The following is a 57,671-nucleotide window of genomic DNA, read 5'->3' on the forward strand; positions in this document are numbered from 1 at the left end:
ATGGCCCCTCTGCGGTCGCCACGTAGTGATCGGGATGCAGCCCTGCGCTCTCCATCAACGCAAACATCTGCTGGCAATGCCAATAGGCGCTGATCGCGGTCGACACATCCCGGCGCGGCGGCAGATGTTCGAGAGGACCATGGGGGAGCATCTTTGCCAGATTTGCCGGCCCATCGCCGGGCACAAACCGGGGGCAATTGCGAACCACAAAAGCCGGGCGCGCCAGCTCAAGACCGCCGCCCAGGGAAAAGGCCACATCGTCACGAAAGCCATCCAGAATGGGATCAATCCGGGAAGGTCTGCGCCAGGTAAGCGGCGGGCGCGGCACCCCCCCGTCCCCCTGCCAATCTGGCGGTGGGACAGGGAACACCCTGAGCGGGATTTCGATTGGCGGAATGCGCGGCTGATCCTGCCCGACAGCTGGATGTGGCTGGCCCTGCGCGATGCCCTCGTTTCCCGCTACGGCGTGGGTCACGAGCGGTTGGCGCTGCACCGCCGCCACGTCAGCCTGCTTGTCCCTGAGGGTCAAACGCGCATCCACCCGGTAGCTCAGCCCATCGGCGGACGAGGCCCCACCCGCCGATCCACGCCCCAGCAGTTGCACGCGCAGCCGCCCCCTGCCCGCAACCAGGTCATCAACGCTGCCCGCAAGCCGCAAATCCTGAAGCAAAAGCGAGCGCGCGGTTGTCCCGCTCTTTTCTGCAATACGCTGAAGCGCGGAAACGCGACTGGCTTGTCCACGGTTGGGGTCATCCGCAGCGGCCAGCCCAAAAGGTGCTCCCGGCAGGATCTGCCCCAAATTCTCCAGCACCGTCTCGCGGTTGCGCGCAGAGGCACCGGCAAGCGCCTCGGACAGGGACTGATGCGTGCCGCCTGGAAACTCGGCTGTCAGCCCCCGCAGGATCAATTCATAGGCCTCAGCGGTGCGGCGCACCTCTATCGGCACCCGAAACCCCGCCCCGCGAAGCCGCGCCACGGCGCCCGGCACAGCACCAAGCGGCAGGGCCTCTGCCGCGACCAGAACCACGGTGGCAGGCAACGCTGCATCCGTGCGTGGCGACAGGTTCCAGCTGGCGATCGGCCCCTGAAGCCCCGCACCACTGCCATCTATCGCAGGCCAGATCGGGCACCATTGCAAGACGGCACTGGCCTCGACATCCGCAACCGCGCGCAGCCAGTTCAGAACAGGGTCGGCCTGGCCCAGGGGACGTGTATCCCCGTTCACGTAGTTGGCCAGCTTATTGAGATAAGCCTCTGCGACAGTTGAAAACTCCGCCAGATCAAGCGGGGCATCACCCGACGAGACGCCTGCGACGAACGGCACCGTTGGATGCGCGATCAGCCGCGAAATCCTGTTCGATCCGGGATATTCCCGTTCATAGCGCAGCCAGCTTTCTGGATGATCTGCCGTTGCCTCCGTTGCCGGTGGCCAGTTCTCTGGCAGGGTGATCTCAGCCATTTCGTCCCCCTTCGGGGCCTGTGCGCAAACACAGCGGGCCACGGCGGGCGCGTTGGCCGGGGCGCCATCTGCACCTGCCCAAAGCGCCGCCTGCGCTGCCGCGTCAGGCGTCCCTCTCGGTGCCGGGCCCCGGTTCCCGGACGGTCAATTGTCATGGTCTTTCCAAGATCAGCCTAACACAGGACACGAAATTTCGCAGCCCTGCTTTCGTCGCGATCAGCCCCGATCAAACAGCACGCCAGGCCCACGGCAGAGATCAAGACACCCCGCATAGCGTGCCATGTGCCAGGCCAAGGCCTGATTGCTGCTCAGGACTGGCTTGCCCAGCTCTGCCTCAAGCGGCGCAATGATACCAAGGGTGCGGAGGTTCGTGCAGGAGAGAAACACCGCCTCGACATCGCTTTGTTGCCCAACCTCAAGCGCCGCGGCATAGGTCGAAGCCGGATCAATACGCGCCACTCGCGCCTCGACCTCCTCTCCGAACGAAACGCCTGCGCGCACGTCAAAACCGGCCCCCTCAAAGGCCCGTCGCATCGGTTCGCTGACACTGTCGACATATGGCGTCACAAGCCCAAGCCCCGTAATGTTCAACGCCCCCAAGGCTGCAAGCGTCGCGGTCAGCGGGTCGCTCACCTCTGGGGTGCTGACACCTGCGCGCAGCAGTTCCGCCACGCGGGCCTGACCGATCAACGTGGTTCCCGACGTGCAGCCATAGCCGACCACATCAAAAGGCGCCGCCGCCGGCAGAAGCGAGGCCGCCGCCGTCATTGTGGTTTCCATCGTTGCTATGGTGTCGGGTGTCAGGTCATCCCCCGAAGGGATGCGGCTGACATAGATCGCGACGTCATCAGACGGAAACATCTGACGAAAATCCTGCTCCAGCGTTTCGTCCACCTGTAACACCACCAGACCCAGCGTCGCCCGGCTGCCAATTGGCCCGGCAAGATCATAGGGAAAAGGCTGACGCGTCTGGCTCATGTCGCCACCCCGCTGAGGATCGGCAGGGCCCTTGGTGCGCGAGATGACAGCAGTTCAGGCCCGCTTTCACGCAGGACGATGTTTTCTTCATGCACGAGACAGCGACCCGGTGCGATTTCAACGCCGGGTTCCAGCGTCAAAACCATACCGGCCCGCAGCTCCGTTTTATCATGGGGCGTGCAAGAGGGCCATTCCGTCAGCGTAAGCCCCAGACCGTGCCCCAGCCGGCCACCACCCGGAACCGCGCCCTGCGCGCGCAACTGCTCTGCAAACATGCGGTGCACATCACAGGCCAGATGACCGGGCCGCAAATGACCAAGGACATGATCCGTCGCCACCATCAGCGCCGCTTGCGCTGCAGCGGTATCTTTGGCGACATGGGAAATGGCGTAGTTGCGATCAAAATCACAGAAATAGCCATCCAGCACCGCGCCTGTGTCCAGCATCAGCACATCCCCCGGTGCAAGTCGGCGATCATCCGCGGGAGAGATCACATCCCCATACCCGCCCGGCCCGGCGCCCCCTGCAGTGTAGCTGACCCAATCCGCCCCCTCCTCAAGAAGGGACATCTGAAAGCGGCGAAACACCTCGTCGAGCCGCGCACCCGGACAGGCATATTCCCCCACCCGTGCAAATGCCCTGTCAGCAACACCACAGGCCGCCCGGATCTTGGCAATTTCAGCCTCGGATTTGATTTCCCGCACGCGCTGCACGACATCGGTTGCATCGACACATTGAGCGGGCGCAATCATAGCCGTCAGACGCAGATAGTCACCAATCGGCATCCGCAACTGGGTTTCAAGCCCCATTGGCAGGCCGATCCGGGGCGCCGGGCTGATGGCGCTCAGCTCTCGCAGGGTCTCTGCCAAAAGGCTCACGCCGTCATCGCCCGGAAAAGGCGCGTCCCACGTCCGGATGTCTTCGATCCAGCCCCGCCCCATCAGCTCTGCACCGATCGCGGGGATGACCGCAACCGGATCGCCCGAGGCCGGCACGCACAGAAACCAAGGCCGCGCCGGGCTTTCCCAAAACCGGGTCAGAAACCCCGCGACATAGTAGAAATCCGACGCGGTGGTCAGCAGCAGCACATCCATACCGCTTTGTGCCATGCGTGCCTGCAGCGCAGCGACGCGCGCCCTGTATTCCGATTGCGCGAAACCCGTCGACGGGGCATCCGGTGATGTCGGCCAACCCTTGGCAGTCTGTGTCATATTCTGCGCCTTCTGCTGTCTCGCCTGCAGGCTGCGTCACCCACCGCAACCGCCCATGTCGAAAAGCGGCATTTCCCCAAAACCCATGTCGCAAACGAGCCATATATTATCTTTCCCACGCTGAAAGCGCCGCCGGGCCAGGCCGAAAAACCCTGACAGAACCACAGCTTGGCATTTTTTCGCGTTATCCACAAAAAATCTCAGCTCAATGCAATTTTCCTCTGGACGCGCCAGATCGCAATGCCTATACCGCCCCCATATTCCGGCGTAGCTCAGCGGTAGAGCAGTTGACTGTTAATCAATTGGTCGTAGGTTCGATCCCTACCGCCGGAGCCATCCACCCCTAACAAAGGGTCGAGGATGGAAATACACTCCCACGAAATCGACTATACATCACCTGCGCACCCCGTTGCAGAAACAACTGATTTGCGCGCGCTCTGTTAAGGAATGGTTGGATCAAACCGGACAGGCGGGATTAGCTAGCCGGATTATCCAGTTGGGGGATACAGGGCCGGGCCGATCCGTTTGGCGCGCCAAGCCGTGCGACGCCAGGCCCTGCCCGTCATTGCCCTGCCCGTCGCGCCTGTCAGTCAAGATCCGCCAAGAGCCGCTCTGCCATCGCTTTGGCGATCTTTGCGGCTTCGGGCTTGTTGCGGACATGGGCTGTCGCAATCGCGCCCTCTTTCAACAGGGCGATTTCTTCGGCAAGGCTTGCAGGATCAGCTGCGCCGGCTTCGGCGCAGAGCTCAGTGAACTGGCGAACCAGCATCTCTTTGTGCTCGGCCGCGATCTGATGGGCTGGATGCGCGGGGTCTGAGAACTCCCCCGCGGCGTTGATGAAGGCGCAACCGGAAAAGCCAAGGCCCGGAAAAGCCTTGCCGCTGAACCAGATTTCAAGCGCATCGAACATCTGCAGAAGCTGTGCCTTGGGGGACGGACCGGCCTTGGCCATTTCGCCACTGAGCCAGCCGCGAAATTGCTCGTCCCGGCGTTTCAACACAGCCAGAATCAGCTCGTCCTTGGAGCCGAAATGCTTGTAGAGGGTCATCTTTGCGACGCCGGATTCCGCCAAAATCTTGTCAATTCCGGTGGCATTGAAGCCGCCGGTATAAAAAAGCTTCAGGGCAGTTTCGATCAGATCATCGCGGCGCGAACGCATGAGTTTCCCCAGTAAATCAGACTATTCTGTCTACCCTTGCCGCATATCTGCCCAGAATGCAAACACCGCGCGCCCAACGTCCAACATCTTTTTGTGAGCAGCGGGGGCTTGATATATACAGATCTGTCTGTCTATGCTGAATGCAGGTTCTGAGCCACCCCGTTCAGCCTGCCTATCAGCCCACCAAAGGAAAGAGATACGCCATGACCCGGATCCCCCTGCCCGCCACCGTTGACACCGCACCGGCCCGCTCCAAACCCCTCCTGCAGGAGATCAATCGCGCCATGGGGAGCGTGCCAAATCTGTTTCGGATCGCCTCAAACAGCCCGGCAGCGCTGCAGGGCTACCTTGGGCTGACCGGGGCGCTGGCAAACGGAACCCTGCATCCAGCGACGCGAGAGCGGATCGCCCTGGCGGTCGCACAGGCCAATGGCTGCGGCTATTGCGTTGCGGCGCATAGCTATCTTGGACGCAACCGCGCCAAGCTGGATGCGGATGAAATCCTCGCCAACCGACGCGGGCAATCCTTGAACAGCAAGGCCGATGTCGCGGTGCAATTCGCCGTCAAGCTGGTGGATGAACGCGGCCAGGTCCAGGACGCTGATGTGCGGGCGCTGCGCCATGCCGGATACACCAACAGCGATATCGTCGAGATCATCGCCCATGTCGCGCTCAATACCTTGACCAATTACCTGAACGAGGCGCTTGGCACCCCCATTGATTTCCCAGTCGTCGGAGCCGATGCGGCCTGACGTCCCCGGGCGCCCCACCCCTGTCCCGAAAACCGGGGCGCCCATTTTTCTTACCTCTCCCTCCTCCTTTCCGACAAGAGATACACCCGATGACACGTCCGCCCCTCCCCCCGTTTGATGCAGAAAGCGCCGCCAAAAAGGTCCGGCTGGCCGAAGATGGCTGGAACAGCCGCGACCCGCAGAAAGTTGCGCTGGCCTACACGGTCGACTGCAAATGGCGCAATCGCGCCGAGATTTTTCAAGGCCGCGATGCGATTGTCGAATTCCTGACCCGCAAGTGGGATCGCGAACAAGACTACCGTCTGATCAAGGAACTGTGGGCCTACACGGACAACCGCATTGCCGTGCGATTTGCCTATGAATTCCGCGACGATGCCGGTGCCTGGTTTCGCGCCTATGGCAACGAAAACTGGGAATTTGGCGAAGATGGGCTGATGCGCCATCGCATTGCCTCTATCAACGATCTGGCGATCCGCGAAGAAGACCGTCTGTTCCACTGGCCGCAGGGGCGCCGTCCGGATGATCATCCGGGCTTGAGCGACCTTGGCCTCTGAGCGGAGCCCTTAACCATGCCACTTGGATTTGCTGAAATCGCCTTTACACCGGCTGTTCAGGCAGAGCAGGCCCGCCATGGCTCGGCCGAGGCCTATAGCGTTGCGCTGGATCCTGACCGCGATGGCGGCCGCCTTCTGGGCCTGCGCGAGAGCGCGTTTATCGCGGCGCGTGACAGCATGTTTCAGGCCACGGTATCGGAAACCGGCTGGCCCTATGTGCAACATCGCGGTGGCCAGCCCGGCTTTTTGCGGGTGCTGGACGCACAGACCATCGGCTATGCGGACCTGAGTGGCAACCGGCAGTATATCTCCACCGGGAATCTGCGGGGCAACGACCGGGTGTCGCTGATCCTGGTGGATTGGAGCCGACGCAAGCGGCTGAAGATCTGGGGGCGCGCTGTTTTGGTCGAGGACGCTGAGGTGATCCGCCAATTGCAGAGCGCAGATCAGGCGTCGGCGGAACGGGCTGTGCTGATCCGCGTGGAGGCGTTTGACTGGAATTGCCCCCAGCATCTGCCCCTGCGCTTTACGGCAGAAGAATACGCGCACATCCACGCCGAGGATCGCACCCGCCTGGAGCGGCGCATCCAGGAGCTTGAGGCGCGCTTGGCTGCGGTCGGGGCAGACCTGCCCTGACCCATCGGCGGAACCGGACTGCCTGCCTGTCCCGGTTCCGCCCACGAAATGGGGGCCAAAAGCATCCCCGAAACATCACGAGGGGAGGCCATCATGACCAATGTTACCATTGCATTTGCCAAAGCCATGGCGCGCGCGAACGGCTGGAGCCTGACCGACGAGGGCACGCTTTTGTCTGACGGCACGCCCATAGGACAGCTGCACGCCGAAGCGGACGGCTATATTGCCAACAGCGAGTATATGAATTTGATCGAGCGGGTGCGCGCAGGCCATCCCAATCAGGCCCGTCTGGTTGCCGATTACGCCCGCTCCATTTCTCCGGATGCGCTGGGTGTTCTGGGCCTTGCGGTCAAAACCGCCCCGGATCTGCGCAGCTCTCTCAAGCTGATTGAACGCTACTACCGGCTGATTACGGAAACCGCGATCTATCGTTTGGACGAAGGCAGCGAACTGTCTGTTTTTCGCATCGAAGGGCGCTGTGACCCCCATCCCGCCCTTGGCTTTCGCAACGAATGTGCGCTTGCGGGTGTCCTGAGCAACCTGCGCAAGTTGCTGGACGGATCGCTTGCAGTCAGCCAGGTCTCGTTCCGCCACGCCCCTGCCGCGTCGCCTGAGGACTACAAGGCTGTGTTTGGGTGTGATGTGGTCTTTGGCGCGGAATTCGATGCCATCACCCTGCCCAGCTCCGCGCTTGATCTGTCCAATCGGCTGGGGGATGCGGCTGTGTCGGACTATATGCTGGCCCACCTGCAGGAAAGCTATGGCCGACTGCGCCGAGAGCCACCGCTGCTGCGCGATCTTCTGCGCAGGATGACCCACCTGCTGCAAAACGGCGCGCCGCAGGCAAGCGAGATCGCCCGCGACATGGGGATGAGTGAGCGCACGCTTTATCGTCGCCTGGCCGCCGAAGGGCGCAGTTACCGCGATGTGCTGACAGAGGCACAGATGACCCTTGCCCAATCCCTGTTGCAGGGGGGCGATTGCAGCATTGCCGAGATCGCCTTTCTCACCGGGTTTTCCGAACAAAGCACCTTTAGCCGTGCGTTCAAACGTCATGTAGGACAGGCGCCCGCGCAGTTTCGTGCGGCGGTCACAAGCCCGCGAAAACCGGCGCTTGCTGCAGCCCCGGCCGGGATGGCCGGAACTGCCAAAACCCTGGCAGGCCCTGCCAAGACCGCACAGATGAATGCCTGCTAGACATGAGTTACGGAGACGACGGGCAGGTCGGCTGGCAATGACCTCCACCACCGGCCTGCCGCAGGATCCGACAGATTTCACCCGGCCCGTGTTTCAGGGCCATTTGTTCCCAACGGAACCGCGTTTTGGTTCCATCAATTGCCCGGAAATTCGCCATGAACGACATGACCTCTCTCCTCATCACCGCAGCTGCGGCTGCACTGGCAACCGGTGGCGTCGTCATGGCGCTGACATTCTCGGCCCCTGCCTACGCAAGCCCCTCGCCAACAGCGGACACATTGGTCGGTCGCCCGACGATATCGCTGATTGATGGTGGCCAGGTCGCGCCGGTCTGCGCCTGTCATGCCTCAGCACTCAAGGCCCTGACCTCAGAGTTCAACGCGGCCCGGTAGCCCCCCGACACGGCAGTCCCCCTGCCTGTGCCCGGGCGAGCCTTGCAAGTTGTCTTCCACCTTTGGTGTGCAGGTTCGCCCAACCCTATACAGCCGTGTTCTGCCTGCCCCGACAGGCCGCAACTGCGGTTGTGCGCATCACAAGACCGGATTGACGCCCCTGCTCTGTCAACCGGATGTGGGCGCAGCGCCGGCCCCTTTGTCGCGTGGGGGTCGGCGCTTTTTCTTGTCATCCAGCAAGGAGCGCCCGCCAGCCGCGGATGAAATCCCGCTCCAGCGCAGGATCAGCGCGGGTCGCGGTGCAGTCCTCTGCTCGCTCAAACAGCCCTTCCAGCGCCGCTTCCCAGCAATCCGGCGTCAGATCGCAAACCGGTGCGGCCCCGATGCGCAGGTGATCGCGCAGACCGTCTATCTCGCTCACCAACAGATGGCGACCCGCAGCCAGAGCTTCGATCGCAACCAGGCCGTATGCCTCCCAGCGGGATGGCATCGCCACAACATCCACCGCGCCGATGGCGGCAACCGGATCAGCAGCGAACCCCTTGAAGTGGATCCGTTCATCACCCGCCGCCAGCCGACGCAGGTAGGGTTCATCCTCGCCGGTGCCATAAACATGCAGTTCGATGTCCGCCCGTCGGCATTTGCGCAGCGCCTTGATCAGCACATCAAACCCCTTTTGCCGATGCAGCCGCCCGATGGCCCCGATGATCCGTGGCTTTCCCTGAGCCGGGCTCACCTTGCGAAAGGCCGAAAGATCAACACAAGACCGGATCGTTGTGATTGCGTCGGGGCTGACAAAGCCGCTGTCGACCAGCCAGCTGGACTGCGCATCGCTGACGCCGACAACCGTGTCGAACACGCGATAAGACAACCGCAGCAGCTGAGCAAAGCGTCGCTTGGACGGCACGTTCAAGGCAACGAATTCTTCGGTGTAGCTGTGTTCGACATGAATGAGACGGCTCATCGGGTGTTGCCCCCGAAGCGCAAGGAACCGTGGCAGGTTGCGCCAGTTGATCGACAGGTGGGACACGATCACATCCGCCTCGTAGCGGCCAAAGGTCAGCGGGTGATTACCGACTTCGGCCAACTGGTGATCAGCGGTGACGCTGAGTTCGGGCGACGACAGGATAAAGTCCACGACGCGCATGACGCCACCTGCGGTGGTATCGTCAACAAGGTGCAGAACACGGGGGCGGGTTTCGTTCAGCATCACGCCTGCCCTCCGGCACGGTTGAATTTCGAGGCCAGCTGCATCAGGCGGCGCAGCGACCCCTCACCGCACACAGCCAGAACCGCAGCCGCTGCGAGGGTTGCCGTGGATTTCACCGGCTCCTTGATGAGCGGCAGTTTTGATTGTTCCAACCAGCGGCGGGTCAAGGTGAGCGTGCGCCCCCGGTCCATATCGACAATCGCGCGACGGGACAGGTAACGCAGCTGATAGGCCCGCGCTTCGCGGGTGTGGCGGGCAAAAAATTCGGGCGCAAGCGGGGTTAGCTTGGCCACCATCCGCTCCCAGGCTTCCAGCTGGCGATCTGTCGCCGCCGACAACCCGCCAGAGTTCACCCGATAGCGTGTCAGCAGACCTGGCACGCCCTCGAACGCCCAATCCGTCACCAGCGCCATGCGCAGCCACATTTCGATGTCTTCGGACTGGCGAAAGGTCTCGTCGAAATACCACGGCCGCTCGCTCTCGCTTGGTGGCATGTAGGACACATCTGCCAGCGCAGCCCGACGGATCACCGGCGCCGAACCATTGCCGACGGGGTTGCGCTTGAACACATGGGCGGCACTGACCCGGTTCAGCCGTGGGCGCTGTGCGTGACCGGTGGGCTGACCATCATCATCAATCAAAAGAGAGCCAGAGTAGCTCACTCCGACATGCGGATTTTCACGCAGATGCCAGATATGTTCGGCCAGTTTGGTGGGCTCCCACAGGTCATCGGCGTCGCAAAACCCGATGACCTCTCCCTTCGCCGCGTAAATCCCTGTGTTGCGCGCCCCGGCCAGACCCCGGTTTGCCTGGCTGATCAGACGCAGCCGACGATCATGGCTATAGGATTTCACCACCTGCACCGTGGCGTCGGTGGATCCATCATCCACCACGATGATTTCGAAATCCCGCCAGCTCTGGGCCAAGAGCGCATCCAGTGTCTGCGGCAGAGTGTCAGCAACGTTGAATGCAGGAACAATGATCGAAGCAAATGTCATGAAACTTCTCCTCTGCGGGGTCAGGAAAACAGGCTGCGGCTGAAGCGGCGCGGGATGAGCGCGGCACAGACGGAGCCGAGCAGCGTGAGCGCGCCACGGCGCACAGGGGACAGAAACCCGCGTGGAGACTGGCCCAGCCCCAACAGCGCGTGTCGCAGGGCAGTGGTGCGCCCCATCCCGAGCCGCAGGGCGCGGCGGGCCAGATAGCGGTGATAGATGGCATGGGAACGGCGCGACGGGCGATGGCCCATGGCGATGGCCGTTTGCAGCGCCCGTTCGCGCCCCGCCTCCATCGCGTCCAGATCGGTTGACAGGCCGCCGGTGCTGCGCCGGTAGTAGGTCTGCAGCATCGGCATCCCCACAATCCGCGCGCCCTGCGCCACAAGGCGGATCAACCACTCCAGATCTTCGTTGTGCAGCATGGTTTCGTCAAAGCCGCCCGCGCTCTGCATCACGTCACGGCGCACCGACATGTTGGACATGGTGCAGACCGGGTTTTCCCCCATCAGAATGTCAACGCTCAGGTCTGTCTCCGGAACCGTGGACAGGGTTCTGGCATCGCACGGCCGGTGCGAGAAAAAGGCGATCTGACCATAGGCCCCCGCCACCGAAGGATCAGCAAAGATCACCGACAGCTCGCGCAGCTTGGATGGGGCCCATTCATCATCCGCGTCGCAAAACGCAATCACGTCACCGTCTGCGATGTCCAAGGCACCAAAGTTGCGCGCCGCACTCGGCCCCTTGCCAGGGTTGCGATAAAGCCTGATCCGGCTATCCCCGGCGGCCATGCAGCGGATCTGGACCCAGGTCGGGTCGGTCGATCCGTCGTCTACACAGATTGCTTCCCAATTCGGATAACACTGGGCCTGCAGGCTTTCGATGGTGCCCGTGATGGTTTTCGCGGCGTTGAAGCAGGGAATGACTACAGAGAATTTCATCATCGTTTCAGACCTTTGCCAGTTTGTGCGCGAAGGCACGTTGAACGAGGGGAAAAGAACCAAGGATCATCACGGCCGACGCAACAAGCGCGTAGCCAATGGCAACCGCCAACAATCCCTGAGGCGCCAGAAGCGCGGTATTGAGCGACAGCGCGACAGTCAGAAGCGCCGTGATCCGAAATTCCTGCCCAGCCCGCCCCGTGGCACGCAGGTAGCCTGCACAGGCCGACCAGAGCGTCGTCGGAATGGCCACGAGGCACAGGATCGACACGATCCCATCCAGCGCCTCCCAGCCCGCCCCAAAGAGGACCGGAACATAAACGGGGGCCAGCAGTGCTTGCAGGATCACCGCCGGGGTAATGATCCCAAGCGCGAGCAGGATGCTTTGGCTCAGCGCCGCGAGCTTGTCTTTGCTTGCACACAGATGTGGAAACAGAACCGTCGCAAACGCTGTGGAGAAGGAATTCGCAAGCCCCAGGCCCGCGTTGAACGCCATGAAGTAAAGACCCAGCACCTCGGCCCCCATCAACGCCCCGACAATCACCTTGTCGATCTGCAGGCGCAGCGCTTTGACCAGCTCTACCCCCAGCACAGTCGCCCCAAACCGCAGGAACGGACGCACCGGCGCTGGGTGAACCTCGGGGTTGGCGGTCCAGGGGTGCAGCCGCCGCATTGCCAGCAACCAGTAAGGCGCGGTCACAAGGCGGGGCAGGATCAGCGCAAGGGGGGACGCCCAAACCAGAGCGAGCGCAACCGACAGAAGGTTGGCACCAACAACCTGTGTTCCGGCAATCAAAGCCGTGCGTTTCATCCGCCCGGCCCGCATGGCAAGCGCGCATTGCACCAGACCGGCCGGCATGAACAGGTATTCCCCCGCCAAAAGCAGGATCAGCAGCAAGAGCATTGTACTGCCCCCAAGGGCATAGAGTGCCACGCCAACCAGCGCCTGAAACACAAACAGCCCGGTGCACCAGATCCAGAACAGCCGATGAGCCGTCTTGCAGGTCGCCTCCAGATCCTCGTCCCGCGCGGCCATGATGCGCTGGCCGATCCCGTTTTCAGTCAGCGATTTCAGAATGTCCGCCGCCGCCAGTGCCGCGGCTGCGATCCCGATATGCGCCAGATCCAGTGTGCGTGCGACGGTTACGACAACCAAAAGGCGAGACGCCTTGCTGGCAACCTCGGAGCCGACATAGGCAAAGACGTTCTGCGTAAGCGTCGGCACCTTGGGCAACCGGGTGGGAAACTGTGCATTCGAGAAACGGGGCTGTGCCATCGGAAAGGTCCATGATTTTCGGTCCCTTCCTTGGTAGCCCAGCCCCCTTGGCTGTGTCCTGCGCACCCCCGGTCAGGATCACGGGGCGAAAGATCACAGACCTACACCAAAGGAGAGGTCGATCCCCGTCAAAATCTCTCGCAAGATGAGTGCGCTTGTCTTATCAAGGTCAGAACAGCTAACCGTTTGGATCGCGCAATGAATTCAACGCTACGGACCGGAACTGCCCTGCTGGCCCTGATGAGCGTGGCCGCCTGTACGGCCATCAACCAGCCCCGCAACCTGGAACCGGTTGCGGTCGGAAACGGGTATCAGGCCCAATACCGCGAACCAAAACGTGACATCCGCGAACAGACGTTCCTGCGGTCCGAAGAAATCAACCGTCTCAAATGCCGCCCTCTTATCGGCGGTGCCGAGGGCAATGGCAGCAAATTCGGCGGTCTTGCCAGCGCCTCTTTGCGGGGAGAGCGGCTGTCGCGCAACGATCTGATCGATATCCGGGTGGCAGAGGATGACACCTTTAGCGGTGATTATGTGGTCTCACGCGACGGCACGTTGAACCTGCCTTACCTACGGCCCATCCGGGCGCAAGGGCGGCTGGTGCGCGACGTCGAGGCCGATCTTGCAGCCCAGCTGGTGAAGAACGGGTTTTATGATGCAAACCCCCGGATTTCCGTTCGGGTTGCGGATTTTGCATCTGTGACCGTCGGCGTTTCCGGCGCGGTGTTTGAGCCCAAGGCCGTGGAAATTGGCGGGATCGCGGGTGATCAGGTCGACAGCCGCAGACAAGAGGCGCTGGGGGCATCAACCGAGGCCCGCAATCTTTCTGCCGCCTTGCGGGCGACGGGCGGCGTGCGCCCCGACGCTGACATTTCAGCGATCCAGCTGCGCCGGGGCTCGAAGGTTTACACGCTTGATATGCGAGGGGTTTTCGAGGGCCAGAATGCCGTGGATGTGATGCTGCTGACAGGCGATGAAATCAACGTCCCAAGCCGCGGCTGTTTTCAGGATGATCTGATGCGCCCCAGTCCGATCAGCCCGCCGGGGGTCACCCTGTTCCTGTCAAATCTCACCCAACCCGCAACCGGCAACGCGCCTTCTGCCATCGGGCGTGAAGTGCGCGAAATCCCGTATGGGACGCGCTTCATGCAGGCCGTGATTGACACCAACTGCGTTGGCGGCGCGCGCGCCACATCGGCCAACCGCTCTGCTGTCCTGTTTTCACGCAATCCGGTGACCAAAGTTTCGGTCGTCATCGAACGCGGCATTGAAAACATGCTGCGCCGGGCGGATCGGGACGATTATGACCCTTATCTCCTGCCTGGCGACTCCATCGCGTGCTATGACAGCACTATCACCAATATCGGCGAAATCGGCCGGGTTCTGGGGCTTGTCGCGCGCTGAAGCGCGGAGATCATGCCGCTGACTTGAGAGCCGATTGCGTGGCCAGCCAGATCGCAGGCAGGCCGTCAATCGCCAGTGCAAGATCAGCCCGGCTACCAGATTTGGCCGCCTCTTCAATGGCGATCAGCTGACGACGCAGGCACAGCGCACCGATCGTTGCGGCGCTGCCCGCGCTTTTGTGGGCTTCTGCTGCGATGCGCGGCAAATCCTGTCGCTGCTCGCCCCCTTCTTGCCCGAGCCAGCCAACCAGCTCCTCTATCTCTTTGCAAAAACGGGCCACAATTACGCGAGCGCCATCCGGGCTTAGCGCCTGTTTGAGGGATTGCAGATGCTCGTCCGAGACTGCGGGCTCCTTCTGGTCGCAGATCTCGTCCACCTGCTCCGGCAAGGCGCCGCTGCTGAACAGCCCCAGCAGCGCCTCTTTGGACAGGGGCTTGGTCAGAATGCCGTCCATCCCGTCTTCCAGAAAGGCGGCCTGCTCCTCTGCCATCACATTGGCGGTCAGCGCAACAATCGGGGTCAGGCTGGCCGGTCCGTTCAAGGCGCGGATTGCCCTTGTGGCGCTGCGTCCGTCCATGACCGGCATGCTGATATCCATCAGGATCAGATCGAACCGCCCGGCCCTGGCCAAATCAACCGCCTCGCGCCCGTTATGTGCCTCGACCACATAGTGACCGGCGGCGCGCAGCATCTCCCGCGCGACGTCACGGTTGATCGGATTATCCTCGACCAGCAACACCTTGCGGGGGCCGGTGATCGGATTGCCACGGGCTTGCCTTGCGTGGATCGGACCGGCAGGTTGCGGCGGCTCGGCCTCTTCCACCGGCAGCTCCACGATAAAGCTGCTGCCCTGCCCCGGCGTGCTTTCGACATCGATATGTCCGCCAAGCGCGGTGACAAAGCGTTTGGTCAGCGCCAGCCCAAGTCCGGTCCCGCCCACATTTCGCGCATATGAGCTGTCGCCCGTCACGAAATCCTCAAACACATGGCGGATCTGGTCAGGGGTGATCCCGATGCCGGTATCCTCCACCACGATCTGCAACCCGTTTTCGCGCCCCAGGCAGGCCAGCGTCACACGGATGCGTCCGTTGTGGGTGAACTTGACGGCGTTACCCACGAGGTTCATCAAAATGTCCTGAAGACGGTCCTTGTCCGCACGGATCCAGTTCTTTGCCGGTCCATCCCATTGCCATTCCAGAACCGACTGATTGGCAGCGGCAGAGGCGCTTTGGTTGTCGATGATGTCCTGAACCAGATCACTGATATTCATCACAACGGGTCGCAGATGCAGGCGCCCTGCGTCGTATTTGGTGATATCAAGAACGCCATTGATGTGGCTCAGCAAGAGTTTGCCGGAGGTTTCCATATTGCCGATATAACGGCGCTGACGTGCCGTGAGCCGCGTGTCCTGCAGTAGCGTCAGATTTCCCAGAAGACCGTTCAGCGGCGTGCGAATTTCGTGGCTCATGGTCGCAAGGAAGTTGGTTTTGGCCTTTTCGCCAGCCAGCGCCAAATCGCGGGCGGAGACGAGCTCCTCTTCTGCCGCGACCTGAGCGGAGATATCCCGCAGAAAGGCGACAAAGATCTCACCCTGGGCGGTTTCTGCGCTCTGAATGGCCAGCTCGACCGGAAAGACCTCGCCAGTCGCGCGCTTGGCCTCAAGGCGGACCCGGCCAGAGCCAACAACCCGCCGGGTGCCCCCGTTGCGCAGCCGCGCCATGCCTGCGGCATGGGCTGCCTTGTGGTGATCGGGTACGATCACATCCGCCAGGTCCCGGCCGATCACCTCTTGGGCGGGGATTGCAAAGATCTGCTCAGCTGCCGCGTTGAACTCAAGGATACGGCCAGTTGTATCGCTTATGATGACCCCATCAAGCGACGTTCCCATGACCACATTCATCCGGCGACTGGCCTCGACAACCTCGGCACGCCGGCGCACGTTCTGGGAGTTGAGGTGATTGAGATATCCCGCCAGTGCAAGCAGGGCCACAATCAGCCCGCCCACGGAAAGGCCAAGCCACACGAGCGTCCGACCCGTCTGTTCGCGGCGCGCGTCCGTCAGTGCCACAAGATGCCCCAGCGCAGAGATCGAAAGATCACGGACCACTGGGCGTATGTCTGCCGCTTGCTCTGCAAGGTCGGGGAGGTTCTGCCTCAGCTCGGCGTTGCTGGCATCAATCGCTGGCAGGGCCCCTTGCAGAAACCCATCCACCCGGCCCAATGCCGTGCGAAGGCGCGGCAACTCACGCAGCGGCGCATACAGTTCCGCTTCGTTCAAGATCCGGATGCGGCTGTAGAATACGTCAAACTCCCGACGCAGTGTGTTGAGATCGTCATCACCGTCGCCCTTTGCCGCCACCAGCGCGGTGTAGAATTCCAGGAACTCCACATCGGTCTGCGAGAGCGACCATTGCAGGTTGTCCTTATGGGCCGCGTTGAGATCCTGCACATCCCGCAAGATGTGCGAGCCGAAGACCGCGACAGCTGCAAAGGCCAGGGAAAACAACACAGCCAGAATCAGGATGCGTACGCGCGGTGTCATAGGTGCACTGCCAGTCATGCTGCCGCCTCCTGCTGGGTGGGTTCAGTCGTGTGGTGATGTCTCTTTGTCTTGGGAACGTCTGTGGGTCGGGCGGTCTGGCGGGATCAGTTCAGCACTTCCAGCCGATCCAGCTGCCAGATGCTGCGGGAATAGATGATCTCTGTCTGAAAGCGAGGATCGGAGTCATAAGGATAGACAATCCAAAGCGGACCCTTGTCGCGCACCGACATCGGGGCACCGTTCATGCGAAAGGCGATCATCGCGCCCTCGTCCGAAATGTCCTCAAGCGGGATCGTGACGGAATAGTCGTTGATCGCAGTCGCCCGGAGCGCATCGCCCTGCATTCCCAAGGCATCAATCAACGTGGCCAGGGACACACCATCAAACTGCTGCGGGCCATCCGTCCAGATTGTCGTGGTTTCAAAGCTGCGGGCACCCAGCTGTTCCAGCATCGCCAGATCAAGAACCGCTGCGCCGTCCATGTTGGTCACAGCTGCGTTGGATACGGTCAGAACAACCTCTTCCTGCGGCTTGCCAAGATCCTTGGCCGCGACAGGCACAGCGATCGGGGTCGCGGTGAAGGCAACGGCGAAAACAGTCATCATCAGAAAACGAAACATGGCGCATCCCTTTTGGTGTCTGGGAAATTTATTCCATGAGATGGACCACCTTGCACGTGGACAGAGGTATCGTGCCCTATCCTAAAGGATAGTCTGCGGGGTATCTTCTGCACAAGAAACCGTGATCTGCCCGCAAAAACCTAGCGCGCCCCGCAAGCACCGGCAGGTGGCTTGCAGGGCGCGACCGTTCGGATGCGCGGTCTGTCAGTAGGCCCCCCGACCCGACAGAACGGCTCCGATCGTGCGATACATCAACGCCAGATCCAGCCCGACAGAGGCCTCTTTGGCATAGGCGATGTCCATCTCGACCATCTCGTCAAACCCGACATCCGCGCGCCCAGAGACCTGCCACACACCTGTGATGCCGGGCTTTACCGCCAGCCTGCGAAGCGCCCGCGGCGGATAGGCATCAACCTCGACCGGCAGGGCCGGACGGGGACCGACAATGGACATATCCCCGCGCAGCACATTGAAGATTTGCGGCAACTCGTCGATTGAGGCGCGACGGATGAACCGTCCAACCCGGGTGATGCGCGGATCCGCCTTGGCCTTGAAGCACACACCATCGCGATCCGATTGCGACAGGACGGCCGCCCTGCGGGCCTCGGCGTCCTGGCTCATGGAGCGGAACTTGAACATCGTAAATGTCTCACCGTTCTGACCTACGCGGGTCTGGCGAAAGATAACGGGCCCCCGGCTTTCGGCGCGAATGGCAAGGGCTGTCAGGGCTAAGACTGGTGCCAGCAGAACCAGCGCAGTTGCGGCCGTTGCCACGTCCAGCACCCGTTTGGCCGCGATGCGCCGCTTTGCCCGGTTTTCGGCAGTGGCGAAGGCGCGTCTTGCGGCACTGCCGACAAAGGTAAAATTCCCCACCAGGTAGCGTTTGGCGAGACGGCGCGGCTCTTTCATCAGGCGCCAGCCCCATTCCATCCGGGCCTTACGGACAAGGCGCGGAGCCCGGTCAATGACACCTGCGCTGAAATCAAGAAACGCGCCGACAGCCAGCGTCAGGTCAGCCGCCAGGCGATCGGCGTAACGATCCAGCCACATCTCCTGCAGCGGCACCCCCATTGCGACCAGCACGATATCTGCGCCACTCTCGTTGATATCGGCAATCACCGCCTCGGGGTCCGCTGCGCCGCCGTAGCCATCCTGTGTCCCGGCAATGCGCAGGTTCGGCGTGCTCAGGATCAGCTGCGCGGCTGCCGCATCCGCGACACCCGGCTTGCCACCAAACAGATAGACCGACTTGCCGCGGGTCGCGGCCTGCTCCAGCAGCTTTGGCAGCAGATCGGTCCCGTTGAGGTTCGCGGCCAGTTTCTGCCCGGTAAAGCGGGCGGCCAGTTCGATGCCCGCGCCATCGGGCAACAACATGTCCGCGCGCGCCACCGCATCTGCATAGCCACGATCCTGGCGGCGAATATTGCAGCAATGGGCGTTCATGAAGAACACCCGCCGACGGCCCGGAGCCAGCAGAGCCCGAACGGTTTTGTCGGCGGTTTCATCAACCAGGTTAAGGTCAAGCGCTGGCAGATACTGGGTTGCCAGAGCCGGACGGGACACAGGTGTCACCGGTGTGGTGTGCAGCAAAGGGAACTGGAAGCTCATCATGCAACTCCTTGATAAGACGTTGGTTGTCTTCAGGGTGTCGAATGATGCGCAGTGGCTCAACGCAGCGGACGGACAGGTTTGGTGGACATAGGGACAGCGATTTTCAACTTCGAACAGGGCCCCTATCCAAGGGGGTATGCCCCATACCAAAGAGACAGCAGGCTCTCCCCTTTCGCGCTGGTGCGCTGGCCCGGCCCGCGCCTAATCTAAAAAGACAAACCGCGCCCGACCGGATCCGGGCATCTGAACGGATTGCACAGCGAGGGAGACCCAGCATGCGCGTATTGATTGCCGATGATCACGACCTTCTGCGAGACACATTGGTGATGTTTCTCGAAAGCGAAGGCGGCATGAGCACATGCGCCGCCAATAGCCTGCCTGCGGCGCAGGAACGGATGGAGACAGATGGCCCCTTTGATCTGATCCTGCTGGATTACAACATGCCGGGGATGGATGGGCTGCAAGGTCTGTTTGACACGATGGCCATGAACGGCGGCCAGCGGGTTGCGCTGATCTCGGGCCAGGCCAGCCGCGAGGTTGCCGAACAGGCGCTGGATGCGGGAGCCGCAGGGTTTGTGCCCAAGACATTGCCCGCAAAATCAATGATCAATGCTGTCCGGTTCATGGCAATGGGCGAACAATATGCGCCCATCGACTTTATGACCGCAGTCGAAGACACGCCCTGCCCGCTGACCGCCACACTCTCTCCCCGCGAGATCGAGATGCTGCGGGGTTTGAGCGAAGGCAAGGCCAACAAGGAAATCGCCCGTGATCTCAATATCGCGGAACCCACTGTCAAACTGCACATGAAGTCGCTTTATCGCAAAATGAAGGTCAGCAACCGAACGCAGGCAGCGCTGGTTGCCCGTGACAAAGGGTTGTTTTGACTATCCAGACGGATAGGCGCGCGCACAAACGCCCTGCGTGACTGCCCATCGGGGTTGCCGAAACGCGGCTTAGCTTCCTGTATTCTTTAGAGAAAGGAGAGCCGCAATGACCCCCGAACAGCTTCGCTACAACTTTCTCGCCAAGCCAAAGCACAGCTTTCGCCACAACGCGATCCGCGCCCTGAAAGGGGGGCGTCTGAACGATCTGGGGCGCCTGCCGCGCTACACCGCCAGCCTGATTTTGGGCTCTGCGCTGATCTGGGCCCCCATCAGCGGATATCTCAAAACAGCGCCTCTGACCTTTCGTTCGCACACCTCACTGATCCTGCCGGGGTCCGGTGCCTCGGCCTCCTTGAACCTGAACGGGATCGGTCAGGCCACGTCCTATGCGAATTCGGCCTTTGCCTCCAACTCCGTCAGCCCAACCGAAACCTACAAGCGCCTGCTTGGCGCTGATCGCATTCTCGCGGCGGCAGCGGCTTCGCTTGATCTCAGCCGTGAGGCGTTTGGAAAGCCCCGGATCAAACTGGTTGATCAGACCGGCCTGATCCATCTGGAGGTCACGGGCCGTTCGCCAGAGGACGCACAGGCCCGTGGCGATGCGCTGATTGCGGCCTTCCTGAGCGAGTTGGATGCCCTGCGCGCCGATGAACAGAACACCCGCGAGGACAGCGGATTGGGGGCGATTGATGAATACCGCACCTCAGTTGCCGGGACCCGGCAGGAAATCGTTGCCTTGCAGAACGAAACAGGTCTGCTGTCCGCCGAGGACTACGACGCAATGGCAGAGGCCACCCGCAGCCTGAGCGGTCGTGTCGAGGATCTGATCGCGCAGTTGAATGATGCAACTGAAGGCGTCGCAGCCCTTGAGGCGAGCCTTGGTCTCAGCGCTGCAGCCGCCGCTGCAACACTTAAACAATATGCCGACAGTGAATTTGTGGCCCTGATCGACGAGGTCGGCACCCATGCTGCGGCGCTGGCCGAAGCGCGGGCAAGTTTCGGTGAACAGCACCCCAAGGTGCGCAACGCTTTCCAGGCCCATGAAACAGCCCTCAAGACAGCCCGGATCCGCGCCAGTGCCGTGACCGGCCTGCCCCTTAGCCAACTGGCCACGCTGGACGTGGCCCCCGCCGGGGCAAGGGCCGAACTGCTGTCGCGCCTCGTTCAGCTGGATGCCACCCGCGCAGGCACAGCCGAACAACTGAAAACCATGCAAACCCGCCTGCAGCAGGAACAGGCCACCCTCACGCGTCTTGCCCCGGCTGCGGCCCGGCTTGAAGATCTGCAAAGGGATTTTTCCGTTGCAGAGGCGGTGTTTGCCAGCGCTATCGCACGTAGCCAATCGACCAAATCGGACGTCTATGCCTCCTACCCGTTGGTGCAGGTTCTGGAAAACCCGTCCCTGCCTGATCGCCCGTCTTCGCCCAATCGCAAACTGGCGCTGGCTGCCGGAGGCGCCGCCACGTTGATGCTGACCATTGGTCTGGCGCTTGGCTGGGGCCGCTCTGCACTGATCGACAAGCTGATCATGCGGCGCGAAAAAACCAAGGGGGTTGCCGGATGAGCCCGCAAAACCCGGCAGAGAGCCTCCTTTACAAGGCGCTGATCTGGACGTGGCCGTTCTATGCCATTGGTGCCCTCTACGCTGTCGGCCCGGTGCTGGGCTGGACGGCCGGAGCGCTGGCGCTGCTCGCGGCCTACCTTGGGCCTGCAATGCGAGAGGACCTGCAGCCCGCAACCACAGTGTCCGGCCTGATCTGGATCTGGGGGCTGGGCATGGCGGTCATGTTGCTGGCGCTTTGGGTGGGCCATCTGGACTGGGGCCTTGGCACCAAGCAGACCATCAAATCGAGCATCGGCTGGGCAAAAGGCTGGGCGCTTTTGGCGTTGTTTCCACTGGTTGGGGCCATCCTGCCGATCCGCCGCTCGCTCCTGATCCGTGGCCAATGTGTAGTCGGAGCCTGGACACTCGCGCTCGCGCCGATCCTGTTGATTGCGCCATACATTGGTCTGCCAGAGAAAATCTTCACCTCTCCCTTCAAGGTTCTGGGGGGACCGGGACCAGAGTATTTCAGCGTCTATTTCTTCACCTATGACCCCTCCAGCTGGACACCGCGCTGGCAGTTCTACGCCCCCTGGTCGCCCTTTGCCGCTTTGCTGGGGGTCATCATGGTGCTGTTCGCGATGGAAGAGGAGAACCGCAACTGGAAGGCGGCGGGGATTGCCGCAGGCGTCTTGATGATCTTGGCGTCAAAATCGCGAATGGGGCTGGTCGGGCTGGTGGCCTGCACTGTTGGCCCGCGGCTCTTGCCTCTTGTTCTCAAGGGATGGGCCTGGCATGTCACCGCTGCCTTGACCGCTTCGCTTGCTGTGGTGGGCACCGCGCTGTTGAGTTTTGTGCAAAACGGGATCACCGCCTTCAAAGAGGCGCGCGCAGACAGCACGCGGGTGCGCGAGACCCTTCAGCGCATCGCCGAGGAACGCTGGCAGAACGATGCCTTCTGGTTCGGGCATGGCACCGTCCAGCCCGGTCCGCATCTCGTGGAATACATGCCAATCGGCAGCCATCACACCTGGTTCGGCCTGCTGTTCGTCAAAGGTGTGGTCGGATTTCTCGCGCTTGCGGTGCCATTGGGCCTGCACATCTGCGTGGTGATGGCTGACGCTGCCCGCAATCCCCGAGGACGCCTGCCGCTTGGTATCTTGATGACCATGGTGCTGTTGTCTTTTGGCGAGAACATCGAGATCGAAGCCTACATGCTTTGGCCGGGTCTTGTGATGCTTGGCGTGCATCTTCGCGAAATGCAGGCAGACAGTTGCCCAGAAAGACCGGCTCTCGGCAGCGCAGCCGCACCGATATAATCACATCAAACCAATACACTAAGCGACACACCTCATCCAAAAGAAAGAGGGGAGACAGCCTGTGTCTCCCCTTCGAGGTACACGGAACCGGTGGTTTTGATTACCGCCCGAGGTCGTTGCCTGTGCCCGGTCCGTGGCGGGACGAGCGCACCCATCCCGAGTTGGCTGACCCGCGCCAACCGATGCAGCGCAGATCGATGTTCTTGCCTTGTGCAGGGCTGATCCGCCGGATCAGCTGCAGCCAGAGGTCGCCCCGCAGGTGTTGCACTTCATGCAGGTGCCATTACGCACCAGCGTGTAGTTGCCGCAATCCCCGCAGGCCTCGCCTTCATAGCCCTGCATCTTCGCCTTTGTCCGTGCGTCCATACCGCCGGTGACAGCCTGCGCCGCGACAGCAGAGGTTTCAGGCACCAGCGATTGCAGGGCCGCGACAGTGTCCGTGCCACTTGCCAAGAGATCGCTTGCGGTCTGGCCACCTTGCAGAACCACCAGCTCCTGCGGGAGACGCTTGCGCAGATATCCGGTCGAAGAAATCTGCTTCAGCACTTCCAGCGAACGGGTTGCCGCGGTTTCGCTCAGCTCGGAGACGTTGGACACGCCCTCTTCTTCGCCCCGGCCCAGATCATCAAATGTCGCGCCTTCCGGTTTGACATGTGCCAGGTCGGTGCGGTCCAGATAGCTGACTGCCAGCTCGCGGAACACATAGTCGAGGATCGACGTCGCGCTCTTGATCGAGTCGTTGCCCTGAACCATGCCTGCAGGCTCGAACTTGGTGAAGGTGAAGGCATCCACGAACTCTTCCAGCGGGACACCGTATTGCAAGCCAACGGACACCGCGATTGCAAAGTTGTTCATCATCGCCCGGAAGCCAGCGCCTTCCTTGTGCATGTCGATGAAAATCTCGCCCAGGTTGCCGTCTTCGTATTCGCCGGTGCGCAGATAGACCTTGTGACCGCCCACAACCGCCTTTTGGGTATAACCTTTCCGGCGTTGCGGCATCTTCGTGCGGTGGGATTTGATGACTTCCTTCACCACAACCTTTTCGACGATCTTCTCTGCCAGCGTCACAGCCTTTTCCTGCTGCGAACCGCTTTCAAGGATTTCAGCCGCTTCATCATCATCCTCGACCAGCGCAGCCGCCAGCGGCTGGCTGAGTTTGGAGCCGTCACGATAAAGCGCATTTGCCTTCACCCCCAACGACCAGCTCAGCTCATAAGCGGCCTGACAGTCCTCGATGGTGGCGTCATTTGGCATGTTGATCGTCTTGGAAATAGCGCCAGAGATGAACGACTGGGCCGCTGCCATCATGTGAATGTGGCTATCAACACTCAGATAACGCTTACCTTTTTTCCCGCAAGGGTTCGCGCAGTCGAAGATGCTGTAGTGCTCTTCTTTCAGGTGCGGCGCACCCTCAAGCGTCATGGAACCACAGACGTGATCATTCGCGGCTTCGATCTCTGCCTTGGTGTAGCCGAGGTGGCGCAACAGGTCGAAGGTCGGATCGTTCAGCTTGGTGCCCGGAATGCCCAGAACGCCCGTGCAGAAATCTTCACCTAGGGTCCATTGGTTGAACACGAAACGGATGTCAAAGGCGCTCTCCAGGGCGGCGTCGATCTTGGCCAGCTCATTGGGGCCAAAGCCGTGTCCGGCCAGCGAAGTGTGGTTGATCGCCGGCGCATTGCCGATAGAGCCGTGGCCCACCGCATAAGACACGATCTCGCCGATCTGCGCCGTGCTGTAGCCCAGCCCTTCAAGCGCAGCAGGAACAGAACGGTTGATGATCTTGAAATAGCCGCCACCTGCGAGCTTTTTGAATTTCACCAGCGCGAAATCAGGTTCGATCCCGGTGGTGTCGCAATCCATCACGAGGCCGATGGTGCCCGTCGGCGCCACAACGGTGGCCTGTGCGTTGCGATAGCCGTGCTTTTCACCCAGCTCCAGCGCTTCGTCCCAGCTGCTCATCGCCAGTTCCGCCAGACGCGGGTCCGGGCAGTTCGCGATATCAAGCGGCACGGGTTTGACTGCCAGACCTTCGTAGCCATCCACAGAGCCATGCGCCGCTGCGCGGTGGTTGCGGATCACCCGTAGCATGTGGTTGGCGTTCGCCTCGTAGCGGGCAAACGGGCCCAGTTCTGACGCCATTTCTGCCGAAGTCGCGTAAGAGACGCCGGTCATGATCGCGGTCAGGGCTCCACACAGGGCGCGCCCCTCGATGCTGTCATAGCCAAAACCCATGTTCATCAGCAGCCCGCCGATGTTGGCGTAACCCAGACCCAGCGTGCGGAAATCATATGACCGCTGCGCGATCTCCTTGGACGGGAACTGGGCCATCATGACCGAAATTTCCAGTGTCACGGTCCACAGACGGCAGGCGTGCATATAGTCCTCGGCCTGGAACTCGCCGTCCTTGAGGAAGGTCAGCAGGTTCAGCGATGCGAGGTTGCAGGCGGTATCGTCAAGGAACATGTACTCCGAACAGGGGTTGGAGCCACGGATCTCTCCGTCCGCCGGACAGGTGTGCCATTCGTTTACGGTGTCATGGAACTGGATGCCCGGATCGGCACAGGCCCAGGCCGCATGGCCGACCTTTTCCCACAGGTCACGGGCCCGCACGGTTTTGGCAACTTTGCCGTCCACCCGGTTGATCAGTTCCCAATCGGCATCTTTCTGTACCGCATGCAGGAACGCGTTGGTCACGCGAATGGAGTTGTTGGAATTCTGGCCCGAAACAGAGCTGTAGGCGTCGCTGTCCCAATCGGTGTCATACGTCGGGAATTCGATCGAAGTGTGACCCTGTTTTGCGTAATCCAGAACCCGCTTGATATAGGTTTCCGGGATCGCAACCTTCTTGGCCTCGCGAATTGCCTTTTTCAGACCTTCGTTCACCGCGGGGTCATAGGCGTCTGCCTCTGCACCGTCCCAGCTGCGGATGGCCTCGAACAGGCCATTGAGCATCTTCTCGTGCATCTTGGAGCCAGCAACGATGGACGCCACTTTCTGCTCTTCGATCACCTTCCATTCGATGAACTGCTCGATATCTGGGTGATCCGCGTCAACGATCACCATCTTCGCAGCACGGCGTGTGGTGCCACCGGATTTGATCGCGCCGGCCGCTCGGTCACCAATCTTGAGGAAACCCATCAGACCGGAGGATTTTCCGCCCCCCGACAGCGCCTCGCCTTCGCCACGCAGATGGCTGAAGTTGGTGCCAGTACCGGAGCCGTATTTGAACAGGCGCGCCTCGCGCACCCACAGGTCCATGATGCCGCCCTCATTGACCAGATCATCCTCGACCGACTGGATAAAGCAGGCATGCGGCTGCGGGTGTTCATAGGCATTGTCGGACTTGGTCAGCTTGCCTGTCTTGTAGTCCACATAGTGGTGGCCCTGCGCCGGACCATTGATGCCATAGGCCCAGTGAAGACCGGTGTTGAACCACTGCGGAGAGTTCGGCGCCGCGCGCTGGGTTGCGAGCATATAGCGCATCTCGTCGAAATAGGCGCGCGCATCATCTTCGGAAGAGAAATAGCCCCCCTTCCAGCCCCAGTATGCCCAGGCACCGGCAAGACGGTCGAACACCTGTTTGGAAGAAACCTCGCCACCGCAGGGGGTGTCGTCTTCAGCCGGGACCGAGCGCCAGAGGAACTCAGGCACGCCTTTTTCACGGACCTTTTTCAGTTTGCTCGGCACGCCGGCTTTGCGGAAATACTTCTGTGCGATGACGTCGCTTGCGACCTGGCTCCAGCTCGCGGGCACCTCGATGTTTTCCTGACGGAACACGATGGTGCCATCGGGATTTCGGATCTCCGATGTGGCTGGAACAAATTCCAGATCGGCGTAAGCGTCCTGCCCAGATTTTGTGAATTTCCGTTCAATTTTCATGCCGTCTGCCTCTTTCTTGCAGTCCAAATTTCACAAAACGCGCCTTTCTGCGGCGACGTGGCGGCATCACAGGACTCCGAAAAACGCTGCTGACGCACCTTGTGAAAGATGCGAACCGAGGCGGCTGCCTCCGCGACGCGGGCCAATGATATAGGTGTCTCTCTGGTGCAGGGAGGAGGTGGAACCCACCATATTTTGTGCTGCACGCTCTGACATCCACAATTTGACGTATTCGACCATAGGGGGTCAACGCAAAAGTTAGGGCTCTGTGAGCATCTTTTCTATTGACGTTGTTTTAACGGTTTTTTTGGCAGACGAACGCGCTCGATTCAGCTCGATTTCATCCACAGGTTTCCGCAACAGCAGCAGGTGAAGCCGCGACAAATTTCTGACGGGCAGAGAGGGGTTTGCCCCAATTATACCCATCAAACCCGCGCGTGCCTGCAGTGGTTTCATCCACAGGTCAGACCCTTAAAGATGAGTAGCAAAACTCCAATTCACCCCTAGGTCGCACAGCGTTTCTTCCGCCACTTTTTTCGCCAAGCAGGCGCTACCGTAAAACCGATCCGACGCCAACCCGCAACAGTTGGTTAACAGTCTATTAACGCCACCCCGCCTGCGGAGGAAAACCACCGTCAAGATCGTGGCCCGGAAACCGGAGAACGCGATTCTGAGCCGTGAACCCGAACCCCTTTCAACCAGGTAAACAGACACAAAAAAACCGCGCATAAAGCGCGGTGTTTTTGATCCTCGTTAGAGGAAATGGTCGGGGCGGCGAGATTCGAACTCACGACCCCCTGTACCCAAAACAGGTGCGCTACCAGACTGCGCCACGCCCCGGACCGTGCGCCTTCCTACCGCCGACTTTCTGATTTGAAAAGCCCTAACAGGCCCAAATCGCACCAAATTTGGAAAAAATTTCGTGCCGGGTCTGTGTACCCTCTGTCATGCCATAGCGCGCAGCCAGTCCACCGTTGATTTCGAGGACAGCAAACACCTTGTCGCCCCCTTCAATCGGGGTCAGGTCACCGGGAATTGCGTTTTCATGAATGCGAGTCACCACGCCGGATTTGTCGATAAACAACATATCCAGCGGGATGAGGGTATTCTTCATCCAGAACGCCGTGCGCTGGGGATAGTCGTAGACAAACAACATCCCTGCCCCACGCGGCATCGACGCGCGATGCATCAATCCCTGCGCCCGTTCCTCGGCAGTGTCGGCTATTTCAATGGAAAACTGCGCGGATCCCCAGGGACCGCGCAGCGAAATCTGATCCGGGTTGCAGGCTGTCTCGGTAGCGACTGCCCCGCTCAGAGAGAGCGACAGAACAATAGCCCCGGCCCCGGCAGTCACGAATTGCGTCAGTCGGGACCAAAGGCTGGGCATGTTGTGTTACTCCTGATCGGCCTGAAGTGCGGCCTCCCAGGCCAGGACTTCGACAGCCATCCGACCACGTTTGCCTTCAATCACGCGCATTCCCAGCGCTTCGCCGGGCTGCAGCTCGGACAAGCCGGACTGGCGCAGCACTTCGACATGCAGGAACACGTCTTCTGGGCGCCCGAATACATTGGCAAAACCAAACCCCTTGCCCTTGTCGAACCACTTCACCCGCGCGGGCAGCAGCGGCTCTGCATAGAGGGCCTTTGGGTCCATTTCCGCGAAATCGCTCAGGACTGGGCTGTCGTCACGCTCAGGCGGGGTGATAGAGATCACCTCGACGGCCTGGACACCGCGCTCTGTGCGGTGCGTAACCAGTTCAACCTGCGCGCCATCCGCGATCGAGCTCTGCCCGAAATTGCGCAACACGTTGACATGCAAAAGAATATCCGGCCCGCCCTCATCGGAGACGACAAAGCCGAAACCTTTTGTTGGATCGAACCATTTCACCAGTCCGCGTATCTGCTGCAAACTGCTCAAGTCTTCTGCCACGGTCGTTTACCACCATTTGATTTTTTTATAGGTCCGTGTGTGATGCTCTAATCTCCAAGCCAAGTTCAAGCCAAAAACAAACATCATTGTCACAATTCTGCTATTCTTCGCTCTTGACCTAGGGGCATAGGCGGGTGGTTGCCCAGGGAGAGTCAGGGCTTTCACGCCGCCAGACAAAACGGTCATGCAGGCGAAATGCACCGTCAGCCCAGAACTCTATCTCCAGAGGTGTCAGCCGGTAACCACCCCAAAATGGCGGCCGATCGGGGTTGGATCCCTTGGTTGCGGTGACTTTGGCCACCTCTGCCATCAATGCCCCCCGGCTCGACAGCGGGCGCGACTGTGCCGAGGCCCAGGCCCCAAGGCGCGACTTCAACGAGCGGGATTTGTAATACTCATCCGCCTGCGGGCCATCTTCTCGGGTGATGATGCCGCGGGCACGGACCTGACGGCGCAGCGACTTCCAGTGCATGACAAACGCAGCCTTGCCCGCGCTGTCCAGCTCGCCCGCTTTTGCGCTTTCATAGTTGGTGTAAAAGACAAAGGCGCCGTCCTCGATTTCCTTCAACAGCACCATCCGGCAATTGGGCAGACCGTCAGGATCGACCGTCGACAGGGCAATCGCGTTGGGATCATTGATCTCGCTTTCTTCGGCCTCGCTCAACCAGCTGCGCGCGATGGCAAATGGGTCGTCTCCGGCAAAGATCCCGCTGCGATCGGACATGGCACACCTCTTTCGTTGTGTTGGTGAATTTCATCTGCGTCTGCGGCAACCTAGGGCCGGTTCGCTGCCGCGACAAGGGACTGCGCCCTTGATGCGCCGCGCGCGACATATTAAAGGTCATCAAATTCACAGTTCAGGGGCGGAGATCCTGCATGTCTAGTCAACTGATGGCCGGCAAACGCGGCCTTATCATGGGCCTGGCCAACGACAAATCCATTGCGTGGGGCATTGCCAAGGCCTGTGCCGATGCCGGGGCAGATCTGGCTTTCTCATATCAGGGAGAGGCGCTGAAAAAGCGCGTCGATCCGCTGGCAGAGCAACTGGGCAGCGATATCGTTCTTCCTTGCGATGTGTCCGACGAAGGATCCATCGATGCGTTGTTTGACGCATTGGAGGAAAAATGGGGCAAGCTGGACTTTGTGGTCCACGCCATCGGCTTTTCTGACAAGAACGAACTGCGCGGCCGCTACGTCGACACTAGCCGGTCGAACTTCCAGATGACGATGGATATCTCTGTCTTTTCGTTCACCGCCGTGATGAAGCGCGCAGAAAAGCTGATGACCGACGGGGGCAGTGCCCTGACGCTGACGTATTATGGCGCAGAACAGGTGATGCCGCATTACAATGTGATGGGCGTTGCCAAGGCCGCGCTTGAGGCATCGGTTAAATACCTGGCCGAAGATCTGGGCAAGGACGGTATCCGCGTCAATGCCATCTCGGCCGGGCCGATCAAGACCCTCGCCGCTTCGGGCATCGGTGATTTCCGCTACATCATGAAGTGGAACGAGCTGAATTCGCCTCTGCGCCGCAACGTGACCATTGATGATGTGGGCAATTCCGCGCTTTACCTGCTGTCGGACATGTCTGCCGGTGTCACTGGCGAAAACCTGCACGTCGATGCGGGCTATCACATTGTTGGCATGAAGGCCGTTGATGCGCCCGACATCGATGCCGCCACGGGACGCAAATAACCGTCCATCTGCGCAAAACCCCGGGCCATCCAGCCGTCTTTGGATGGGCGGCCCCGCTGGGATATGATGAAACATACAGAAGGCGCCGCAGAAAACCGCGCCCACAACAAGGACTGACAGGCCATGACCTTTGCCGCTTTTACAGCCTCTGTGCTGCTGTGTTTCATGGCTGCGATCAGCCCCGGCCCGGCCGTCCTGATGGCCGCACGCGTTGGCCTTGCACGCGGCTGGCGCAGCGGACTGGCGCTGGCCGTTGGCATCGGCACCGGCGCCATCATGTGGGCAGGCGCCGCGCTGTTTGGGCTGAACCTCCTGTTTGATTACGCGCCCTTCCTGTTGACGCTTCTCAAGATCGGCGGCGCTGCGTTTCTGATCTACATGGCCTGGAACATGTGGCGTCACGCGAGCGAGCCCATGTCGGAAGAAAGCGACGCCCGCCTGCCCCAAACCGCATTTGCCGCGTTCCGCCTCGGGATCCTGACCCAGATGTCAAACCCAAAGCCCGCCGCATTTTTTGGTGCCGTTTTTGTCGGCACCGTCCCCGAAGACAGCAGCGCGCTGGCCCTCGCCGCGCTTCTGTTCTGCATCTTTCTGGGTGAAGTCACCTGGAACACTTTTGTCGCGCGCATCTTCTCCTTTGAGAAAACGCGACGCGGGTATATCAACCTCAAACATGTGATCGACCGGATCTTTGGCGGCCTGCTGGCTGCTCTCGGCGTCAAGATCGCCGCCGTCTGACGCCCGCCGGATCCAAGCAGGAGCATCAAAAATGACCGACCGTCTGCCTCATGAAAAAGGCTTTCATATTTCCTGGGACCAAATCCACCGCGACAGCCGTGCGCTGGCGTGGCGTCTGGATGGCCAAGGCCCTGATGATGGCGCATGGCGCGCTGTTGTTGCGATCACACGGGGCGGCATGGCGCCGGCGATGATCGTCAGCCGCGAGCTGGACATCCGGGTGGTCGACACCATCGGCGTCAAGTCCTACCACCACCAGGAGCAGGGCAAGGCCGAGGTGCTGAAAGCCCCGGACGCCGAGCTGATGGGCGACGGAGAAGGCGTGCTGATCATCGACGATCTGGTGGACAGCGGCAAAACCCTGGAACTGGTGCGGGAAATGTATCCCAAGGCGCATTTTGCAACCGTCTACGCCAAACCCAAGGGCCGCCCGATGGTTGATACCTTCATCACCGAAGTCAGCCAGGACACCTGGATCTTCTTCCCGTGGGACATGGCGCTGCAATACGTCGAGCCTTACCGCGGCACCGACTGATCGGCCCCCAAGGCCAGACCACCAAGGCGCGCACCGAAGCAATCGGGCGCGCCTTTTTTCATGGCCCTGCCCCAATCGGCCCGTCCATGAGTGGAAAAATCGCCCGATGCACGCTTCTGCCCTTGCAAATCCCTACCGCTTGCGGCGGAGTATGCGCGGCCCTGCCCAACCTCGGGCCGAAAAGACCCACGATCACATAAGGCAACATCCGAATTATGGCCCAGACCCGCAGCTCCTCTGTTCAGAAGGGACCGACGCGACAGCACTCCCGCACCATGGACACATTCGTGTCCCCCATCGTGGAGTCGCGCCGATGGCTGGAGGGGCTGTCTCTGCCGGATGATCTGCCGCTGCTGAATCTCAGTCAGGCGGCCCCTGCCGACCCACCGCCTGAAGGGCTGCGCCGCGCCATTGCCGAGGCCGCGCTGAACGATGACGCAAGCCATCTTTATGGTGCTGTTCTCGGTCAGGACGCGCTTCGCGCAGAGCTTGCGCGCAAGATGTCCGATCACTACGCCGCCGAGATTTCAGCCCAGCAGGTAGCGATCACTGCAGGTTGCAATCAGGCCTTTGCGGCCACCATCGCCGCGATCTGCAAGGACGGCGATCAGGTCATCCTGCCGACGCCGTGGTACTTCAATCACAAGATGTGGCTCGATATGGAAGGGGTCGAAACCTGCCCGCTGCCCGTTGGCGAGGCCATGCTTCCCTGCCCGGATGCCGCGGCAGAACTGATCACCGACCGCACCCGCGCTATCGTTCTGGTCACACCGAACAACCCCTGCGGTGTGGAATACCCCGACGGGCTGGTGCGCCGGTTCTTTGACCTTGCGCGTGACCGTGGCCTGACGCTGATCGTGGATGAAACCTACCGGGATTTCGACAGCCGCGACGGTGCGCCCCACGCGCTGTTTCAGCTTCCCGACTGGTCCGACACGCTGATCCACCTTTATTCCTTTTCCAAGGCCTATCGCCTGACGGGCCACCGCCTTGGCGCGATCGCAGCCCACCCCGATCATCTCTACGAGATGGAGAAGTTCCTGGACACCGTTGCCATCTGCCCCGCACAGCTCGGTCAGGTTGGTGCGCTTTGGGGGTTGCAGAACCTGGACGACTGGCTGGCGGGGGAACGGCAAGAGCTGCTGAACCGGCGCGCCGCCATCGAAACAGGCTTTGGCCCCCTGGCAGAGCGCGGCTGGAAGCTGTTGGGCTGTGGTGCCTATTTCGCCTACGTCGAACACCCGTTTTCGCAGCATTCCGAGGATCTGGCGAAACGGCTGGTGCGCGAACTGGGGGTCATGATGCTGCCCGGCAGCATGTTCACACCCAAAAGCGAAACAGCCGGTCACCGCCAGTTCCGCATCGCCTTTGCCAATGTCGACGAAGACGGCATCAAGATGCTGTTTGATCGATTGGCGGGCTGGCACCCCTAGAACCAGCACCCACCTGATCGGGCTTTCCCCGCCCGCTCCCTTTTCTCTGATCGCGCCCAAGGCAGAGGTCACTTGCCCCGGACCGACCCGCAGCGTATTCAGAGCCAAACATATTCTGGCATCCCATCTGCCCCGCGCAGATCGCAGACCGACTTACGAGGACAGCATGGCCGCAGGCATGAAAAAACTATCAAAAACCTTTGTCTGGATCCTGATGGGGATGCTGATTGTCGGCCTCGCGGGGTTTGGCGCGGTGAATTTCACCGGGTCCGTCGGCTCTGTTGCCGTTGTGGGCGACCAGGAGGTGTCGGTTGATGACTATGCCCGCGAACTGCAGCGGGAACAGCGCGCGCTCGAGGCGCAGACAGGCCAGCGTATGCCCATCGCCCAGCTGACCACCCTTGGCCTTGACCGTGTGGTTCTGGGACGGCTGATCGCAATCGCGGCGCTTGATCAGGAAAGCAGCGATCTTGGCCTGTCCATCGGTGACGAAAACCTGTTTGAAGAAATCAGCCGCATTGAGGCGTTTCAGGATCCTGCGGGCAACTTCAGCCGCGAGAATTATCAGTTCGCGTTGGAAAACATCGGCCTGAACGAACGCGCCTTTGAGGCGGATCTGCGCCGCGAGTCCGCACGCACGCTGGTTCAAGGCGCCGTCATGGTCGGAACCGAGATGCCCGACACCCTGCGCGATACCCTGACCAACTACATCGGTGCGCGCCGCAGCTTTGACTGGCTGGTGATCGACCCTGCCTCCATCGCCCTGACAGCGGTTGAGCCGAGCGAGGAAGAGCTGCGCGCCTTTTATGACGCCAATATCTACCAGTTCACCCTGCCCCGCACCAAGGTCATCACCTACGCCGCCCTGCGCCCCGATGCGCTGGTCGATGAAATCGAGGTGGATGAGGCCGCCCTCCAGCAGCTCTTCAACGACCGCAGCGATGAATACCAGGTGCCAGAGCGCCGTCTCGTCGAACGTCTTGTTTTCGCGGATCAGGACGCCGCCGCCAGCGCCAAGGCCCAGCTTGACATCAACGGCACCACCTTTGAGGCACTGGTCGAAAACCGCGGTCTGACCCTGCAGGATATCGACATGGGCGATGTGACCATGGGCGATCTTGGCACGGCTGCGCAGGATGTCTTTTCCGCTGAGGTCGGCACTGTTGTCGGCCCTCTCGACAGCGACCTTGGCCCCGCGCTTTACCGGGTCAACGGCCGTCTTGAGGCCCGCGTGACCCAGCTTGATGATGTGCGCGACGAACTGCGCGCAGAACTGGCAACCGACCGCGCCCGCCGCCTGATCGAAACCCGTGCCGAAGACATCAACGACATGTTGGCCGGTGGCGCCACGCTGGAAGAGCTGGAGCAGGAACCCGGCATGGAACTGGGCCAGATCAACTGGCACACTGGCAGCTCGGATGGCATCGCAGCTTATGACGGCTTCCGCAGCGTGGCCTCCGCTGTCACCATCGAAGACTTCCCCGAAGTGGAGTTCCTCGAAGATGGCAGCCTGTTTGCCCTGCGCCTTGACGAAGAGCTGGAGCCGCGCCCCGAACCGTTTGAGGACGCACAGGACAAGCTGCGCGCGGCCTGGCAGGACAACCGCCTGCAAGAGGCGATGAAGGCAGAAGCAGACCGCGTGGCCGCTCTGCTGCGCAGCGGTGACGACCTGCCCGAAGATCTGATCCTCACCTCAGAAGAGGGGCTGACCCGAACCGCCTTTATCGAGGCAGCACCACAGGAAATGATGATCCGTGTCTTTGACATGGCACCGGGCGATGTGGCCGTCGTCTCGGACCCGCGCGCCACTGCTGTGGTGCGCCTGACCGAAGAGCTGCCAGTGGCCGAAACCCCGGAAATGGCGGCTCTCTCCGAGGCGATGGGCACCCAGCTGGATCAGGCGCTGGCTCAGGCCCTGTTCGAAGCCTTCGTGCAGGATGTCCAGACCCGCGCCGCGCCGCGCATTGATCCGCAGGCGCTGAGCGCTGTTCACGCGAACTTCCAGTAATCAAGGCACGCGACCCATGGCCCTGACCCCCGATTTCGACACTTTCGCCAAAGCCTACGAGGCCGGTGAAAACCAGGTTGTCTACACCCGCCTTGCCGCCGATCTCGACACACCTGTGTCGCTGATGCTCAAGCTGACAGGCGCGCAGAAAGACGCCTTCATGCTGGAATCCGTGACCGGCGGAGAGGTGCGTGGACGCTACTCCATCATCGGCATGAAACCCGATCTGGTCTGGCGGTGCCGGGGCGAGCTGGCTGAACTGAACCGCGATGCCCGCTTTGATGCCGATGCCTTTACCCCCTTGGACGGCAACCCGCTGGACCGGCTGCGCGACATCATCGCTGAAAGCCGGATCAACCTGCCTGATGACCTTCCTCAGGCGGCGGCGGGCCTCTTTGGCTATCTTGGCTACGACATGATCCGTCTGGTAGAGCATCTGCCCGACGTGAACCCCGATCCGCTTGGCCTGCCTGATGCGCTGATGCTGCGGCCCTCCGTGATTGCGGTGCTGGATGGCGTCAAGGGCGAGGTCACGGTGGTTTCTCCTGCCTGGGTCAGCGAAGGCCAGACTGCCAAGGCCGCCTACGCCCAGGCCGCTGAACGGGTGATGGATGCCGTGCGTGATCTGGAACGCGCCATGCCCGCCGAAAGCCGCGATCTGGGCGATGCCCATGAGGTGGCCCCACCGGTGAGCAACTTCACCAAGGATGGCTATATGGCTGCGGTGGAAAAGGCCAAGGACTATATCCGCGCAGGCGACATCTTCCAGGTGGTGCCGGCACAGCGCTGGACGCAAGCCTTCCCACAGCCGCCCTTTGCGCTCTACCGCTCGCTGCGGCGCACCAACCCGTCGCCCTTCATGTTCTACTTCAACTTCGGCGGCTTTCAGGTGATTGGCGCAAGCCCGGAAATTCTGGTCCGCGTCTTCGGGCAGGAGGTCACCATCCGCCCCATCGCAGGCACCCGCCCCCGCGGTGCCACGCCCGAAGAGGACAAGGCGCTGGAGGCCGATCTGCTGGCCGACAAGAAAGAGCTGGCAGAGCATCTGATGCTGTTGGATCTGGGCCGCAACGATACCGGACGGGTCGCCAAGATCGGCACCGTCCGCCCGACCGAGAAGTTCATCATCGAGCGTTACAGCCACGTGATGCACATCGTCTCCAACGTCGTGGGCGAACTGGCAGAGGACAAGGACGCGCTGGATGCCTTCTTTGCGGGCATGCCCGCAGGCACCGTCTCCGGCGCGCCCAAGGTCCGCGCAATGGAAATCATCGACGAACTGGAGCCGGAAAAACGCGGCATCTACGGTGGCGGTGTCGGCTATTTCTCGGCAGGCGGCGACATGGACATGTGCATCGCGTTGCGCACTGCCATCGTCAAGGATCAGAACCTCTATATCCAGGCTGGCGGCGGTGTCGTCTACGACAGCGACCCGGAGGCCGAGTATATGGAGACCGTCCATAAATCCAACGCCATCCGCCGCGCTGCAGCGGACGCCGCGCGCTTTACCGGCAACGGAAATGGCTGAGACACAAGGCTGACAGGGGCCACGCCCGCGCCCTGTCATCTTTCCCCAAATACACTCGCCGAAGGCAAAAGGCGCCGCTCCAATCGGAGCGGCGCCTTTTTTCTGGTCCAACTGTCATCCGCAGGGATAACAGCCGATTTACTCGGTGGGCAGCTTCGCCCGCAGACTGGCGGACACCGGCGCAAGGGACACCCGGCTCGCGCGATCCTGCAGCCCCCAAAGCAAGAGCGCGGAAATCGTATCGGGTTGCACACGCCCCAGCATGATCACAGCCCCCTCCTGCCCCGCACGAAACGCGGCCTGATCCAGAAACCGGCGGATTGCGCGTGGATCCTGCCCAGCCCCGTCAAAGTCGCGGAACACCACACCTGCCGGCATCCCGTTGCGCAGCGCCAGTTTCTGGACGGTGTTCAGCCCGGCGTCCTGCGTCACCATTCCATAGCCCATCGCGTCCAGCGCTGCCGCCATCTGGTCTGCCAACGGGCGGTTGCCCTGAAAGCCGGTCTGAACGCCTTCCAGCACCGCAACAGAGGACGGCAGCTGATCCAGCCAGACAGCCAGTGCTGTCTCTGCATCCTGCGGAGAGGCATCACGCGCCAGATCCGCCATCACCATGACCTCAAACCCCGCAGCGCGGTGCGCGCGCATCTTCTCCACTGCGCGCGGATCATCGGGATCCAGCGCAAAGGTCAGCGGATAGGGGAAATCCTGCAACGCCTCGGCGCCGATGGCATCCGCATCATCAATCAAGACGATCGACATCAGCGCGCGGCCCTCTTCAGGGGTAAACGCTTCGGCATTGGCCACAAATGGATCAAGCCCACGGGGCGCGACGCTTGCAGGCTCTGTCCCCTCGTCCGTCCGGTCGCGGTCCACCAGCGAACCGGCAGGCGTCCCGATGCGGGGGCGCGTGGTTTCTACCGCTTCGCCGGTGTTGGTTGTGGTCGGCAGGGCAGCGATCCGGCTCGGCTGGACGCCGCTGTCATCGCTCTCCTGCGCGGCCACCTCTGGTATCTGGGTGCCCACCTGTTCAGGTGCGGGCTGGCCCTGGCCTGGCAAAAGCGGCGTCGCGGTCGGATCGGGCACAGAGCCCAGGCTCGGCCCGCCAAGATCAGGCGCGGCCAGACCGGGGGTGCTGCTCGCCACATCCGGCGCGGGCAAGGCCGTCGCACCCTGAGTGCCATCAGATGACGCTGGTGATGTCGATGGATCAGTGACCGTCTCGCCGGGGCTTTCTGGCCGTGGTTCCGCCGTGGTCTCGCCAAGCGGGTTTTGATCCTGCGCCGGGCTTGTCGGTGCCGGGGGTTGGGCGGGCTCGGTAGAGACCACCAGATCCTGCTCCTGCCCCGGAGCATCCGGCGCGGGCAATGCATCAACGGGGGTCACGGGGGCATCGCGGGCGATATCGATCGCGGGCGCGCCAACGCCTCCTGGCGCGTCGCCAACGCTCCCTGCGGTGGTGCCGACCTGCGGACGCGCACCACCTGCGGTCTCCGCCTCAGAAAGGGCCGTCAGATCATCGCCCACTACCTGCGGATCCAGCGCCGCGGGAGGCGTTTCAACCAGATCAGGATCTGCGCCCACATCCTCGACCGGGCTGCTGTCTGCCGGATCTGTCACCGGTGCGCGGGCAGGTTCGGCAACGCTCACCTCAACAGACTGCGGAAGCGGCACCGACAGCGACCAGGCAACCGCACCAACTGCGGCCACCAAGGCCCCGAAACTCACGCCTCCAAGAAACCCTCGCATGTCTGATCTGCCTCTCGCTGCCTTCTGGAACGGTTGCGTTCTTTTGGTCAGACGCTCACCTCTGCGTCAAGAACCCCGATGCGGCCCCAGATGCAGTGATGTGGACTTGACGCTGCCGCGCAACCCTGAACATGTATGTCCCGACCACTATACTGCGGCGCGGCCCCGGCCCGCCAGCCCTTAAACGAGCCCCGCGACTATGCTGCTGCTGATCGACAACTATGACTCCTTTACCTACAACCTCGTGCATTATCTGGGGGAACTGGGCGCTGATGTGCAGGTCCACCGCAATGACGCGCTCAACGTTCAGGAGGCCATGGCGCTGAAGCCAGCGGGTATCCTGTTGTCCCCTGGCCCCTGTGATCCGGATCAGGCGGGCATCTGCCTGGCCTTGACCGAAGCCGCAGCAGAAACCAAGACACCATTGATGGGGGTTTGTCTGGGCCATCAAACCATCGGTCAGGCATTTGGCGGCAATGTCGTGCGCTGCAAGGACATCGTCCACGGCAAGATGGGGAGCATGCACCACAAGAACATCGGTCTGTTTGCGGGTCTGCCCACACCGTTTGAGGCCACGCGCTATCACTCTCTCGTGGTGGACCGCGACACGCTTCCTGACAGTCTGGAAATCACGGCAGAGCTGGAAGACGGCACCATCATGGGGCTCCAGCACAAGAGCCTGCCAATCCACGGCGTGCAGTTCCACCCGGAATCCATCGCCTCAGAGCACGGCCACAAGCTGCTGCAGAATTTCCTCGATGTGATGAAGGTGCCCGCATGAGCAATGAGATGAAGCCGCTGATCGACGCTGCAGCGGATCGCGCTCTGAGCCGCGACGAAGCCGAAGCCGCCTTTACCCACCTGTTTGAAGGCAACGCCACACCCAGCCAGATGGGCGGCCTGCTGATGGCCCTGCGCACCCGTGGTGAAACGGTGGATGAATATGCCGCCGCCGCCGCCGTGATGCGCGCCAAATGCAACCCTGTCGTGGCCCCAGCGGGTGCGATGGACATCGTCGGCACCGGCGGTGATGGCAAGGGCACGCTCAATATCTCAACCGCGACCGCCTTTGTCGTCGCGGGGGCCGGAACCGTTGTTGCAAAACACGGCAACCGCAACCTGTCGTCGAAATCCGGCGCGGCGGATGCGCTTGGCCAGATGGGCATCAACGTCATGGTCGGGCCAAAGGTGGCCGAACAGGCCCTGCGCGAAGCGGGCATCTGTTTCATGATGGCGCCCATGCATCACCCGGCCATCGCCCATGTAATGCCGACCCGGCAGGAACTTGGCACGCGGACGATTTTCAACATTCTTGGCCCGCTCACCAACCCAGCCAGTGTCAAACGCCAGCTGACCGGCGCGTTCAGCCGCGATCTGATCCGCCCGATGGCTGAAACGCTCGGCAAACTGGGATCAGAGCAGGCCTGGCTGGTGCATGGCTCGGATGGTACAGATGAGCTGACAATCACCGGCGTCAGCTGGGTTGCCGCCCTGAACCCCGATGGCAGCGTGACAGAAATGGAAATCCACCCCGAAGACGCAGGCCTGCCGCCCCACCCGTTCGAGGCCATCGTCGGCGGAACGCCCGAAGAAAACGCCAAGGCGTTTGAGGCCCTTCTGGCTGGTGAACCCTCTGCCTATCGCGATGCCGTATTGCTGAACTCTGCCGCGGCCCTGGTGGTTGCGGGTGCGGCAAGCGATCTGAAAACCGGCGCCGAGATGGCCCGCACCAGCATCGACAGCGGCGCTGCTCGCGGCAAGATCGAGGCCGTCGCCCGCATCACCACGGCCGCCGCCAACAAATGAGCGCCGATCTGGCGGGCCTGGGCGGCTGGTCCGAACTGCCGTTTTTCACCGAGAGTTACCCAGCTATCGCGCAAGCGGTAGCTGAAGATCCGCGCGTTATCCTGCCACCAACAGAGCAGCGGCTGGCGGCATTGTCCCTGACACCGCCCGAGGCAACCCGCGTTGTCATCTTGGGGCAGGACCCCTATCCGACCCCCGGCCACGCCCACGGGCTGGCCTTTTCCGTTGCGCCTGACGTGCGCCCGCTCCCCCGATCTTTGAATAATATTTTCAAAGAGTTGCAGGATGATGTTGGCGTCGTGAAACCGTCTGGCGACCTGCGCGGCTGGGCCCGCCAAGGTGTCTTGCTGCTCAACACCGTTCTGTCGGTGCCTACAGGGGAAGCCAACGGGCACAAGGCGCTTGGCTGGCAGCGGCTCGCACATGAGGTGCTGGCCCTGTCCAGTCGCCGCCCAACCGCCTATATTCTGTGGGGGAAACAGGCCCAAGGGCTTGAAAAATATATTCAACCGGGCGATCACCTGATCCTGAGGACCGCTCACCCCTCACCGCTGTCAGCGCGGCGCGGCTTTTTCGGCTCGCGCCCCTTTTCGACAGTAAACCGTTGGCTGACAGAGCAGTCTCAGCCAACCATCGACTGGAACGCGTGACCGGAGGCGTCAAGATGACTGAAACAGTGCTGGACAAGATCAAGGCCTACAAGCTGGAAGAGGTCGCCGCCGACAAGGCCGCCAAACCGCTCGAAGCGGTTGAGGCAGAAGCCCGCGAGGCCAGCCCCGTTCGCGGCTTTGCCAAGTCGCTGATGAACGCCAGCCGCGACGGTTATGGTCTGATTGCCGAAATCAAAAAAGCCAGCCCTTCCAAGGGTTTGATCCGCGAAGATTTCCATCCGGCTGCGCTTGCGAAGGCGTATGAAGCCGGCGGTGCCACCTGTTTGTCCGTCCTGACCGACACGCCCAGCTTTCAGGGGGCCAAATCCTTCCTGACCGAGGCGCGCGATGCCTGCTCTCTGCCAGCCCTGCGCAAGGATTTCATGTATGATACCTATCAGGTCGCAGAGGCCCGCGCGCTGGGGGCGGATTGTATCCTGATCATCCTTGCCTCTGTGTCCGATGCCCAGGCCGCTGAACTGGAAGCCGCTGCCTTTGAATGGGATATGGATGTCCTGCTGGAGGTCCATGACGAGGAAGAACTGCACCGCGCCTGCAAACTGAAATCACCTTTGCTTGGCATCAACAACCGCAATCTCAAGACATTTGAGACCACGCTCGACACCACCCGCACGCTGTCGCGCCTGGTTCCTGTGGACCGCACAATCGTGTGCGAAAGCGCGCTGTCCACCCCCGCCGATCTGGCGGATATGGCCCGCTATGGCGCGCGCACGTTCCTGATCGGTGAAAGCCTGATGCGCAAAGATGACGTGACTGCCGCCACCCGCGAAATCCTAGCCAATCCGCTGATGCCGGGAGCAATGTGATGGCGCTGACCCATTTTGATGGCAAGGGCGATGCCCATATGGTTGATGTCTCGGACAAGGCCGTGACGTCCCGCATCGCTACTGCCGAAGGCCACATCACGATGGCGCAGGAAACCTTTGATATCATTTCAGAAGGTCGCGCGAAAAAGGGGGATGTTCTGTCTGTTGCCCGCCTCGCGGGGATCATGGGTGCGAAAAAGACTCCGGATCTCATCCCGCTCTGCCACCCGCTTCCGGTGACCAAGGTTGCGGTCGAGCTGACCCTCGACCCGGATCTGCCCGGTGTGCGCGTGGAAGCCACAGTAAAAACCACCGGCCAAACCGGAGTTGAGATGGAAGCCCTGACCGCCGTCTCAACCGCAGCCTTGACCGTCTACGACATGGCCAAAGCGGTTGATAAGGCGATGGAGATTGGTGGCATCCGCGTAATCCTGAAAGATGGCGGAAAATCAGGAAGATACGAGGCATAAATGATCTTAGTTTCCGACGCCCTCGACACGCTTCTTGATCTGGTTACCCCGATGGCGGCAGAGACTGTGCCGCTGCGCGCTGCCGCAGGTCGGGTTCTTGCAGAGCCCGTCTCGGCCAAGCGCGATCAACCCCCATTCGCCGCATCAGCCATGGACGGCTACGCGCTCAAGTCGGCTGAGGTCGAGAAAGACGCGATGTTCAAGGTCATTGGCGAAAGCGCGGCGGGTCACGGGTTTACCGGGCGTGTCGGCGCCGGTCAGGCCGTTCGGATTTTCACTGGCGCTCCAGTTCCTGAAGGCGCGGATTTCGTCGTCATTCAGGAAGATATCAGCCGAAGCGGAAACCTGATCACCATCGCAGATCACCCGGGAACATCGACCAACATTCGCCCTAAGGGCGGCGATTTCCAGATCGGCACCACCATGGATGCCCCCCGTGTTCTGGGCTCGGCCGATATCGCCCTTCTCGCTGCCATGAACATTGCCCAGGTGCCGGTGCGCAAACAGCCAACGGTCGCCCTCATCTCTACCGGTGACGAACTGGTCCTGCCTGGCGACACACCCGGACCGGATCAGATCATCGCGTCCAACACCTTTGGGCTTGACGCATTGCTGACAGCCGCAGGGGCGCGGGTCCGCATCCTGCCTATTGCGCGGGACACGGAAAGCGATCTTCGCACGGCATTTGAACTGGCGCAGGACGCAGACCTGATCGTGACCATCGGAGGTGCATCTGTCGGCGATCACGATCTGGTCGCGGGTGTCACCGAAACCCTTGGTATGTCGCGCGCCTTTTACAAGGTGGCGATGCGGCCGGGCAAACCACTGATGGCCGGAACACTTGGCCAAAGCGCTATGGTAGGATTGCCCGGAAATCCTGTTTCAGCAATGGTTTGCGGGCATATCTTCATCTTGCCAATGTTGCGCGCGATGCTCGGTCTCGGGACAGATACACCTGCGCTGCTCACCGCGCCGCTTGCCCATCCCGTATCGGAAAACGGCCCGCGACAGCACTATATGCGTGGTCGGTTCGATGGCCAGTCAGTGCACGTTTTCGACGATCAGGACAGCGCGCGGCTGACCCTTTTGGCAGAGGCAAATGTGCTGGTGGTCCGCCCGCCCAAGGATGGCGCCCGCGCCACTGGCGAGCGCGTCAATTACCTGCCGATCTAAACGCCAGACGCCAGCGCCGATCCTAAAAACCTGGCGGCGCCGCGCCTCTATACCCGCCTGAACCACAGGATGACCCGCAGGATCGCGGGTCAACTGCACGCTTTTGTGCAGGTTTTCTGGCGGCAGACGTTGACACAAAACGGGAACATGCGTAGAACAAAAGGAAACATCGAGCTGTGAGAGGAACGTCATGCTGACGAAGAAGCAATTGGATTTGCTGGATTTCATCCACACCCGCCTGCAAAAAGATGGTGTTCCGCCCAGTTTCGACGAGATGAAGGTTGCGCTGGACCTGCGATCAAAATCGGGGATCCACAGGCTGATCACCGCGTTGGAGGAGCGGGGCTTTATCCGCCGCCTCGCCCATCGCGCCCGCGCGATCGAGATCATTCGCCTTCCGGACAGTCTGGGCGGCGCGGCCGAGGATGTGGCCGAGGCACCCACCCCCGCAAATCAGGGCACCGCGCCGGCCGCTGCAACCATTGCAGCGATGGAACTGCCGGTGATGGGCCGCATCGCTGCCGGTGTCCCGATCGAGGCAATCAACCAGATTTCGCATCAGGTCGCTGTACCTGCCTCTATGTTGTCGGCCCAGGGCCAGCACTTTGCGCTGGAGGTACGGGGGGATTCCATGATCGAGGCGGGCATCAACGATGGGGATATCGTGGTGATCCGCGAAACCTCTGTCGCGGATGATGGCGATGTGGTTGTTGCCCTTGTTGAGGGGCAAGAGGCCACGCTGAAGCGGATCTATCGCAAAGGCACGTCTGTCGCCCTTGAAGCGGCCAACCCCGCCTATGAAACCCGGCGCTATCGTCAGGATCAGGTCAAGGTGCAGGGCCGTCTGGTCGGATTGATCCGAACCTATTGATCTGCCCCTTGGCTGATTGGGGTTGACTGGTTTTGCTCACAGCCCGCGCTGATTGCTGCGGCCGCGGAGTTGGCGGATAGAGTTCGCGGGCAGTTGGGACGATCTGCCCGCAAGGTGATCTAGACTGCTGTGATTGGCGCAGCAGTCTGGCATCCTGACACCGCGGTCGTCATCCGCGCTTTGTTCGTCATCCCCCCTTGCCCCGCCACAGCCAAACAGCAGCAAAGGGCCCGCGGTGCCGTCCTATTGGGGCGCCTTTCTCCCGCTCACCGTGGTCACGCCTCACTCTCCTTGGTCGCGCAGCGTCCAGGCCCGATCACCGGCAACCTCCCGCGCGGTCAGCCAGCGCCCATCTGCAAGCAGCGCGAGAGATCCGGTTTTTCGAAGCGTGATCGCATCCATAACTCGGCAGCCGCCAGTCAACGGCAATTTATCCGCCCGGTCGCTCACCACGATGATGTCAGGGACGCAAGGAATGGGCGCCGCATGGGCGGCCTTGCCCATGACGTGGATCAGCCACGCCCCATCAGGCAGCGCCAGAACCGCGTGCCGCCCCTTCAGGGAATAGCCCCAGTCCGGCAACGCAGCCGGATCAGGCCAGAGCGCGGCGGCATCCTCTTGTGTCAACAACGTCCCGTCGTTTTCTGCCCAACGGCTTGCCGCAAACCCCTGCCCACGGCTGCGCGACAGGGCGCGCCCCTGCTCTGTCATGACGCCCACCATCCCGCCTTCCGGAGAAATCAGCACGACGGGTCGGCTGGCCTGCGCCCAGATCAGCAACCCGGTGCAGATGGCGATGGTGCCGCTCCATCGCAAAGGCCCGCGCCAGACGGCAAGCATGATACCCCCAAATGCAATCAGCCCCAGCACCGATGGGGGCGGCATTGCCACCGGTCGCACCGCGCCGTCCATGCCCGCGACCCAACCCGCAACCCACAGGATCCAGCGGATCCCAAGGTCCATGCCCCACAGACCAATCCAGCCACCACCAATAGGCGCCAGACACAGCGCCAGAACCGCAGAGGGCACCACCAAAAGCCCCATCACCGGCACCGCCAGCACATTGGCCAGCAACCCGAACTGCGACAGCTGGTTGAAATGGGCCGCAGCAAAGGGCGCCGTTGCGATCCCGGCCACCACCGACGACAGAACAACGCCGACAGCCCCCCGCGCCCACCACACAGAGGGCGGCAACTGCCATGCCTGCAGGGCCGAAAACACCGCGATCAACGCCGTTGTCGCGGCAAAGCTCATCTGAAAGCCGGGGCCAAGCAGGCTCTCGGGGCGTAACGCAAGGATCAGCAACGCCGCCAGGGCCACGGCCCGCAGGGACAGCGCCCGACGATCCAGCACCACAGCACACAGCATGACCGCAACCATGACAAAAGCCCGTGTGCTAGCAACCTGGCCGCCAGAGATCAGCAGGTAGGATGCGGCCGCTGCAAGGGCCACAAGAGCCGCCAGTTTCTTGACAGGAAGGCGCATCGCAACTGGAGGCATCAGGGCAAAGCCCAGACGGATCCCGCCAAAGACCACCCCAGCCAGCAGACCCATGTGCAAGCCGGAAATCGCCAGAAGATGGGCCAGATTGCTGGCGCGCAGGGCGTCGAGCTCTGCCTGCGGTATATCTGCACGCTCGCCCGTCGTGATTGCTGCGGCAAAACCTGCGGTCTCGGGCGCCATGCGGCTACGGATCGCGCCAGAGAGCGCCGCCCGCATCCGCGCAATGGCAAGATCGCCCCCCGGTTCCTCCACCAGCAAGACAGGCACCCGCGTGTAACCGACCGCCCCCAATTTCTGAAACCACGCATGCCTGCGAAAATCAAACCCGCGCGGCTCAACCGGGCCTTGCGGTGGCATCAGATGGGCGGTGGTCATCACCGTGGCGCCAATGGCAGGCGCAGAAACCCCATCAGCAAGACTGATCCGAACACGCGCGGGGGTGCCCTGCGGCGCCAACCGATCGATACGGAGCTGATCAAGCGTTACGCGCAGACGGTCACGAACAGAGCGATCGGTGCCGACCACCCTGCCCTCTACCGCGCCATAAAGCCGGAACTCCAGAACTGGCGCGGCAACCAGGGAGGCGCGCAGCTGCGCCGCACCAAAGCCCGCCACCCCCACCAAGAGCGCCATGGCAGCAAAGGCGCTGAGCCCGCGACCACGACGAATTGCCAGGACGACACAGGCGAGCGCGGCGCTCGCTGCAAGAAGACACAGCTCTGTCTGTGTTGGATCATGCTTAAGCGAGAAGAACCACAAAATGCCGCAGCCGAATAGGACCGGAACCCAAGGAAACAGGTCCCCGCGCTGGGATTGCAGCAGCCGTTCCAGACCACTCAGGGCGCCCATGCTTGCTCCTTGCCGTTTGGCTCGGTAGACAGGCGACAAAACTAGCTCTCTTATGGTTTCCAAAAGGTAAATCACCCAAATGTCCAAACCGGTCGTCACCCGCTTCGCCCCTTCTCCCACCGGCTATCTGCACATCGGTGGCGCGCGCACTGCGCTGTTCAATTGGCTGTACGCCCGTGGTCGCGGCGGCAAGTTCCTGCTGCGGATCGAAGACACCGACCGTGAACGCTCGACCCCGGAAGCGACAGCAGCCATCCTGCAAGGCATGTCCTGGCTGGGTCTGGATCACGATGGTGAGGTGATCAGCCAGTTTGAACGCGCAGACCGCCACGCCGAGGTCGCCAAGCAACTGTTGGCTGAAGGCAAGGCATACAAGTGTTTTGCCACGCAGGACGAAATTGCCGCCTTCCGCGAAGAGGCCAAGGCCGCAGGCAAATCAACGCTTTATCGTTCGCCCTGGCGGGATGCGGCAGAGGCCGATCACCCAGATGCGCCCTACGTGATCCGCATCAAGGCCCCGCAGGATGGCGTCACCGTCATCAAGGACGAAGTGCAGGGTGATGTGACCATCCGCAATGACCAGCTGGACGACATGATCCTGCTGCGCTCGGACGGAACACCGGTTTATATGCTGGCGGTTGTCGTGGATGACTATGACATGGGTGTCACCCATGTGATCCGCGGCGATGACCATCTCAACAATGCGGCGCGCCAGATGATGATTTATCAGGCGATGGGCTGGGATATTCCGGTTTGGGCCCATATCCCGCTGATCCACGGCCCCGATGGCAAGAAACTGTCCAAACGTCACGGCGCACTTGGCGCGCAGGAATATCAGGCGATGGGCTATCCAGCCGCTGGCATGCGCAACTATCTGGCCCGTCTGGGCTGGAGCCACGGCGACGATGAGTTCTTCACCGATGCCCAGGCACGCGAATGGTTTGACCTCGACGGCATCGGCAAGAGCCCTGCCCGTTTCGACACCAAGAAGCTGGAAAATCTCTGCGGTCAGCACATCGCGATCAGCGAAGATGCTGCGTTGCGGAATGAAATTCAGGCCTATCTCGCAGCGGCAGGCAAGCCACAACTGAGTGACGTTCAGTCAAATGATATTGAACGGGGCATGTATTGCCTGAAGGATCGCGCCAAGACGTTCCCAGAGCTCCTTGAAAAGGCGCATTTTCTCCTGACATCCCGCCCGGTTGAGCAGGATGAGAAAGCGGCAAAAGCGCTGGCAAATGTATCCGACGGTATACTGAAAGAATTGACGCCGCAGCTGCAAAATGCTAGCTGGACCCGAGACGATCTGGAGGCGCTGCTGAACGCATTTGCAGAAGCGCAGGGAACCAAGTTCGGCAAGCTGGCCGCCCCCTTGCGGGCCGTGCTGGCCGGTCGTGCGGTAACCCCTTCAGTTTTCGACATGATGCTGATTCTGGGCCAGGACGAAACGCTGGCCCGACTCTCCGACGCCACCGGCTGAACCCACCGCATTAACTGCCGGGTAAGCTGTGGCCGCTATGACCTCACCTGCGCGAATTATCGTGCAGGTGCGCCTGCACGAGGCGGAATTGACGCCGCCTTCGTGCCTGTATCAGGAAGGGATATCGATGACCGATACACAGAAAACCGCCCAGCTCAGCCTGAATGGCGAAACTTACGAGCTTCCCATTTTCTCGCCGACCGCCGGGCCCGATGTTCTGGATATCCGCAAGCTCTATGGCCAGGCCGGTGTGTTCACATACGATCCGGGCTTTACCTCGACCGCGAGCTGCGACAGCACCATCACCTACATTGACGGTGGCAAGGGCGAGCTGCTGCACCGCGGCTACCCGATCGACCAACTGGCATCCAAATCCCATCACCTCGAAGTGTGCTATCTGCTGCTTTACGGTGAACTGCCGACCGCAGCGCAGCTGGAAGATTTCGAAACCCGTGTGACCCGTCACACAATGGTGCATGAGCAGATGCACAACTTCTTCCGCGGCTTCCGCCGGGATGCGCACCCGATGGCGACCCTGGTGGGCGTTGTTGGTGCAATGTCGGCCTTCTACCACGACTCCACCGACATCAACGACCCCTGGCAGCGCGAAGTGGCTGCGATCCGTCTGATCGCCAAGCTGCCGACCATCGCCGCCATGGCCTACAAATACTCGATCGGCCAGCCCTTCGTGTACCCGCGCAATGATCTGGATTATGCGGCGAACTTCCTGCACATGTGCTTCTCTGTTCCGGCAGAAGAATACCATGTTGATCCGATCCTCGCCCGCGCGATGGACCGCATCTTTATCCTGCACGCAGATCACGAACAGAACGCCTCGACCTCGACCGTGCGTCTGGCGTCCTCGTCCGGGGCGAACCCGTTTGCCTGTATTGCTGCCGGTATTGCCTGCCTCTGGGGTCCGGCACATGGTGGTGCGAACCAGGCATGTCTGGAAATGCTCAAGGAAATCGGCACCGTCGATCGCATCCCTGAGTTCATCGCCCGCGCCAAGGACAAGAATGATCCGTTCCGCCTGATGGGCTTTGGTCACCGGGTCTACAAAAACACCGACCCGCGTGCCAAGGTGCTGAAGCAGTCCGCCGACGAGGTTCTGGAACTGCTGGGCGTCGAAAACAACCCGCTTCTGCAGGTTGCCAAGGAACTGGAACAGACCGCCCTGAACGATGAGTATTTCATCGAGAAGAAACTGTTCCCCAACGTCGACTTCTATTCCGGCATCATTCTGGAAGCGATGGGTTTCCCGACCTCGATGTTCACCCCGATCTTCGCGCTGTCGCGCACCGTCGGCTGGATCTCGCAGTGGAAAGAGATGATCGCAGACCCACAGAACAAGATCGGTCGCCCGCGCCAGCTCTATCTTGGCGAAACCATGCGCGACTACGTGGACATCGAAAACCGCTAAGGTTTCGACCCCGATTTGATTGCAACGCTGTCCCTTGTTTGGGGCAGCGTTTTTTTATGCCTCACTCTGCAATCTGTGGGTGAACGGACATCGGCAATGACAAATCCAAACAATCCCCGTTCGGCCGTAATATTGTTCGCTGGCTGGAAACCTGGTTAACCTCTTTTCCACGATATTAGGGGCTTACGCCCCGTTTTCTTTGACTGCAGGGCAGAACAACCTTATCCCCTAGGTACATTTTTATTTAAACCTTAGCGGGAGATGCTCCGGTGATTGCACTCATGACCATGCTTGGTGTCGGCCTTCTTGCGGGTATCATTCTTCACGAAAGCGGTGACGACGATACCAGCGACGCCAGCAATAATGAATCCGAAACCGGCCAGAACGAGAGCCCGGCAATCAACGGCAGCGAGCTTGGGGATCTCTTGCTGGGCACCTCCGGTAACGAAGTCATCTCGGGCGGCGAAGGCGACGACAACATCGACGCACGCGGCGGCAACGACACCGTTGAAGGTGGCGAAGGCAACGACTCCATTGATGGCGGCTCTGCCAATGACAATCTGTTTGGCGGCGAGGGCAATGATGTCATCGTCGGTGGCAACGGTGATGATTTCATGCGCGGCAATGCTGGTGACGATATCCTCGTTGATGGCCGCGGCGAAGACCACCTGGTGGGTGGTCAGGGCAATGATACCATCGTCGGCTCGGGCATTTTTGACGAAGGCAAATATGAGGACCTGCTTCAGGGTCGTCTGACGGCGTCATCCCAGGAAGAAGTCATCAGCACGCTGGAGTATGACATTCGCAATGACACCGACGATCAGGGCGACACCATCAATGCCGGTGCTGGCGATGATGCCGTGGTCTTTGGCAAGGACGACACCGTAACAGGCGGTCGGGGCGATGATGTCTTTGAGACAGGCGTATGGATGAATGACGAGAGCGATCAGGCCACCATCACGGATTTCACCGCCAGTGATGACCGGATGATCTATTACTATGTCGCTGGCGAAGCCGCACCCGAGCTGGACGTCGTGACACGCGACAACGACGACGGCGGCACCGACGCATTCCTTGTTGCCGATGGTGTGGAAGTGGTCCGCCTGGTCAATGCAGGCAGCGACTTCAACGTCGAAGATCACGTCTCCCTGGTTGAGCTCGCATCCTGATCCAACCTGCAGCTAGGTATAAAAAAGCCGCCCTTCCATCTGGAAAGGCGGCTTTTTTGTTCAGCGCTGAATTGACCCCGGATCAGCGGCCTTCGAATTTCGCGGGCCGTTTTTCCATAAAGGCTGTGACACCTTCCATAAAGTCACGGGTCTTGCCGCATTCCCCCTGCAGGTGGGCTTCTTCGGACAGCTGTTCCGGCAGAGAGTTGCCATAGCCATCGCGGATCGCGGTCTTGATCGCAGCAAAGGCACGCGTCGGACCACCAGCAAGATAGGCCGCACGGGCGCGCCAATGGGCGTCAAAACTGTCGTCAGCCACAGCTTCCCAGATCATTCCCCAATCGCTGGCCTGCTGGGCCGTGATCTTGTCGGCAAACAGCGCCGCGCCCATCGCCTTGGCCATACCCATCTGACGCGGCAGGAACCAGGTGCCCCCCGCATCGGGCATCAGGCCGATCCGTGCAAAAGCCTGCATGAAATAGGCGCTCTCGCTGGCGATCACCACATCCGCAGCAAGGGCAAGGTTGGCACCTGCCCCCGCAGCCGGGCCGTTCACGGCGGCGATGGTCGGAACCGGGCAGTTGTAGATCGCCTCCAGCATTGGGGTGTATTCATCGCGCAGCGTGCGTTCCAGATCCAGCTTGCCTTGGCTCGCAGCATCCGACAGATCCTGACCGGAGCAGAAGGATTTGCCGGACCCGGTGATGACCACCGCTCGTGCTTCCTTGCCTGCGCGTTGCATCGCATGGGTGATTTCAGCCCGCATCAGGCCCGTCAACGCATTCATCTTTGCCGGGCGGTTCAGCGTGACGATGGCCAGACCATCCGCCAGCGAATACTGAATTTCCTTGTAATCCATCAATGGGCCTCGCCGTTAATCGTTTGTCGCAGATTTGCCTAAGGAGCCCGGCAGGAAAAGGCAAACGCCGCGTAACCCCAACCGAAAAGAGCCGCCGTTGTCACGGCGGCCCCAACTTGACCCAACATCGCCCTGGCATCAGTCCTTGAGGATGCGATCGAGCTGTGCTTTTTCCTGTTCGCTCAGCGCCTGCACCGCGTCCTCTTCGGCTTTGGTATTGCTGCGCCCGCGCAGGTACACGCCCGCCATGATCAGCGCCAGCACAAGCATGATCGGCCCAGCCGCGTAAAGCAGCCAGTTGGCACCGGTCGCGCGTGGGCTCAGCAGCACGTATTCACCGTAGCGATCCACAATGAAGTCCATCGCCTCTTCATTGCTGTCGCCTGCCACCAGACGTTCACGCACCAACAGCCGCAGGTCGCGGGCCAGATCGGCGTTGCTCTCGTCGATGCTTTCATTGCGGCAGACCAGACAGCGCAGGTCTTTGGACAGCTCCCGCGCCCGCGCCTCTAGCGCGGGATCTGCCAGCACCTCATCGGGTTGGACGGCATAGGCAGGTGCGATCGGCTGCAGGACAAGCGCGGCAACCGCCGCGGCACGCAACAGGGAACGGATCATTCTGCAGGTACTCCTTCGCGGTGGCTGCGGCGGGCGCCGGCTGCAACCCGGAAACGCCGGTCACTCAGGCTCAGCAGACCGCCAAGCGCCATCAACAGGCTGCCGCCCCAGATCCAGTTGGCCAGCGGTTTGATATAGGTCCGCACGGTCCAGCCGCCGTTGTCCTGCTGATCACCGATGACGACATAAAGATCCCGCAGGAAACGGTAATCGATGGCCGCCTCTGTCGTGGGCATCTGCGCAACCGGATAGTCGCGTTTTTCCGGGTTCAGCAACGCCACGAATTTGCCTGCGCGGGTGACTTCGATATCAGCCATGGTGCTGATGTAATTCGGGCCACGCACCCGGCGCACGTCCTGCAACTCCAGCGTATAGCTGCCGACGTTGAAGGGTTTGTTCAGCTCAGCCACGCGAATATCTTCGGCCTCCCATGCGGTCAGACCCGCAATGGCAAAAATCGTGACCCCAAGGCCAGCATGTGCAACCGCCTTACCCCAGTCAGCGCGCGGCATCCGGATCAGACGCCCCAACCGGTCGGAGCTGCCCGCCCGCAGCCAAAGATCGGCAAAGGCCCCAAACACCACCCAGGCGCCGAGGAACAGGCCGATTGGTCCAAGCCCGGAGCGTCCGGTCTGCATCGCCCAGGCCAGCACACCAAGCGCAACAGCCAGCACAAAGACAAACCGCAACCGCCACATGGTGCGCCCCAGCACGCCCCGTTTCCACGGCAACATGGAGCCCACAGGCAGGATTAGCCCTAAAACCACCATGAAGGGGGTAAAGGCTGCATCAAAGAACGGCGGGCCAACGCTCAGCTTGCGGTCAAAGGCCATTTCAGCCACCACCGGCCAGAGCGTGCCAAAGAACACCACGAAACAGCTGACCGCCAGCAGGATGTTGTTGGCAACCAGCGCTGTCTCCCGGCTCACGACGCCAAAGACGCCCTTGGCCTGCATGGCCTGCGCGCGGGCCGCGAACAGGGTCAGCGCGCCACCGGTAAAGAACGCCAGGATGATCAGGATGAAGACACCGCGCTCCGGGTCGTTGGCAAAGGCGTGAACCGACGTCAGGAGGCCGGAACGGACAATGAATGTTCCGATCAGCGAAAAGCCAAACGCGAGGATCGCCAAGAGGATGGTCCAGCTTTTGAGGCTCTCGCGTTTTTCGACCACAATCGCGGAATGCAGCAGCGCCGCCGCCAATAGCCAGGGCATGAAGGATGCGTTTTCCACGGGATCCCAGAACCAGAAGCCACCCCAGCCCAGCTCGTAGTAGGCCCACCAAGAGCCAAGAGCGATGCCGATGGTCAGAAAAATCCACGCCGCCAGCGTCCAGGGACGCACCCAACGCCCCCATGCCGCATCCACGCGCCCCTCTATCAGGGCCGCAACGGCAAAGGAGAACGCCATCGAAAGGCCCACATAGCCGAGGTACAGAAACGGCGGGTGAAAGGCGAGACCGGGATCCTGCAACAGCGGGTTCAGATCCTGCCCGTCAAAGGGCGGCACTGCCAGCCGCAGAAACGGGTTTGAGGTGAACAGGATAAAGGCAAAGAACGCCACGCCAATCGCAGCCTGCACCGCCAGCACCCGCGCCTTGAGCGTGGGTGGCAAGCCACCGCCGAACACCGACGCGACCGCGCCAAACAGGCTCACAATCAGCACCCACAACAGCATGGAGCCCTCGTGGTTGCCCCAAGTGCCCGAGATCTTGTAAAGCATCGGTTTTGCGGAATGGCTGTTGAGCGTCACCAAGCGCAGCGAAAAATCCGAGGTGATAAACGCCCAGGTCAACGCGCCAAAGGCGAAGGCCGTAAAGAAAAACTGCGCCTGCGCAGCGGGCTCTGCTACCGACATCCAGCCGGGCCAGCGGAAATGCGCACCGATAAGCGGGACCACCATCTGAACGATGGCAATCACAAAAGCGAGGATGAGGGCGAAGTGACCGAGTTCTGTAATCATGGGCTATCTATAGGGCGAAGCGAAATGGCCGCCAATCGCAATCGGCGCGTCCTCACGCCGCAGTGAGAGGGAACCAACCCCGGACAAGGGGTTGGCCATTGCGCATAATTTAGCACAGCTTGCCGGGTCGTACAGGCGGGTCATCTCGTCTCATCGCGGTCTCGCAACCACTGGCCAAGGGCGGGATTGGCAGCGGCTATCGGCGCCTGCGGCGGCGGCGTTGCTGCGTCTTTCGCGGTTGTGCGAAGGGTGTCGATCTCGGCGATATCGTCTGCCACGCGGCGGGCCTTTGCCAGTTGCGCGGCAATATCGCGCTGAAAGCTTTGGTGTTTCACCTGCTGACGCGCGCCAAAGTAAAACGACACCACAACGCCCAAAAGCCACCACAGGGGTTCTGGCACCAACGCAAGGCCGCGCATGCGGGCTGCAAACCACAAGGGATCAACCATCGCAGCCGCCAAGAGCCCCAGGGTCGACAGCGCAAGCAAAGGGCGCGGCAGGCGGTTCACCCCATCCATCAGCCGGTCAAACCAACTGCGCCGGTCGCGGGAGAACTCGGCCGCAAACTGCGCCATCGCAGCCTCATGGCGGGCCTCACTGCGCAGCGCTGCCCCTTCGGCGTTTTCGCGAAACACCTCGACCGTTTCGGCCACCACATTACGCCCCCCACCAAACAGCGCCCGCAGCGTGTCGGCAATCAATCTCGTCAACAGCCGCATCACCCCTACCCCCATTCTGCCACACGGGCCTGAAATTCAGCCGGGCTGAGATGATAGCGCGGCGAAACAAATGCCTCGGCCCGCAAGATCCAGCCGCCTTTGCCCCCTTTGCGGGTGCGGGCATACTTGCGGCTGGCAGGTCTGCGATCGGCGATGCGAAAGTAGTAATTGCGCCGTGCCACGCCATAGGCATCGCGCAGCGAGGTTCGCCCGATTTCTGCGGCGGCGCGGGCCGCGCTTGCGGTTTGCGGGCCGATGCGGCCGTCGACCGCCACCTCATATCCCATCGTCGCCAGCAACCGCTGCAGGATCCGCACGGCGTTGTCACCTGCGTTCACATACATATCAAACACCGATGGCTGCAGAACCTCCGGCAAGACCGAGATGCGGGGCTTGTCAAAGAAATGCCGGATGAATAGATCAACAGCCTGGCTCCGGCTCACAGAGGCCACGTCGCGCCTGTCCACCTGCCCGTCACCGGTCAAATCCAGCCCCAGCCTGCGCAGCGTCGCAAGGGTGACGCCGTATTTTGTCGCGCCGCCCGGATCATCGGGGTCATCCACATAGCCGCCTTCGCGGGTGATGATGTCTTCGGCAATTGCCTTGATGTCCTGCATGTTCTGTCCCTTCCAAACGGGGTGAGACAGACAGGATCGCAAACAAAAATGAGCGTACTCCGACCAGGGCGTACGCTCATATGGCAACGGGTAGGAATTGGCGGGCGCTAGCTGCCTTCGGGTTCCTTGTAGACGCCCTGTTCCTTCAAAGCGTCGACCACTTCTTTCGGCATGTAGGTTTCGTCATGTTTGGCAAGGATTTCAGAGGCTTCGAACACACCATTCACGTAGCGACCGGTTCCGACCATGCCCTCGTTTTCGGAAAACAGATCAGGCAGGACGCCGGTGTAGGACACGGCAATGCTGGCCCCGCCGTCAGTGACGGAAAACCGCACGGTTTCGCCCTGACCGCGCACGATGCTGCCTTCCTCGACAAGACCGCCAATACGGAAAACCTCGCTCGCCGCGGGCGGTTCGGCAACCACCTGGCTGGGCGAGCGGAAGAAGTTGATCCCGTCGCGCATCGCATAGCCAATCAGCCCCGTCGCAACCACCAGCGCGACAACCGTCAGCGCGATGACCTGGATCCGGCGTTGTTTCTTGAGCGACTTCATCGGGGCCTCTTTGTCCTGTTAGCAAACGGCACTGACATGGCGGCTGTCCCCTTACGGGAACAGTGGCGCCATCATCAGGCCGGTTGTTTCATCCTCACCTAACATCAGGTTGGCATTCTGCAAGGCCTGACCGCTGCTACCTTTTGTCAGGTTATCCAGCGCCGCAATCACGATGGCGCGGCCTTCGATCCGGTCCTGTGTCACGCCGATATGGCAGAAGTTGGAGCCGCGCACATGGTGCGAGGACGGCGCCTCGCCAAATGGCAAAAGCTCGATAAAGGGTTCATCCGCATAGGCTTTGGCAAAGGTGTCATAAATCGCCTGTGCATCGCCTTTGACATAGACAGTCGCCAGAATGCCGCGGTTGGCGGGCACCAGATGCGGCGTGAACTGCACCTTGACCGGGCGGCCTGCGAGTTTGGAGAACTCCTGATCGAATTCGCCCAAATGCCGATGGGTGCCACCGATCGCGTAGGCGTTGTAGCCCTCGCTGAGTTCAGCGTGGAGCAGATTTTCCTTGAGCGAACGCCCCGCCCCCGAAACCGCACACTTCAGATCGAGAATGATGTCGTCCAGATCAATCACACCAGCCGCAATCAGCGGGCGCAGCGCAAACTGACCGGTGGCCGCGTTGCAGCCCGTGCCCGCAACGAGCCGGGCGGATTTGATCTCTTCCCGGTAGAATTCGGTCAGGCCATAAACCGCCTCTTTCTGCTGATCGAGGGCCGCATGGGCGTTGCCGTACCATTTTTCATACTCTGCCGGGTCGCGCAGCCTGAAGTCCGCTGACAGATCGACGATCTTCAGCGTTTTTGGCAGGGCTGCGATCACCTCTTGGCTTGTCTTGTGCGGCAGTGCGCAAAAACACAGGTCGATACCGGTAAAGTCGATTTCATCGATCTTGCACAGAACAGGCAGATCCATGTGGCGCAGATGCGGGAACACTTCGGCCATGGTCATACCGGCCTTACGTTCCGCAGACAGGGCCGCGATTTCAATGTTCGGGTGCTGGGCGATCAGCCGCACCAGTTCGGCGCCAGTGTATCCGGAGGCACCAAGGATAGCTACTTTATGGGTCATGTGAGACCTCTTTGACCTTTGGGTAAATGCAGTGTCCGCAAACGCAGGCTTGCGGCGGTGATAACAGGGAATGGTCCCGACCGGATTTGTCTGAGGTCAAGGACCGGCAGAAAATCCGTGCGGGAACGCCCGGATCAGGCCGCCTGAAAGGTGATTTCTCGTCGCAGGAACTGCGTTGCGCGGGTGCTGACGCGATTTGCGTCGCCCGTGGTCAGATAGGCACTGCCACCGGTGCCCAGCATCTGCGGATGGCGGGTCAGATAGTCGGCGAGACTTTCGGCAACCAATGCCCCCTGGCTGAAGACCTTGACCTTGGGGCCGAGTGCGGCCTGAAAGGCGTCCTCCATGAGCGGATAATGGGTACAGCCCAGAATGGCCGCCTGCGGGTTAGGCATCTTGCGCAGCAGCGCATCAACGTGGCTTTTGACCAGCGCATCAGCAAGGATCATGTCGCCATCTTCAATGGCATCCACCAGGCCGCCGCAGGACTGCGCCTCGACGTCAACGCCAATGGCGCGAAACGCCAGTTCACGCTGGAACGCGCGGCTGGCCACGGTTGCCGGGGTCGCAAACAGCGCGACATGTTTGGTTTCAACTTCACGCGGGGGGGAATTGTCGCCCCATTCCCGTTCGGTCAGCGCTTCGATCAGCGGGACAAACACACCCAGCACACGCTTGCCTTCGGGCACGCCTGCCTCTTGCATCCGGCGCAGCGCCGCCGCCGAGGCGGTGTTGCACGCCAGGATCACCAGATCACAGCCGCGCTCCCACATGTCGTTCACGGCCTTGTAAGTCAACTGATAGATATCTTCTGCATCGCGCACCCCATAAGGCGCGTGGCCGTTGTCGCCATAGTAG

50 protein-coding genes and 2 tRNA genes (2 of these 52 only partly in view) are annotated in these 57,671 nt (G+C 61.2%); 26 read left to right on the forward strand and 26 right to left on the reverse strand.

Annotated elements, in window-relative coordinates; all coding sequences use genetic code 11:
* The 3 genes from KUV39_RS03680 to KUV39_RS03690 all read right to left on the reverse strand — a co-directional run.
* Positions 1-1,459, reverse strand: the 5' portion of a protein-coding gene (locus KUV39_RS03680) for a hypothetical protein (RefSeq protein WP_222458951.1). Its footprint begins 1,424 nt before the window's first position; the window shows 1,459 of its 2,883 coding nt (coding positions 1-1,459); it begins with the start codon at positions 1,457-1,459; its stop codon lies beyond the left edge, outside the window.
* Positions 1,460-1,675: 216 nt separating this feature from the next.
* Positions 1,676-2,437 (reverse strand): maleate cis-trans isomerase family protein, encoded by a 762-nt coding sequence (locus KUV39_RS03685; RefSeq protein WP_222458952.1) that lies wholly within the window; start codon positions 2,435-2,437, stop codon positions 1,676-1,678.
* The gene (locus tag KUV39_RS03690; RefSeq protein WP_222458953.1) at positions 2,434-3,648 is read right to left on the reverse strand and encodes a M24 family metallopeptidase; all 1,215 of its coding nucleotides are present in this window, start codon (positions 3,646-3,648) and stop codon (positions 2,434-2,436) included. Before KUV39_RS03690 ends, KUV39_RS03685 begins: the two co-directional genes overlap by 4 nt.
* 261 nt (positions 3,649-3,909) lie before the next feature.
* On the opposite strand from KUV39_RS03690, the gene KUV39_RS03695 reads away from it, so the two are divergent.
* Positions 3,910-3,984, forward strand: a tRNA-Asn gene (locus KUV39_RS03695).
* Between the two features lie 250 nt (positions 3,985-4,234).
* Here KUV39_RS03695 and KUV39_RS03700 read toward each other — a convergent pair.
* On the reverse strand, positions 4,235-4,807 hold the full coding sequence (locus KUV39_RS03700) for a TetR/AcrR family transcriptional regulator (RefSeq protein ID WP_008562161.1): 573 nt from the start codon (positions 4,805-4,807) through the stop codon (positions 4,235-4,237).
* Positions 4,808-5,010: 203 nt separating this feature from the next.
* Here KUV39_RS03700 and KUV39_RS03705 point away from each other — a divergent pair, with 203 nt between their 5' ends.
* The 5 genes from KUV39_RS03705 (at position 5,011) to KUV39_RS03725 (ending at position 8,338) form a co-directional block, all read left to right on the forward strand.
* Complete coding sequence (locus tag KUV39_RS03705; RefSeq protein ID WP_037302812.1) at positions 5,011-5,559, forward strand: carboxymuconolactone decarboxylase family protein; 549 nt, start codon at positions 5,011-5,013, stop codon at positions 5,557-5,559.
* An 89-nt stretch (positions 5,560-5,648) separates the two neighbouring features.
* Entirely contained in the window at positions 5,649-6,113 is a 465-nt protein-coding gene (locus KUV39_RS03710; RefSeq protein ID WP_222458955.1) for a nuclear transport factor 2 family protein, read from the forward strand.
* A 15-nt stretch (positions 6,114-6,128) separates the two neighbouring features.
* Positions 6,129-6,749: a pyridoxamine 5'-phosphate oxidase family protein gene (locus KUV39_RS03715; RefSeq protein ID WP_222458956.1), complete on the forward strand. Its 621-nt coding sequence runs from the start codon at positions 6,129-6,131 to the stop codon at positions 6,747-6,749.
* 93 nt (positions 6,750-6,842) lie between these two features.
* Entirely contained in the window at positions 6,843-7,946 is a 1,104-nt protein-coding gene (locus KUV39_RS03720; RefSeq protein WP_222458957.1) for an AraC family transcriptional regulator, read from the forward strand.
* A gap of 155 nt (positions 7,947-8,101) precedes the next feature.
* Positions 8,102-8,338 carry a hypothetical protein gene (locus KUV39_RS03725; protein ID WP_222458958.1) on the forward strand — a complete coding sequence of 79 codons (237 nt, stop codon included), beginning with the start codon at positions 8,102-8,104 and terminating at the stop codon, positions 8,336-8,338.
* Positions 8,339-8,567: 229 nt separating this feature from the next.
* Here KUV39_RS03725 and KUV39_RS03730 read toward each other — a convergent pair whose 3' ends face one another.
* Genes KUV39_RS03730 through KUV39_RS03745 form a run of 4 tightly spaced genes read right to left on the reverse strand, consistent with a single transcriptional unit; the run spans position 8,568 to position 12,760 of the window.
* Positions 8,568-9,548, reverse strand: coding sequence for a glycosyltransferase (locus KUV39_RS03730; RefSeq protein WP_008559238.1), 981 nt, complete (start codon positions 9,546-9,548; stop codon positions 8,568-8,570).
* Positions 9,548-10,546: a glycosyltransferase family 2 protein gene (locus KUV39_RS03735; protein ID WP_222458959.1), complete on the reverse strand. Its 999-nt coding sequence runs from the start codon at positions 10,544-10,546 to the stop codon at positions 9,548-9,550. Before KUV39_RS03735 ends, KUV39_RS03730 begins: the two co-directional genes overlap by 1 nt.
* Before the next feature lie 20 nt (positions 10,547-10,566).
* Positions 10,567-11,484, reverse strand: a complete 918-nt coding sequence (locus KUV39_RS03740) for a glycosyltransferase family 2 protein (RefSeq protein WP_336512802.1) — start codon at positions 11,482-11,484, stop codon at positions 10,567-10,569.
* A gap of 7 nt (positions 11,485-11,491) precedes the next feature.
* A complete protein-coding gene (locus KUV39_RS03745) occupies positions 11,492-12,760 on the reverse strand; it encodes an oligosaccharide flippase family protein (protein ID WP_222458961.1) in 1,269 nt (422 codons plus the stop codon).
* A gap of 198 nt (positions 12,761-12,958) precedes the next feature.
* On the opposite strand from KUV39_RS03745, the gene KUV39_RS03750 reads away from it, so the two are divergent.
* Entirely contained in the window at positions 12,959-14,164 is a 1,206-nt protein-coding gene (locus KUV39_RS03750; protein WP_222458962.1) for a polysaccharide biosynthesis/export family protein, read from the forward strand.
* 10 nt (positions 14,165-14,174) lie between these two features.
* Here KUV39_RS03750 and KUV39_RS03755 read toward each other — a convergent pair whose 3' ends face one another.
* The 3 genes from KUV39_RS03755 to KUV39_RS03765 all read right to left on the reverse strand — a co-directional run bounded on the left by KUV39_RS03755 (position 14,175) and on the right by KUV39_RS03765 (position 18,934).
* Complete coding sequence (locus KUV39_RS03755) at positions 14,175-16,724, reverse strand: hybrid sensor histidine kinase/response regulator (RefSeq protein WP_222458963.1); 2,550 nt, start codon at positions 16,722-16,724, stop codon at positions 14,175-14,177.
* Positions 16,725-16,810: 86 nt separating this feature from the next.
* Complete coding sequence (locus KUV39_RS03760; protein WP_008560244.1) at positions 16,811-17,326, reverse strand: putative pterin-binding protein; 516 nt, start codon at positions 17,324-17,326, stop codon at positions 16,811-16,813.
* A gap of 204 nt (positions 17,327-17,530) precedes the next feature.
* Positions 17,531-18,934 (reverse strand): WecB/TagA/CpsF family glycosyltransferase, encoded by a 1,404-nt coding sequence (locus KUV39_RS03765; protein ID WP_473763730.1) that lies wholly within the window; start codon positions 18,932-18,934, stop codon positions 17,531-17,533.
* A gap of 278 nt (positions 18,935-19,212) precedes the next feature.
* Here KUV39_RS03765 and KUV39_RS03770 point away from each other — a divergent pair, with 278 nt between their 5' ends.
* The 3 genes from KUV39_RS03770 to KUV39_RS03780 all read left to right on the forward strand — a co-directional run bounded on the left by KUV39_RS03770 (position 19,213) and on the right by KUV39_RS03780 (position 22,686).
* Positions 19,213-19,824, forward strand: coding sequence for a response regulator transcription factor (locus KUV39_RS03770; RefSeq protein ID WP_222458965.1), 612 nt, complete (start codon positions 19,213-19,215; stop codon positions 19,822-19,824).
* A gap of 106 nt (positions 19,825-19,930) precedes the next feature.
* On the forward strand, positions 19,931-21,388 hold the full coding sequence (locus KUV39_RS03775; protein ID WP_222458966.1) for a GumC domain-containing protein: 1,458 nt from the start codon (positions 19,931-19,933) through the stop codon (positions 21,386-21,388).
* Positions 21,385-22,686, forward strand: a complete 1,302-nt coding sequence (locus tag KUV39_RS03780; protein ID WP_222458967.1) for an O-antigen ligase family protein — start codon at positions 21,385-21,387, stop codon at positions 22,684-22,686. The genes KUV39_RS03775 and KUV39_RS03780 overlap by 4 nt, the downstream gene beginning before the upstream one ends.
* A gap of 231 nt (positions 22,687-22,917) precedes the next feature.
* On the opposite strand, the gene KUV39_RS03785 is transcribed toward KUV39_RS03780, so the two are convergent.
* From KUV39_RS03785 to pdxH, 5 genes are all read right to left on the reverse strand, one after another.
* A complete protein-coding gene (locus KUV39_RS03785) occupies positions 22,918-26,568 on the reverse strand; it encodes a vitamin B12-dependent ribonucleotide reductase (RefSeq protein ID WP_046210335.1) in 3,651 nt (1,216 codons plus the stop codon).
* A 763-nt stretch (positions 26,569-27,331) separates the two neighbouring features.
* A tRNA-Pro gene (locus tag KUV39_RS03790) sits at positions 27,332-27,408 on the reverse strand.
* Positions 27,409-27,451: 43 nt separating this feature from the next.
* On the reverse strand, positions 27,452-27,955 hold the full coding sequence (locus tag KUV39_RS03795; protein WP_222458968.1) for a DUF192 domain-containing protein: 504 nt from the start codon (positions 27,953-27,955) through the stop codon (positions 27,452-27,454).
* Positions 27,956-27,961: 6 nt separating this feature from the next.
* Positions 27,962-28,498 carry a cold-shock protein gene (locus tag KUV39_RS03800; protein WP_037302346.1) on the reverse strand — a complete coding sequence of 179 codons (537 nt, stop codon included), beginning with the start codon at positions 28,496-28,498 and terminating at the stop codon, positions 27,962-27,964.
* Positions 28,499-28,616: 118 nt separating this feature from the next.
* Complete coding sequence (gene pdxH, locus KUV39_RS03805) at positions 28,617-29,222, reverse strand: pyridoxamine 5'-phosphate oxidase (RefSeq protein WP_008559500.1); 606 nt, start codon at positions 29,220-29,222, stop codon at positions 28,617-28,619.
* Positions 29,223-29,374: 152 nt separating this feature from the next.
* On the opposite strand from pdxH, the gene fabI reads away from it, so the two are divergent.
* The 6 genes from fabI to trpE all read left to right on the forward strand — a co-directional run bounded on the left by fabI (position 29,375) and on the right by trpE (position 36,435).
* Positions 29,375-30,193, forward strand: coding sequence for an enoyl-ACP reductase FabI (gene fabI / locus KUV39_RS03810; protein ID WP_168613494.1), 819 nt, complete (start codon positions 29,375-29,377; stop codon positions 30,191-30,193).
* Between the two features lie 123 nt (positions 30,194-30,316).
* Positions 30,317-30,931 (forward strand): LysE family translocator, encoded by a 615-nt coding sequence (locus KUV39_RS03815; RefSeq protein ID WP_008559331.1) that lies wholly within the window; start codon positions 30,317-30,319, stop codon positions 30,929-30,931.
* Between the two features lie 31 nt (positions 30,932-30,962).
* Entirely contained in the window at positions 30,963-31,466 is a 504-nt protein-coding gene (gpt, locus tag KUV39_RS03820; protein ID WP_008559751.1) for a xanthine phosphoribosyltransferase, read from the forward strand.
* A 275-nt stretch (positions 31,467-31,741) separates the two neighbouring features.
* The gene (locus KUV39_RS03825; protein WP_222458969.1) at positions 31,742-32,899 is read left to right on the forward strand and encodes an aminotransferase; all 1,158 of its coding nucleotides are present in this window, start codon (positions 31,742-31,744) and stop codon (positions 32,897-32,899) included.
* A gap of 166 nt (positions 32,900-33,065) precedes the next feature.
* On the forward strand, positions 33,066-34,907 hold the full coding sequence (locus KUV39_RS03830; RefSeq protein ID WP_222458970.1) for a peptidylprolyl isomerase: 1,842 nt from the start codon (positions 33,066-33,068) through the stop codon (positions 34,905-34,907).
* Between the two features lie 16 nt (positions 34,908-34,923).
* Complete coding sequence (gene trpE, locus KUV39_RS03835) at positions 34,924-36,435, forward strand: anthranilate synthase component I (protein ID WP_050672334.1); 1,512 nt, start codon at positions 34,924-34,926, stop codon at positions 36,433-36,435.
* Between the two features lie 138 nt (positions 36,436-36,573).
* Here trpE and KUV39_RS03840 read toward each other — a convergent pair whose 3' ends face one another.
* Complete coding sequence (locus KUV39_RS03840; RefSeq protein ID WP_222458971.1) at positions 36,574-38,184, reverse strand: divergent polysaccharide deacetylase family protein; 1,611 nt, start codon at positions 38,182-38,184, stop codon at positions 36,574-36,576.
* Between the two features lie 199 nt (positions 38,185-38,383).
* Between KUV39_RS03840 and KUV39_RS03845 the strand changes: the two genes are divergently transcribed.
* The 7 genes from KUV39_RS03845 to lexA all read left to right on the forward strand — a co-directional run bounded on the left by KUV39_RS03845 (position 38,384) and on the right by lexA (position 43,981).
* Positions 38,384-38,965 (forward strand): anthranilate synthase component II, encoded by a 582-nt coding sequence (locus KUV39_RS03845; protein ID WP_222458972.1) that lies wholly within the window; start codon positions 38,384-38,386, stop codon positions 38,963-38,965.
* Positions 38,962-39,990: an anthranilate phosphoribosyltransferase gene (gene trpD / locus KUV39_RS03850; protein ID WP_222458973.1), complete on the forward strand. Its 1,029-nt coding sequence runs from the start codon at positions 38,962-38,964 to the stop codon at positions 39,988-39,990. Before KUV39_RS03845 ends, trpD begins: the two co-directional genes overlap by 4 nt.
* Positions 39,987-40,640, forward strand: coding sequence for a uracil-DNA glycosylase (locus KUV39_RS03855; protein ID WP_222458974.1), 654 nt, complete (start codon positions 39,987-39,989; stop codon positions 40,638-40,640). Before trpD ends, KUV39_RS03855 begins: the two co-directional genes overlap by 4 nt.
* A gap of 14 nt (positions 40,641-40,654) precedes the next feature.
* Positions 40,655-41,467, forward strand: a complete 813-nt coding sequence (gene trpC, locus KUV39_RS03860; RefSeq protein WP_008561865.1) for an indole-3-glycerol phosphate synthase TrpC — start codon at positions 40,655-40,657, stop codon at positions 41,465-41,467.
* Positions 41,467-41,937: a cyclic pyranopterin monophosphate synthase MoaC gene (gene moaC / locus KUV39_RS03865; RefSeq protein ID WP_037302343.1), complete on the forward strand. Its 471-nt coding sequence runs from the start codon at positions 41,467-41,469 to the stop codon at positions 41,935-41,937. The genes trpC and moaC overlap by 1 nt, the downstream gene beginning before the upstream one ends.
* Positions 41,938-43,110, forward strand: coding sequence for a molybdopterin molybdotransferase MoeA (locus KUV39_RS03870; protein ID WP_222458975.1), 1,173 nt, complete (start codon positions 41,938-41,940; stop codon positions 43,108-43,110).
* A gap of 190 nt (positions 43,111-43,300) precedes the next feature.
* Positions 43,301-43,981, forward strand: coding sequence for a transcriptional repressor LexA (gene lexA, locus KUV39_RS03875; protein ID WP_222458976.1), 681 nt, complete (start codon positions 43,301-43,303; stop codon positions 43,979-43,981).
* 282 nt (positions 43,982-44,263) lie between these two features.
* Here the strand turns inward: lexA and KUV39_RS03880 are convergent, their stop codons facing one another.
* The gene (locus KUV39_RS03880) at positions 44,264-46,333 is read right to left on the reverse strand and encodes a ComEC/Rec2 family competence protein (RefSeq protein WP_222458977.1); all 2,070 of its coding nucleotides are present in this window, start codon (positions 46,331-46,333) and stop codon (positions 44,264-44,266) included.
* A 79-nt stretch (positions 46,334-46,412) separates the two neighbouring features.
* Here KUV39_RS03880 and gltX point away from each other — a divergent pair, with 79 nt between their 5' ends.
* The 3 genes from gltX (at position 46,413) to KUV39_RS03895 (ending at position 50,405) form a co-directional block, all read left to right on the forward strand.
* On the forward strand, positions 46,413-47,813 hold the full coding sequence (gltX, locus tag KUV39_RS03885) for a glutamate--tRNA ligase (protein WP_046210349.1): 1,401 nt from the start codon (positions 46,413-46,415) through the stop codon (positions 47,811-47,813).
* 127 nt (positions 47,814-47,940) lie between these two features.
* A complete protein-coding gene (locus KUV39_RS03890; protein ID WP_008563188.1) occupies positions 47,941-49,236 on the forward strand; it encodes a citrate synthase in 1,296 nt (431 codons plus the stop codon).
* Between the two features lie 269 nt (positions 49,237-49,505).
* A complete protein-coding gene (locus KUV39_RS03895) occupies positions 49,506-50,405 on the forward strand; it encodes a calcium-binding protein (RefSeq protein WP_222458978.1) in 900 nt (299 codons plus the stop codon).
* An 82-nt stretch (positions 50,406-50,487) separates the two neighbouring features.
* On the opposite strand, the gene KUV39_RS03900 is transcribed toward KUV39_RS03895, so the two are convergent.
* The 8 genes from KUV39_RS03900 to KUV39_RS03935 form a co-directional block, all read right to left on the reverse strand.
* Positions 50,488-51,264, reverse strand: a complete 777-nt coding sequence (locus KUV39_RS03900; RefSeq protein ID WP_008561226.1) for an enoyl-CoA hydratase-related protein — start codon at positions 51,262-51,264, stop codon at positions 50,488-50,490.
* Between the two features lie 138 nt (positions 51,265-51,402).
* Complete coding sequence (locus KUV39_RS03905) at positions 51,403-51,882, reverse strand: cytochrome c-type biogenesis protein (protein WP_046210351.1); 480 nt, start codon at positions 51,880-51,882, stop codon at positions 51,403-51,405.
* The gene (locus tag KUV39_RS03910) at positions 51,879-53,843 is read right to left on the reverse strand and encodes a heme lyase CcmF/NrfE family subunit (RefSeq protein ID WP_222458979.1); all 1,965 of its coding nucleotides are present in this window, start codon (positions 53,841-53,843) and stop codon (positions 51,879-51,881) included. The genes KUV39_RS03905 and KUV39_RS03910 overlap by 4 nt, the downstream gene beginning before the upstream one ends.
* A gap of 140 nt (positions 53,844-53,983) precedes the next feature.
* Positions 53,984-54,562, reverse strand: coding sequence for a holin family protein (locus tag KUV39_RS03915; protein ID WP_222458980.1), 579 nt, complete (start codon positions 54,560-54,562; stop codon positions 53,984-53,986).
* A gap of 5 nt (positions 54,563-54,567) precedes the next feature.
* Positions 54,568-55,179 carry a holin-associated N-acetylmuramidase gene (locus KUV39_RS03920; protein ID WP_222458981.1) on the reverse strand — a complete coding sequence of 204 codons (612 nt, stop codon included), beginning with the start codon at positions 55,177-55,179 and terminating at the stop codon, positions 54,568-54,570.
* 107 nt (positions 55,180-55,286) lie between these two features.
* Positions 55,287-55,733, reverse strand: coding sequence for a cytochrome c maturation protein CcmE (ccmE, locus tag KUV39_RS03925; RefSeq protein WP_222458982.1), 447 nt, complete (start codon positions 55,731-55,733; stop codon positions 55,287-55,289).
* Between the two features lie 51 nt (positions 55,734-55,784).
* Positions 55,785-56,813, reverse strand: a complete 1,029-nt coding sequence (argC, locus tag KUV39_RS03930; RefSeq protein ID WP_008561179.1) for an N-acetyl-gamma-glutamyl-phosphate reductase — start codon at positions 56,811-56,813, stop codon at positions 55,785-55,787.
* Positions 56,814-56,947: 134 nt separating this feature from the next.
* On the reverse strand, positions 56,948-57,671 hold the 3' portion of the coding sequence (locus KUV39_RS03935; protein ID WP_222458983.1) for a glutamate racemase. It continues 86 nt past the right edge of the window; only the last 724 of its 810 coding nucleotides appear in the window; its start codon lies off the right edge, out of view; the stop codon is at positions 56,948-56,950.

Source organism: Phaeobacter italicus (assembly GCF_019801785.1).
Taxonomy (GTDB): domain Bacteria; phylum Pseudomonadota; class Alphaproteobacteria; order Rhodobacterales; family Rhodobacteraceae; genus Phaeobacter; species Phaeobacter italicus.

Excerpts from the sequence above, each read along its gene's own strand:
- KUV39_RS03685 (WP_222458952.1), bottom strand. The coding sequence starts at position 2,437 with ATGAGCCAGACGCGTCAGCCTTTTCCCTATGATCTTGCCGGGCCAATT.
- KUV39_RS03690 (WP_222458953.1), bottom strand. The coding sequence starts at position 3,648 with ATGACACAGACTGCCAAGGGTTGGCCGACATCACCGGATGCCCCGTCG.
- KUV39_RS03700 (WP_008562161.1), bottom strand. The coding sequence starts at position 4,807 with ATGCGTTCGCGCCGCGATGATCTGATCGAAACTGCCCTGAAGCTTTTT.
- KUV39_RS03705 (WP_037302812.1), top strand. The coding sequence starts at position 5,011 with ATGACCCGGATCCCCCTGCCCGCCACCGTTGACACCGCACCGGCCCGC.
- KUV39_RS03710 (WP_222458955.1), top strand. The coding sequence starts at position 5,649 with ATGACACGTCCGCCCCTCCCCCCGTTTGATGCAGAAAGCGCCGCCAAA.
- KUV39_RS03715 (WP_222458956.1), top strand. The coding sequence starts at position 6,129 with ATGCCACTTGGATTTGCTGAAATCGCCTTTACACCGGCTGTTCAGGCA.
- KUV39_RS03720 (WP_222458957.1), top strand. The coding sequence starts at position 6,843 with ATGACCAATGTTACCATTGCATTTGCCAAAGCCATGGCGCGCGCGAAC.
- KUV39_RS03725 (WP_222458958.1), top strand. The coding sequence starts at position 8,102 with ATGAACGACATGACCTCTCTCCTCATCACCGCAGCTGCGGCTGCACTG.
- KUV39_RS03730 (WP_008559238.1), bottom strand. The coding sequence starts at position 9,548 with ATGCTGAACGAAACCCGCCCCCGTGTTCTGCACCTTGTTGACGATACC.
- KUV39_RS03735 (WP_222458959.1), bottom strand. The coding sequence starts at position 10,546 with ATGACATTTGCTTCGATCATTGTTCCTGCATTCAACGTTGCTGACACT.
- KUV39_RS03740 (WP_336512802.1), bottom strand. The coding sequence starts at position 11,484 with ATGAAATTCTCTGTAGTCATTCCCTGCTTCAACGCCGCGAAAACCATC.
- KUV39_RS03745 (WP_222458961.1), bottom strand. The coding sequence starts at position 12,760 with ATGGCACAGCCCCGTTTCTCGAATGCACAGTTTCCCACCCGGTTGCCC.
- KUV39_RS03750 (WP_222458962.1), top strand. The coding sequence starts at position 12,959 with ATGAATTCAACGCTACGGACCGGAACTGCCCTGCTGGCCCTGATGAGC.
- KUV39_RS03755 (WP_222458963.1), bottom strand. The coding sequence starts at position 16,724 with ATGACTGGCAGTGCACCTATGACACCGCGCGTACGCATCCTGATTCTG.
- KUV39_RS03760 (WP_008560244.1), bottom strand. The coding sequence starts at position 17,326 with ATGTTTCGTTTTCTGATGATGACTGTTTTCGCCGTTGCCTTCACCGCG.
- KUV39_RS03765 (WP_473763730.1), bottom strand. The coding sequence starts at position 18,934 with ATGAGCTTCCAGTTCCCTTTGCTGCACACCACACCGGTGACACCTGTG.
- KUV39_RS03770 (WP_222458965.1), top strand. The coding sequence starts at position 19,213 with ATGCGCGTATTGATTGCCGATGATCACGACCTTCTGCGAGACACATTG.
- KUV39_RS03775 (WP_222458966.1), top strand. The coding sequence starts at position 19,931 with ATGACCCCCGAACAGCTTCGCTACAACTTTCTCGCCAAGCCAAAGCAC.
- KUV39_RS03780 (WP_222458967.1), top strand. The coding sequence starts at position 21,385 with ATGAGCCCGCAAAACCCGGCAGAGAGCCTCCTTTACAAGGCGCTGATC.
- KUV39_RS03785 (WP_046210335.1), bottom strand. The coding sequence starts at position 26,568 with ATGAAAATTGAACGGAAATTCACAAAATCTGGGCAGGACGCTTACGCC.
- KUV39_RS03795 (WP_222458968.1), bottom strand. The coding sequence starts at position 27,955 with ATGCCCAGCCTTTGGTCCCGACTGACGCAATTCGTGACTGCCGGGGCC.
- pdxH (WP_008559500.1), bottom strand. The coding sequence starts at position 29,222 with ATGTCCGATCGCAGCGGGATCTTTGCCGGAGACGACCCATTTGCCATC.
- fabI (WP_168613494.1), top strand. The coding sequence starts at position 29,375 with ATGTCTAGTCAACTGATGGCCGGCAAACGCGGCCTTATCATGGGCCTG.
- KUV39_RS03815 (WP_008559331.1), top strand. The coding sequence starts at position 30,317 with ATGACCTTTGCCGCTTTTACAGCCTCTGTGCTGCTGTGTTTCATGGCT.
- gpt (WP_008559751.1), top strand. The coding sequence starts at position 30,963 with ATGACCGACCGTCTGCCTCATGAAAAAGGCTTTCATATTTCCTGGGAC.
- KUV39_RS03825 (WP_222458969.1), top strand. The coding sequence starts at position 31,742 with ATGGACACATTCGTGTCCCCCATCGTGGAGTCGCGCCGATGGCTGGAG.
- KUV39_RS03830 (WP_222458970.1), top strand. The coding sequence starts at position 33,066 with ATGGCCGCAGGCATGAAAAAACTATCAAAAACCTTTGTCTGGATCCTG.
- trpE (WP_050672334.1), top strand. The coding sequence starts at position 34,924 with ATGGCCCTGACCCCCGATTTCGACACTTTCGCCAAAGCCTACGAGGCC.
- KUV39_RS03840 (WP_222458971.1), bottom strand. The coding sequence starts at position 38,184 with ATGCGAGGGTTTCTTGGAGGCGTGAGTTTCGGGGCCTTGGTGGCCGCA.
- KUV39_RS03845 (WP_222458972.1), top strand. The coding sequence starts at position 38,384 with ATGCTGCTGCTGATCGACAACTATGACTCCTTTACCTACAACCTCGTG.
- trpD (WP_222458973.1), top strand. The coding sequence starts at position 38,962 with ATGAGCAATGAGATGAAGCCGCTGATCGACGCTGCAGCGGATCGCGCT.
- KUV39_RS03855 (WP_222458974.1), top strand. The coding sequence starts at position 39,987 with ATGAGCGCCGATCTGGCGGGCCTGGGCGGCTGGTCCGAACTGCCGTTT.
- trpC (WP_008561865.1), top strand. The coding sequence starts at position 40,655 with ATGACTGAAACAGTGCTGGACAAGATCAAGGCCTACAAGCTGGAAGAG.
- moaC (WP_037302343.1), top strand. The coding sequence starts at position 41,467 with ATGGCGCTGACCCATTTTGATGGCAAGGGCGATGCCCATATGGTTGAT.
- KUV39_RS03870 (WP_222458975.1), top strand. The coding sequence starts at position 41,938 with ATGATCTTAGTTTCCGACGCCCTCGACACGCTTCTTGATCTGGTTACC.
- lexA (WP_222458976.1), top strand. The coding sequence starts at position 43,301 with ATGCTGACGAAGAAGCAATTGGATTTGCTGGATTTCATCCACACCCGC.
- KUV39_RS03880 (WP_222458977.1), bottom strand. The coding sequence starts at position 46,333 with ATGGGCGCCCTGAGTGGTCTGGAACGGCTGCTGCAATCCCAGCGCGGG.
- gltX (WP_046210349.1), top strand. The coding sequence starts at position 46,413 with ATGTCCAAACCGGTCGTCACCCGCTTCGCCCCTTCTCCCACCGGCTAT.
- KUV39_RS03890 (WP_008563188.1), top strand. The coding sequence starts at position 47,941 with ATGACCGATACACAGAAAACCGCCCAGCTCAGCCTGAATGGCGAAACT.
- KUV39_RS03900 (WP_008561226.1), bottom strand. The coding sequence starts at position 51,264 with ATGGATTACAAGGAAATTCAGTATTCGCTGGCGGATGGTCTGGCCATC.
- KUV39_RS03905 (WP_046210351.1), bottom strand. The coding sequence starts at position 51,882 with ATGATCCGTTCCCTGTTGCGTGCCGCGGCGGTTGCCGCGCTTGTCCTG.
- KUV39_RS03910 (WP_222458979.1), bottom strand. The coding sequence starts at position 53,843 with ATGATTACAGAACTCGGTCACTTCGCCCTCATCCTCGCTTTTGTGATT.
- KUV39_RS03915 (WP_222458980.1), bottom strand. The coding sequence starts at position 54,562 with ATGCGGCTGTTGACGAGATTGATTGCCGACACGCTGCGGGCGCTGTTT.
- KUV39_RS03920 (WP_222458981.1), bottom strand. The coding sequence starts at position 55,179 with ATGCAGGACATCAAGGCAATTGCCGAAGACATCATCACCCGCGAAGGC.
- ccmE (WP_222458982.1), bottom strand. The coding sequence starts at position 55,733 with ATGAAGTCGCTCAAGAAACAACGCCGGATCCAGGTCATCGCGCTGACG.
- argC (WP_008561179.1), bottom strand. The coding sequence starts at position 56,813 with ATGACCCATAAAGTAGCTATCCTTGGTGCCTCCGGATACACTGGCGCC.